This window comes from Bradyrhizobium shewense, assembly GCF_900094605.1.
GTDB classification, from domain to species: Bacteria; Pseudomonadota; Alphaproteobacteria; order Rhizobiales; family Xanthobacteraceae; genus Bradyrhizobium; species Bradyrhizobium shewense.
In genome coordinates, this window is the sequence record NZ_FMAI01000019.1 from 1 (window position 1) to 56616 (window position 56616).

Below are 56616 nucleotides of genomic sequence, written 5' to 3' on the forward strand. Positions count from 1 at the left end.
GATGAGGTCGCGGTCGGTCCCCTCCGGCTCGGCTTCGGTGGCTTCGAGGCCTGCGAGGATTTCCTTGATGCGGTCGATCGAGGACAGGATCACCGTCACCGCCTGCCCGGTCACCGGCATGCCGTCACGGAATTTGCCCATCAACGTCTCGCCGGCATGCGCCAGCGCTTCAAGCCGCGGCAATCCGAGGAAGCCGCAGGTGCCCTTGATGGTGTGGACCAGGCGGAAGATGTTATCCAGGATCTTGGCGTTGTTCGGCTCCTGTTCGAACTTCACCAACTGGTTGTCGACGGTGTCCAGGCTCTCGCTGGTCTCCGTCAAAAACTCCCGCAACAGATCATCCATGAGCTACGCCTTACTGACCTGACCCTGGACTTCGGCGCCTGCGCCACCTTTGGCACGGACGGAAGCCCTATGCTCGATCGTTAGACATCCCTTTTCACAGTCCCGTTAATTTCATCCTCCGTCCTAATACGGATATTGAAGAGAAGTTTGCGGTTCGCCCGCATGCGGCTGCGCTTTGCGGCAAAACCGGCTCCGCGCCGCAACTGCGGAGACGCGTGAGGTAAACGGGCCGATAACAGCGGGCGAAGTGCGGCGGAAAATCCTGCTCGTGAAGGACGATAGGGGCGGCCTGCGGGACATCGAACCGCGCCGTCCGCAACCGGAAGCGCAGTCGCGCCCCTCGGCTCGCGTTGGCGGCGCGATCTGCGTGGTCCGCAGATGCGGTAAACGAACGGTTACCCTGTGGCCATGGCGGCCCGCGCCGCGCTAACCCAATCGCGCGGCCGAGGCGATGTCGCCGTCGGGACGATGCTCCGCCAGGCAATCGTTGATGGCGGCGAGCAGCGCGTGCGGCGTGAACGGCTTGCGCAGACAGCGTGCTGCACCGAGCTCGAGCGCCATCCGGAGGAAATCGGGTGCAGGCGAATTCAGATTTGCAAGGGCGTAGCCGGACATCGCGATCAGCGGAATGACCGGCGCCCGCTCGTGAAAGAGCCGGATCGATTCGAACCCGCGCATGTGCGGCATGAAGATATCGATGATCATCAGATCGAATTGCTGGTGTTCGAGCGCGCGCAGTCCGGCTTCACCTCCTTCGGCAATCGTTACCCGAAAATTGTTGCGCTGGAGATAGACCTCGATGGCCATGCAGACCATCGGGTCGTCGTCGACAACGAGAATATGGCGCAGACCTTCCGTCCCCATTTGAGCTTCCCGTTTTGGCGATTCAATAATTGAACCGTGGGGCACGCCGTTCTCCTTTGCTTTCAGTCGAAAAATGGATGGTCGCGAATGTCATTGGCGGCGCGGGGGAAGATGAACGCGAAATCCGCGGCCACGCGACGCCAGGTTTCAAGGCAATATTGGATGGCTGTAAATGCTGGTCCAACGGACGAGACTGCACGGGTCGACCGGCGTCTGATCGCAGCGCGGATGCAATGCTTCTGCAGCTTTTTCCTGCGCAACCCCTCCAGGACCAGCGCACAGGCTCATGAGCGAATCAGCGCGCCATTCTTATTTCCGCCGCAAATGCCGCAGCCTGTCTGCCCTCTAACGGGTATATGGACAGCGCCACAACCTTTACAATATGTTTTTGTCACCGCGCAACTGGATGACGAACGGGCTTTACACCGATCGTACATCGAACACGCCGGATTGACCTTCGATGATTGCGAGCGGCCGCCCGTCCAACCAATTGCTGCAAATGCTCGACGCGGCAGATCTCGATCTGCTGCGTCCGCATCTTGCGACAGTCGAAATGGTCAGGAAATCTGTCCTGGGCGAGGCGGGTGCTGCGCTGAGATACGTCTACTTCCCGCATAGCGGATCCGTTTCGATCACGGTGGGCCTGTCCGAGGGACAGATGATCGAGGTGGCGATGCTGGGCCGCGACAGTGTCGTCGGTGGCGGCGCTGCGCTTGCCGGCGGCATCGCGCCGACGGACGCGGTCGTGCTGTTCCCAGGGACTGCTTCCGTGCTGGAAATCGCAGCTTTCCGTACGGTCGCTGCCGCAAGCGCGCCGTTTCGCCAGCTGATGGTCCGTCATGAGCAAGCCTTGCTCGCGCATGCGCAGCAGTCGCTGCTCTGCAATACGCTACACCCGGTCGAGGCGCGGCTCGCGCGCTGGCTCCTGCGTGCCCGCGATCTCTCGGACAGTGAAATCCTGCCGCTGACCCAGGAGGCGCTGGCGCAGATGTTGGGCGTACGGCGCAATGCCGTCTCGTTGGTCGCGCATGCGCTGCAGCGGGCCGGCATCATTCACTACAGCCGTGGCCAGATTGAAATCCTCAATCTACGGGCGCTCGAGACGACGTCTTGCGACTGCTATTCGGCCGTGAAAGCCCACCACCTCCGCTTGGTCGGAACCGTACCGTGACGACAGCTCGGTGCAATCAACCTGTATGCCGGCGTGCACGCAGCGTGGCAGGACCGCTGCCGTGGTCGGACAACTTGTCCCAATTGCCAATATATCCCGACGTGAACATGATGGAACTTACGCGTGCTGGGCGTGATTTCGTCTATCGCGATTCGATGGCGCGGGAACGGGAGGCAGCTTTTGGAAACGATGGTGCGCTCAACCAACGGCTTCCTGTCCGCACTGTCGGCAGACGACTATGAATCGATCCGCCCGCACCTGCGAACAGTCGACCTGCCCCATGAGGCGGTACTGGTCGAGACCGGTGAGACGCTGACGCGCGCGTATTTTCCCCACCGCGGCGTCATCTCGCTGGTGGTGAAGCTCGCCAAGGGCGAGCATGTGCAAGTCGCCATGATCGGCCGAGACAGCCTGCTCGGGACGCTCTCGACCATGGGCGATGCGTCCGCGCTGAACACCGCCATCGTGCTGGTTCCGGGCGTCGCGTCGGTGATGGATCTCGACCGGCTGCGGATCGCCGCCGACCAGAGCAGCACCCTGCGCACGTTGCTGACGCGCCACGGGCTCGCGGTCTACGCCCAGGTCCAGCAGACGGCAGGCTGCAATGCCGCCCATCCCGTGGAGTCGCGGCTGTCGCGCTGCCTGTTGCACACGCATGACCTCTCGGGCGACTACCGGCTGCTGCTGACCCAGGAGGCCATGGCGCAGATGATCGGGGCACGGCGCAACAGCGTGTCGCTGGTCGCCAACACCCTGCAACAGGCCAATTTCATCCATTACAGCCGCGGGCACATCCAGATCACCAACCTCGACGGCCTGCGCCAGACGGCGTGCGAATGCTACGCCACCGTGAAGGCCCAGTACGACCGGCTGCTCGGCGCGCACTGACCGCCGCACGCCCATGGTAAACTGCCTGCTAATGCCGGCCTTCAAACACCTAGTGTCCTGCTACCGGAACTGAAATTCGAATGCCGTAGACACGGGGCAGCCCTCGCGCCGGGACGTGCCGCGCGACAAATGACCCGTGATCAAGGCAGCAGGCCCATGTTTGAAGTCACCGTCGCGCCCGCGCAGAAGGCGCTCGATGCCGAGCCTGCGCGCGAGCCGCGCGCTTACGAAGCACTGGTGCGCGAGATCGGAGAGGACGGTGCCTGCGAAGTGCGCGATGTATTCTGGAGCGAGACCTCCGCGCGTCTGCAATTGTTCCGCACGCTCTCGCTGGCGCAGCACCACGCCAGGATCGCGCGCGAAGCGCATTCGCTGAAGAGCGCGGCCGGGACGTTCGGCTATGTCAGGCTCGCGGCGCTGGCGCTGCGACTGGAGAAGTCCGCAGAGAGGCTCGGCGATGGCGAATTCCGCGATCTCCTCGACCTGATGGACGCCGCCTATGCCGCCGCGCGCGCACAGGAGCCGCAGGGCTAGTCCAGACCGCGCGAAACCCGCCGTACTTCTACGGCTTGGGATTTTTAGAGATGGCTAATCATAGGTGGCGATAGTCGCCGGAAACCAGGAGGGTTTCCATGTTCACCTACGAGACCGCGGACCAGAAAGAGGTTCGCCGCTTCCGTATTGCACAGTTCAACGGCCGCATGGCGACGGTGAGGGCTGGCGAGTCCACGGTGACCGGCTTCGTGCGTTCGGTGCTGGAGCATGAATCGAGCATGCCGCCCCGCTGGACCATCACGATCATCCCGAACGGACCGAAGGAAGAGATCAAGCCGCTGCGTCCCGTCTCGCGCGCGCGTCCCTTCGCCGAAGATTATTTCTGAGCGCGATCGGGTTTTTAAGACGTCCCGGGAGATCTCTCGGGGCCTTGTCCGCATCGCCCGCCGGCGATGCAACACACCAGCCTCAGTCGATCGAGTGCAGCAGCGCCGCGCGGACGAGATCCGCGGTGTTGCGCGCACCGAGCTTGCGCATAGCCTCGGCGCGATGGCTCTCGAACGTGCGCGGGCTGATCTGCATTCGAAGCGCACCCTGCTTGTTCGAATAACCTTCGCTGATCAGGCTCAGCACCTCGCGCTCGCGCTTGGTCAGCCGCTTCTGACCCGACAGGCTGAGGAGTTCGGCGCTCGGCACGCGCTGGGCCTGCTGGGCGCGGACGGCCTTCGATTCCGCGTCCTCGGCGCTGGACGGGATCGACAAGCCCCCCTTGTGGGGACCGGCAAGCTGCTTGACCAGGCCGCAAACGCGCTCGGTTTGTGCCAGCGCGTTCTCGACCACCCGCTGCAAATAGGCGCGGTCGCCGGTCACAGGCGCGAGTTGGTCGCTGTGATGCTTGATCTCGCCCATGTAGAGCAGCAGCGCAGTCAGGGGGCCGTTGAGTTCGCGGGCGATGGCAGCGGCCATTTCGTCGGCGGCCTTGGCCCGGGCGGCGCTCAGGCGGACGAAATCGAGCTCTTCAGTTGGAGCAGCGCTGCTTTCGTACCATTCCGACGGCCGCGAATCGGTGGCCGTATCATTCTGTGACCCCATGTCACTCGTTTAGCGGAACCGGGGGCGGTCTGTGATTAACTTTTTGCTCCGTAAGACTACGGTGATTTTGTCGGTTTTGCGTTTAAGTGGTGGCGCCGGCACAATTTGTGCTTGCGTTTGGCGGCGCCGGCCCACGCCAGGGTTGAGTTTTTCGCCAAAAACTTGGGCAGACAGGCGAAATCGTCCTTAACCGCTGCCTTCGCTCCGACGCCTCCCCCCGGTTTTTACGGATTAATTAACGGCGACTTGCTTCTCTGAGGGGAAGTTGAGAGCGCGCAAATGCCTCCACGCATTGGGCCCGCACGCCCGCGGGAAACGCTGCGAAAGATTGCGTGCCATGAACGAGATCGATCGGCTGTCGGAATTCCTGCAGAGGCTAACGCCTCTGTCGCGCAGCTGTCTGCTCAGCGAACTCGAACGGCTCGAGCTGTGCGGCATCGACATGCCCGGCTCGTCCGACATCCAATCGCGCTTGCGCGCCGAGTTTCGCAAGGACGGATCGACCCAGGCGCGCGCCACCAGCCCGTCGCGCTATTTCTTCGCGCCGCTCGAACTGCTCCTGATCGACGGCGCGCCCGAGCACGCCAATATGGGGCGGATCTCGCGCAACACCCTCACCCCGATCTGGGAGTGGATCTGCCGCGACCTGCTGCCGACCATGGCACGCGACTACATCAAGGCGATCAACGACCAGGTCGCCGCCAACAACCCGAAGGAAGTCCTGAAGGTCGCCTCGACCTTCCAGACCAAGGTCGTCAAAGTGCTCGAGAGCACCTTCGCATCAGTGGAGAGCACCGAATTCGCGCGCGGCAAGCTCGCGCAATACACCGCCTCACGCACCGCCTTCGACGACGTCAGGAAGATGCAGCACGTGCTGCGTGCGGGCGATGCGCTGCCGAAGTTCAACGAAAAGCTGCCTGAGAAGATCGCGAAATTCGACGACGGCCGGGTTGCCCAGATCACCGCGCAGCTCGACGCCTTCAAGAAGTCTCATCCCGATGCGCTGCCCTTCGCGCTGGCGCTGGTGGCGAGGCGCCTGACGATGCCCTGGCAATTGGCGCGTCTCGCCACCAAGGCCGCTGCGAGCAAGAGCGTCACCGATGTCGCCGCGACGCCCTATGCCTGCGTCATTCCCATGGTGCTCGACCGGCTCGACGACAAGCGCCTCGCGCTTCGGATCGCACTCCGGCACAATCGGGTGCTGGTCGCCCGCGACCTGCTCGCCGAGATCTACGACACCGAATATGCACTCAAGGTGCGCATCGACGGCATCGAGGGTTGTGAATGGGGAATTCGGCTCCAGCAATTGATGGATGCGATCGCGGCGCTGGTGTCCGCCGAGGTGAGCCGCTTCCCGTCCAATGTCGGCCACATTCTCGGCTCGCGCCGGCTGCGCAGCCACGACACGCTCGGCGGCAAGCTGACCTACCTGGCCTGGAAGGGCCGTGACGTGGTGCAGGACGGCGCGGCGGCGTTTCGCAAATTGATCGGGCAGACCTGATATCGCGCGAACCGCTGCACGCTTTTCCGGATCATGCTCTATTGCGCACGCGGCAGGCACAGGAAGCGATCGAGAAATCGCCCTGACATCACGACCCTGAACCACCAATACATCATTCGCCGCATCGTCATTGTCGTAATCCTCGACAGCCCACCACCGGCTGTGCCGAGCAATAGCGCAGGTGCAGCAATGCACGTGTGATGTGTTTCACATTTGCAGCCGCGGGCCGGGACGCGGTGTCGCAGAACCGTCACGAGCGAAAGCGAAACTTGCGCGCATCGCGCGAAGGCGAATCCTTCGAACGTCGCCGTCGCTCGCTCCCGATGCACCGCAAAGTCATCGGGGAGAGCTACCACCGCAACGCAGCCCTCCCACCGCGGACGATGCGGTCCTGTTCACCGTCTTCGTCGCGCACGAGCGGGCGCACACCCCGAAGAAACGCCGGAAATTAATCTGCGCTGGTCGCGTCGTTGCTTCGAAAGGACACACATCTTCATCGCTCACCTAGATCCACCGGCGAGCAGGGCGCAGCTTTCATCGCGCGAGAGACATTTCGCGTGCGCTGGCAGTCCTTGCGCGCGTGGTGCTCGGGTATGCGAACTCTTTGCGAAGAGTCTGTCGACAAATTAGCTCGAATTGCAGGGTTTAACGTTACTCAAATAATTCAAGAACGATGTGAAGCTCTCCTTATTTGAACCCACGCTCGGCGTTTAAGAAACCGTCACGGAACGGGAGTGGTGTTGATGAACGATGGGATGGTTGAACTCGTCGGACGAAGGCCTGTGACCTTCGGACGACGAAAGGTAACGCCGCGCGCCTGCGTGGCCGATAGCAAGCGGCATCTGCGCGCCTTCCTCAGCGAGGTGCTGGAGGACCTCGGCTTCGTCACCAGCGAATGCGCCAGTTCGGACGAGCTGCAAACCGTGCTCGCCACCGAATTGCCGGACCTGATCCTGCTCGGCGTCGCCGCCGACGGCATCGAGCCGGGGAGATTCCTCGAAATATTGGTGCGCGAGGCATTTGCCGGCAAGGTTCTCGCCGTCGGCGCCCGCGAGTCGATCATCGTCAAGGCCGTGCGGCAGGTCGGGGAGGAATATGGCCTTGCCATGCTGCCGCCGCTGACCACGCCCTTTGCGGCGGAAACGCTGCGCGAGCGCATCGCCATGCTGCTGCCGGAAGAGCCGGCGCCCAGTCCCGCCGTGCATGTCGGCGAGGCCCTGCATGCCGGCTGGCTCGAGCTCTGGTACCAGCCCAAGATCGACGCGCGCACGCTGATCCGCTGCGGTGCCGAGGCGCTGGTGCGGATGCGGCATCCGACCTGGGGCGTGGTGCCGCCGGCTTACTTCATTCCCGAAGAGCGAGATCCGCATCTGCGTGACCTCTCCGAATTCGTGATCGAGCGCGCGATACGGGACTGGCACTATCTGCTGGAGCAGCAGACCCCGGTCGATCTCTCGATCAACCTGCCCGCGTCTTATCTGAAGGAGCCGCAGGCGGTGCGCGATCTCTGCCGTCGCGTGCCGACGCATCCGGCCTTCGGCGGACTGACGGTCGAGATCGACAGCGAGGAGGCGATCCGCGATCTCGATCACCTGACCGAGGTCGCGCGCGAGGTCGGGCTACACAATATCGGCCTGTCGATCGACAATCTCGGCGCCAACTGGCCGGCGCTGATGGAGCGGGACAAAGTTCCCTTCGTGAAGCTGAAGGCCGACCGGCAATTCGTCACCGGCAGCGGCAGTGACCGGTTGAAGCGCACGGTGTGCCGTCACATCGTCGAGCTCGCGCAGGGCTTTGGCGCGCGTAGCGTGGCCCAGGGGGTCGAAAGCCGCGCCGACCTCGTCGCCGCCAACGAGCTCGGCTTCGATCTCGTGCAGGGCTTCCTGTTCGGCAAGCCGATGCCGCTGAAGAAGTTTGCAAAGGGCGCGCTGACGAAGACGGTGATGGGGCAGGCGTGAGGCACAAGCCTCACGCAAACCGGCGCGCGAAGAACACGCAGGCGACCACGAGCGCGGTCGCGACGATCATGCTCCAGGCGACGGGCTCGTGCAGCAGCACGCCGGCGAGCGTGAGACCGAAGAACGGCTGGAGCTGCTGCAACTGGCCGACACGCGCGATGCCGCCGATCGCAAGGCCGCGGTACCAGAAGATGAAGCCGACGAACATGCTGAAAATCGAGACGTAAGCGAGCCCGATCCAGGCGGGCACGCTGACGCCGCTCCAGCTCGCCGGCCAGGACAGAACCGCGACCGGCACCATCAGCGGCAGCGCGAGCAGGAGCGTCCAGGAGATCACCTGCCAGCCGCCAAGCCGGCGCGACAATGCGGCACCTTCGGCATAGCCGAGGCCGCACAGCACGATCGCGGCCACCATCAAGAGATCGCCGGTGAGCGAGGCCGAACCGCCGTTCGACAAGGCAAAGCCGGCTACCGTGGCGCTGCCGAGGATCGCGAACAGCCAGAACAAGGATTGCGGCCGCTCGCCGCCACGCAGCACGGCGAAGACCGCGGTCGAGAGCGGCAACAAGCCGATGAAGACAATCGAACGGGCCGAGGTGATGTGCTGGAGCGCGAGCGCCGTCAGCAGCGGGAAGCCGACCACGACGCCGATGGCGACGATGGTGAGAGAGGCGAGATCCGCTCGCTGCGGCCGGGCCTGCCGCAGCACGCCGAGCACGGCCACACCGATCAGCGCCGCGATGACCGCGCGGGCCGATGTCAGGAACAGCGCGGAGAAGCCGCCGACCGCGACGCGCGTCGCCGGCAGCGAGCCGCTGAAGATGATGACGCCGAGCAGGCCGTTGCCCCAGCCGCTCCCCGCAGATTGCATGTCCGTTCCGCCTTTCGAGTATCGCGATACTCGGCCGTCGGCGGTGGCACGGCCAGTCACAATCCAGTACAATCCGGCAAATCTGTATTGGTATGGAAGGTGATACACCTTGGACATCGGAGCGCCATCGAAGGGACGCGGCGGCACGCGGACGATTGATGTGATGAGCGCGATCCGCGCCAAGATCGCCGGCCGCGCGCTCAGTGCCGGCGACCGCCTGCCATCGGTCCGCAGCCTGGCCGCCACGATGGGTGTGTCGCCGTCGACCGTCGTCGAAGCCTATGATCGCCTCGCGGCCGAAGGCCTGATCCGCGCCCGTCGCGGCTCCGGATTCTATGTCTCGCCGACCATCATGCCGCCGCTTGCGTTGGCCGAAGCCGGGCCGCGGCGCGACCGGGAGGTCGATCCGTTCTGGGTCTCCAGGCAATCGCTCGATGCCGACGCCGCGGTGCCGAAGCCCGGCTGCGGCTGGCTGCCGGCGGAGTGGATGCCGGAAGCTGCCTTGCGCCGCGCCGTCCGTGCCCTTGCGCGGACCGATGCGGATCTCTTGACGGACTATGGCAGCACGCGCGGCGGATTGGCGCTGCGCCGGCTGCTGCTCGCGCGCCTCGCCGAGGATTCGATTCCTGCGTCCGTCGATCAGCTCATGCTGACGGGCTCGGGCACGCAAGGCGCCGACCTCGTCTGCCGCTTCCTGCTCCGTCCCGGCGACACGGTGCTGGTCGACGATCCCTGCTATTTCAATTTCCGCGCGCTGCTGCGGGCGCATCAGGCCAGGATCATCGGCGTGCCCTACACGCCGTCGGGCCCTGATGTCACCCGCTTCGAGCAGATCCTCGGCGCCGAACGGCCCCGGCTCTACATCACCAATTCAGCGCTGCACAATCCGACCGGCGCGACGATGTCGCTCGCGACCGCGCACCGGCTGCTGACCGCGGCCGCAGCGCACGACCTCACCATCATCGAGGACGACATTTTCGGCGATTTCGAGCCGGAGCGCTCGCCGCGCCTGGCCGCGCTCGACGGGCTCACCCGCGTGATCCGCATCGGCAGCTTCTCCAAGACGCTGTCGGCCTCAGTGCGTTGCGGCTATATCGCCGCGCGGGCCGACTGGATCGAGCATCTCGTCGACCTCCAGGTTGCAACCAGCTTTGGCGGCCCGAGCCCGGCCGCGACCGAGATCATCACAAAGGTGCTGGCCGGCGGCAGCTATCGCAAGCACATGGACGAGCTCAGGCAAAAGCTCACGCGCACGCGCCGCGACGTCGCGCGAAAACTTCAGGCGTTGGGGCTGGAGCCATGGCTGATGCCGCGCGGCGGATTCTTCCTCTGGTGCCGGCTCACGGGCGGACAGGACGCCGCGCAGGTCGCGCGCGCCGCGCTGGAGCAGGATGTCGTGCTCGCGCCGGGCAACGTGTTCAGCGTGTCGCAGACTTCACAGCACTTCATGCGCTTCAACGTGGCGCAGATGCACGATCCCCGCGTGTGGGACGTGCTGCGGCGGGCGCTGAAGGCACCGGCCGCGCTTTAATACAACGGCTCCTCATAGACCGGCTCGCCGTCGAGCAGCAGCCGCTTGATGGCGGCGCGGCCTGAGGGGAGCACGGCGGCGACGACCCGGATTTTTTGCTGGTTGCGGGCCTGCTCGAGCTTCTTGCCCTCGCCTTCGGGGACGAAGTAGCTTTCGAGGCCGTATTTGATCGGCAGATTGTCGCAGAAGGTGTGCCGGCCCGAGCCGCAGGCGCCACCGTAATTGGCGACGCGGCCGCGGATCAGCACGTCGGGAGCCGTGACCGGCACGGGCTCGGCGTGCACCGAGACCGCCGCGTAAAGGCCGTTGGCATTGGGCGCGAGCTTGACGAACACGATCGGATTACGCGCGTCGGCCGGCTTGCCGGCGAGCGCGCCGGCCGGCACTTGCGAGATGTCGTAGCGGAGCACGACATAGTCGCCGCGCAGGAGATCGCGCGGATCGACCGGCTGCGTCTGCAGAGTTAGGCGCCGCGCCCCGCTCCGCAACAGGCGGTCCGTTTCTTCCTCACGGCCATCGAGCACCACAAAATCTTCAGCTCCATTGTTCGGAGCATCGCTCGCCATGCATTCGCTTACGATAAGGCGCCATGCCGGAAACGCGGCCTTCGGGCAGATGACGAGCAAATGCTCGTTCTCACGTGCCACGAGAAGATGAAGAGCGAAGGCTACCGTTGTTTTTCCAGCACCTGGGACGGAAAAGTTCGCTCCGTGCGAAAGCGAGGCCAAGTGGGCAATATCTCTAAGCTGGAAAGACTTCAGTTTGCGCTTCGTGAAGCCTTTCTCGATAAGCCTTCTTTCAATTTCCTCAGGCGTGATTTCGAGTACAAGTTGGTTCCTCTTTTGCCTGGCTTCCTTCAATTCTCGAACGAAGGTTGCCACCCGGGCAACAGCCTCACCTGTCGGCCGAAACCGAAAATTTAACGACTGTTGGACCGAACGCCCCCCGAACTCTCGGATCGCTTCAAGCACCCGAGGCCACGGCATATCGGCCGTGCTCCCCATAAACTTAACATCACTAGCTGAGGAGAAGTGCGCGCGGAGCCTCTCCCAAATCGGGGAGTCGACATCCGGACCGGTCCGACTGATGCGCCCGCTCACGCGCACCGGATCGAACTCAATGAGCAATTCAGCTAGGTCGTTGCCTGGCATCAACCGCCGCCGGATTCGAGGTCGGTGAGCTTGGCTTTGAGTTTACCAGCGAGGGATTCGATCGCCTCTAGCTGTTTTCTGATTCCAACATAAGTGCCGACGCCAGCTCTCGTGAGATCAACCGAAACCAACTTTGAATTGGCTTCCGACAGAGCCTTCAAGGCGGCCTCACTATCCTTTTGTCCTTTTGCGACCTCGATAGAGGTGAGGCTTGCTTCGATCAACGATTCAACAGCGTCTTTAGTGAACCACAAAATGGTTTCGTGGCGTCCAGACAGTCTTTTTTGGCAATGCAACCCATGCCCGAATGTCCAAACAATTCTGTTTCTGAGTTTCAGACCGTGATCTTTGAACTTTGGGTAGAGAAGGATATCGAGAGGAAAGACCTCGCCCTCCTCAATGCCGTTTCCGACTTGCCAGCAAATCGAACCGCGGGGATGGAGCAGGCGAACTGCCTCGGCGATCGTCGCGGCTTGTTGTTCGATGTAGATCTCGTTTGTCGTCCGCTTTTCATACTCCTTTCCGATGTTGTAGGGCGGTGACGTGATGATCAGGTGGATGCTCTCGTTGGGAAGCTTACGCATAAACGTAAGGTTGTCTGCACACTCGATGGTAATCTCAGGATTGGCTCGCGGGCGGAGTGGGACGACATTCGTTGCCCGCGCTGCATTTGAACTTCGCACTGTTAAGCTCCCCGAAAGCGCCGAATCGGCGCCCTATCCCAACTTGCGTACTTAGCGCACCTCGCAATTGAGCTCTACTCGCCCTGATGCGAAGCCACCCTCCCAGTGGCTTAGGCGAGGCACATGCGTCATAGTACTGGCGCGGGAACTAAATCGTTCCGAGCGGTGCGCAAGCGTAGACTTACTTTACGGGGAATTTCTCAAAACTACAACCAATGGCGGAGAGGGAGGGATTCGAACCCCCGATAGGCTTGCACCTATGCCGCATTTCGAGTGCGGTGCATTCAACCACTCTGCCACCTCTCCTGAAGGCGCCATGGTAGGAGCAGGGCCCCTGTGGTTGGGGGCGTTAATAGGCGAGGATGGCGGGCCAGACAAGGCGCGCGCGGCGAAAATCAGACCGGTTTTCGGAGCTGGCGAGGCGCTGTGACGGCGAAGATGCCGCTCGCGGCGGATTTCAGGGGCGGTTTGAAGGATTTGCGAGAGATGCCGCTCCCCCGAAGGTGGCGTCCGCAAGGACTGAAGGGGGCTGGAGCGGTCCGAATCACCGATCGGAAAAACGGGGTGGGACCGCCAGACGCGGTAAACACTGGCGGTCCCTTGCCGCTCATTGCAATACTGGCTGGGAAGGGCGGCTTCGCCGGCCAGGTGAGGCGACGATTCGACCCTAGCGTGCGGCCTCGGCGCCGCAACGCAATCCGGTCCTTAACCTAACCAGTCAAGGTTACTCTGGAGCCCGCTTCCGTTCCGATGACATCGGAACGGGGCTCCAGTTTCCTCGTTTTGCGCGTTTTCTTGACGCGAACCGGTGTCCACTTCGCTTGAAAACGCGCAGCTAGTCGCTTTTGGCGCTGTCCTTGTTGTTTTGCTTGTTGTTTTCCTTGGCCTTTTTCTTGCCGTTCTCCGTAGTGTCCCGGTCCTTGGCGCTCTCCTTGCGGCGGTTGGTGAAGCGGGCATTGCCGAGGCCTGTGCCGATGGTGAGCACGCCCCAGCGCTCGACGTCCTGCATGAACGGCACCTCGGAGAGGCCCTGAACCACGCCGTCATTGTGCATCAGGATCGCGGTGTCGTGCTCGCCGATCTCGGGGATGCCCTCGATCAGGCTCGCCGGCAGGTTGAACTTGCTGCTCTCCCAATTGCCCGGCAGGTTCTGCGCACCCTTCTCGATCGAGCCGTCGGCATTGATCACGCCGGGACAGGCGATGCCGATGAAAGGCGCGAGCTTGAAGCCTTCGTTCTCGGCTTCCGTGATCAGCCCCTTCAGCATCTTGGTGAGCCGCTTGACCGCACCTTCGCGCGTCGGCTCGTCGTCGGCATGGCGCCACAGCTCGGATTTCACGACCTTGGCCTTCGACAGATCCTTGGCCTTTTTCCAGTTGGTCTCGACCAGGCCGCAGCGGATATTGGTGCCGCCGATGTCGACGGCCAAAATGCTGTCATGGGCCTCGAAGATCCAGGACGGCGCCAGATGCAGCGCGCCGACCAGGCCGGCCTCGTCGGGGTGATGGCGGATCGGCATCATGTCGATCTTGAAGTCCTCGGATTTGAGGATGATCTCGGTGCGCGCGATCGCGAGCTCGCCCAGCCGGGAATCGCGGAAGCCGCCGCCGACCACGATGCGCTCGGTCTTGGCCCAGGCCTTGGTCTTGAGGAAACGGCGGGTGACATAGGCGAGCTCCTGGGCGAAATCCTCGATCGCGCTGTGCACCACCGCGGAGGCCTCGACGTCGTCGCCAACGAGAATGTCATCCAGCGTCTTCTTGCTGATGTTCTCAGACGGCTCCTTGCCGAACGGGTCCTCGCCGCTCTTGCGCAGCGGCTTGCGCCAGCGATCGAGGATCTCGCGGAACGCGCCCTTGCTGGCGCGATCACCGAGAAAGCCGTCCTCGTCCTTCATCTCGATGTTGAAACTGTCGATCTCCACCGACGGCAGCCGCTCCGCGCCGTGATGGGCGATGCCCGTCGCCTTGACCAGTTCGTCCGTTGCCATGGTAAGCCCTTGCCCGCATGTCGATTTGCGAGGACAACGGCAAGGGAACCCGTTGGTTGCAATGCTATCCCGCAGATTCGACCAGACACCGGAAGAGGTCCAAGGCCTTCAAATCCGGGCCTTTTTCCGCGGTTTTCCTTGACTTGCGGCGGATGGCGGCTATAACTCCCCCAACCGGCGCGGGGCGTTTCTCGCGCCGCTTGTTTTTGCGTGGGTTTTCAAAGGGATAACTCCCGCCCGCACAAAACTCGCATAAACCCATAGCGACTGACAAAAAGCCGACCCCGACGATATCCGTCGCGAGGCCGGGATTGAACACGGAGAAAAAAACGATGTTCGCAGTCATCAAAACCGGCGGCAAGCAATACCGCGTCGTGCCGGATGATGTTCTCGAAGTAGGCAAGATCGAAGGCGAAGTCGGCTCGATCATTCAGCTGAATGAAGTTCTGGTGGTCGGCGGCGACACGCCGGTGCTGGGTATTCCGACGGTCGCAGGTGCGTCCGTTGCGGTCGAGGTGCTAGACCACAAGCGCGGCCCCAAGGTCATCGCGTTCAAGAAGCGCCGCCGCAAGAATTCGCGCCGCAAGCGCGGCTATCGCGACGAGATCACGGTGCTCCGCATCTCCGAGATCCTGACGGATGGCGCCAAGCCCACCAAGGGCCCGCGCCCGAAGCGGGAGAAGGTGGCGAAGGAGCCGGCAGCGGAAGCCGCCGAGTAACGCAAAATCGATCACGCCAATTCACGAATTGATGCGTGAAAAATTTTGAAATGATTCCGTCAAGGAATTGATCTAGAAATACGCAGGATTTCGGAGACGAGCCATGGCTCACAAAAAAGCAGGCGGTTCATCGCGCAACGGTCGCGATTCCAAGGGTAAGCGCCTCGGCATCAAGGCGTTCGGCGGGGAAGTTGTGATTCCCGGCAACATCATTGCGCGTCAGCGCGGCACCACCTGGCACCCGGGCCTTAATGTCGGCATGGGCACGGACCACACTCTGTTCGCCAAGATCGAGGGTCGCGTCACGTTCCAGGCCAAAGCCAACGGCCGCACCTTCGTATCGGTGCTCCCGCTCGCAGAGGCGGCTGAATAGACGGTGGATCAAATTGGAGTCCGCCGGTCCTACCAAACCGGCGGAGTCCAGAGATCGCAAGAGATCGAAGGCTCCAAGGGGGAGGCGGGAAACCGGCCTCCCCTTTTCTTTTGACTTGCTCACTTTGACTTAGTGACTTTCACGGAGCCGGACATGTTGCAGGATTTCTCGAGCGCGACCTTGGCTGAGGCGAGACCTGGTGTCGTCGCCACCGAACGGCTGACCTTGCGGCGGCCGACCCTCGCCGATGTCAGAACCATCGCCCAGCTCGCCAATGACCGCCGCGTCGCCGAAAACACTCGCCGCCTCCCACACCCCTATTCGCAGGACGACGCCGTCGCCTTCGTCCGCGCCACCGCCGCGCTCGGCAGCGAGACCGTGTTCCTGATCGAGCACGATACCGGGCCGGTCGGCATGGTCGGCATCGACTGCTCCACGCCCGACAATGCCGAGCTCGGCTATTGGCTCGGCGTCGAGCACTGGGGCCAGGGCTTTGCCACCGAGGCCGCGCGCGGCGCGATCGACTTCTTCTTCGAGGAGTTCGAGGACGAGCACCTCTATGCCGGCGCGCGCGTCACCAATCCGGCCTCGCGCAACGTGCTGGAGAAGTGCGGCTTCCAGTGGAGCGGCGTGCAGCTGCACCGCTTCCTCGCGCTGGGCTCGTCCACGCCGGTCGACTGCTTCCGCCTGTCGCGCGGCGTGTGGGCGTCGTTGAAGAGCTGGAGCAGTGCGCGGCGGATGAGGTAGGGGCGAAGGCGCCGCGACAATCTCCGCTGTCGTCCCCGCGAAGGCGGGGACCCATAACCACAGGGAGGAGTGTGGGGCAACACTCCCACTCCGAGTCTTCGCAAAACGACTTCCTGTGGGTATCGCGACGAGCGCAAGCGCTCGCGCGGAGGTCCCGGATCTGCGCGCGCCTGAGGCGCGCTTGTCCGGGACGACAGCGTGGCCTTGGCTACACTGGTGGATTTACCTCGGCACTCTCGCGCCCCAGATCGCGCTCGCGCAGATAAATATAGAACCCCGCCCCGATGATGATCGCGGCACCGACGAGCGTGGCCATTGACGGGACGTCGCCGAACACGACGAAGCCGAAGATCACGGCCCAGACGATCATCGAATATTGGTAGGGCACCACGACGCTGGCCGGCGCCAGCTTGAGCGAGCGATTGACGCAGAACAGCGCGGTGACCGAGACGCATCCCGCCAGCGCGAAGATCACGAGGCTGCCCGGCGTCGGCGGCACCCAATGAAACGCCGACAGCACCGCGCCCAGCGAAAACGTGCCGACGAATTGCGAGGATGCCATCACGATGTCGGGCGTCTTGCGCAGGCTGCGCGTGATCAGCATCAAGGTCGCAAACGACAGGCTGCCGCCGAGCGCGATCAGCGCCGGCAGGCTGACGGTCTGCGCCGACGGCCGCAGCGCGATCAGCACGCCGCAGAAACCGATCAGGATCGCCGTCCAGCGCCGCCAGCCGACCTTCTCGCCTAGGAAGATCGCCGACATCGCGGTGACGAAGATGGGACCGGCGAGATAATAGGTGATGACGTCGGCGAGCGGCAGATAGACGGTGGCGAGGAAGAAGGCGGCGACCTCGAGCGTCGACAGCACGACGCGAAACAGCTGCAGCCGGGGCCGCTCGAGGCGGACGAAATCGTGACGCTGCCGCCAGATCAGCGGTGCGAGCAGCAGCAGCGCCGCGCAGGCGCGCAGGAACAAGAGCTGCCCCACCGAATAAGTCCCGACCAGGAACTTGCCCATGGCATCGCCGAACGAGAACATGAAGATCGACAGCACCATCAGTCCGATGCCGGCGAGGCGCGCGGAGCGATCGTCATAGGCGGAGAGGTTCTTGAACAGGGGCATTGCAGCGAGTCTGAGTGAGGGATTCGTCTTTGCGAGCGCAGCGAAGCAATGACGGCGGAGAGAGCGTCAGGAATCGGCAGGTAGTGTCGCTTGCGGTCGTTTTAATGACGTGGCCGCGCCGGACAAGCCCGCATCCGCCGAATTGAACGGATTGTCGCACTCTTCGCGTCGCGGTAGCGATAGGCCGACAACGAACAGAGAGCAGGGACATGACCGACTTCGACCCCTCCCAGCATCGCATGATCCCCACGCAACGCTGGTTTGAGGATTTCGTCATCGGCGAACGCTTCGTGCTGCCGAGCCGGACCCAGACCCCGGCGATATTCGCCGCGTTCCAGACCGCGAGCGGCGACACCCATCCCGTGCACTATGACGTGGAATATTGCCGCAGCCGCGGCATGCCGCATCTGCTCGCCCACGGCTTCCAGACGCTGATCCACACCGCGCCCGGCGCCGGCCTGTTTCCATTCCTGGTCGAGGACTCCCTGGTCGGCTTCCTCGAGCAATCGAGCCGGTTCCTCAAACCCGTGTTTGCCGATGACACCATCTACCCCGCGCTCGAGGTCACCGAGCTGGTGCCGGGCCGCACCACCGGCGCGGTGACGCTTCGCAGCACCGTGTTCAACCAGCGCAAGGAGCTGGTGCTGGAGGGGATGCAGAAATTCCTGATCCGGCGCCGGCCGGATGGTTAAGCAAGGGGCGAAATCGCGAGAAATTCGGCCGATTTGCGGGTCTATCCGGGTTGCCGGAGGGGGCCGGCTGGCCTACCTATGGCCCATGAAATTCCTCGACGAAGCAAAGGTCTATATCCGCTCCGGTGATGGCGGGAACGGCTGCGTGGCGTTCCGCCGCGAGAAGTTCATCGAATTCGGCGGTCCCTCCGGCGGCAATGGCGGCCGCGGCGGCAACGTCATCATCGAGGTCGCCGATGGCCTCAACACGCTGATCGACTACCGCTACCAGCAGCACTTCAAGGCCCAGAAGGGCGAGAACGGCTCAGGTTCGGACCGCCACGGCGCCAACGGCAAGAACATCGTGCTGAAGGTGCCGATGGGCACGCAGATCTTCGACGAGGACCGCGAGACGCTGATCCACGACTTCACCAAGGTCGGCGAAAAGTTCGTGCTGGCCGAGGGCGGCAATGGCGGCTTCGGCAACGCGCATTTCAAGACGTCGACCAACCGCGCGCCGCGCAACGCCAATCCCGGCCAGACCGGCGAAGAGCGCTGGATCTGGCTGCGGCTGAAGCTCATCGCGGACGCCGGCCTCGTCGGCATGCCCAATGCCGGCAAGTCGACCCTCCTGTCCAAGGTCAGCGCGGCGCGGCCCAAGATCGCCGACTATCCCTTCACCACGCTGCATCCGCAGCTCGGCGTCGTGAATGCTGACGGCCGCGAATTCGTGCTCGCCGACATTCCCGGCCTGATCGAGGGCGCGCATGAAGGCACCGGTCTCGGCGATCGCTTCCTCGGCCATGTCGAGCGCTGCCGCGTGCTGCTGCATCTGATCGACGCGACCTGCGAGCATGCCGGCAAGGCCTACAAGACGGTGCGCAAGGAGCTCGACGCCTATGGCGGGCTCTTGACCGACAAGATCGAGATCGTCGCGCTGAACAAGATCGACGCGGTCGAGCCGGACGAATTGAAGAAGCAGAAGGACCGGCTGAAGCGCGCCGCCAAGAAGACGCCGCTGCTGCTGTCCGGTGTCACCGGCGACGGCGTCAAGGAAGCGCTGCGTGCGCTGGTCGAGGTGATCGGCGAGGCCCCGGTCTCGGCCAAGGCCAAGAGCGCGGCCGAAGCGGAGCCGTGGTCGGCGTAAACCTTTTCGTCGTCCCTGCGAACGCAGGGACCCATACCGCGTGATCTCTTGATGCGGATGGTCGTAGTACTGAACTTCTAATCTTCGCCAAACTCCTCCCTGTGATTATGGGTCCCTGCTTTCGCAGGGACGACAGTGGAGGATGGGGCTACGCGTACGCGCATCACCGGCTTGTCTTCGCCCCTCCGATAGCGCAGCATCGAGCAATCAAGAAAATGCGGGATGACGCATGGCGCGCGCGAAGAATGTTCTCTGGATCATGTGCGACCAGCTTCGCTATGATTATCTCGGCTGCACCGGTCATCCCACGCTGAAGACGCCGAACATCGACGCGATGGCCAAGCGCGGCGTGCTGTTCAGCAAGGCCTATGTGCAATCGCCGATCTGCGGCCCGTCGCGGATGTCGTTCTACACCGGCCGCTACATGCGCTCGCACGGCTCGCACTGGAACGGCTGGCCGCTGCGCGTCGGCGAGCCGACGCTCGGCGATCACCTCAAAAAGATCGGCGTGCGCAACGTGCTGGTCGGCAAGACCCACATGGCGCCCGATCTCGAAGGCATGAAGGCGCTTGGGATCCCGCCGGAATCGATGATTGGCGTGCACGTCGCCGAGTGCGGCTTCGAACCGTATGAGCGCGACGACGGCCTGCATCCGACCGGCCGGCCTCGGCCGAAATACGACGATTATCTGCGCAAGCAGGGTTTTGAAGCCAGCAATCCCTGGGAGCATTGGGCCAATTCGGGCGCGGCCGAGGACGGCTCGTTGCAGAACGGCTGGCTGCTGGTGCATGCCGACAAGGCCGCGCGCGTGCCGGATGAGCATTCCGAAACGCCCTACATGACGCGGCGCGCGATGGACTTCATCGGAGAGGCGGAGACCGACGGCCGGCCGTGGTGCCTGCATCTGTCCTACATCAAGCCGCACTGGCCCTATATCGCGCCAGAGCCCTATGCCAGCATGTATTCGACCGATGACATGATCCCGGTGATCCGCTCGGAGCGCGAGCGGCAAAATCCGCATCCGGTGTTCGGCGCCTATATGGACATGCGTTACTCCCGCAACATGGCGCGCGACGATGCCCGCGAGAAGGTGATCCCGACCTATATGGGCCTGATCACCCAGATCGACGACCAGATGGGCGTGCTGATGAAATTTCTCGAGGAACGCGGCCTGCTGGAAACCACCATGATCGTGTTCACCTCCGATCACGGCGATTATCTCGGCGATCACTGGATGGGCGAGAAGGACCTGTTCCACGAGCAGTCGGCGAAGATTCCGCTGATCGTCATCGACCCCTCGAAGGAAGCCGACGCCACGCGCGGCACCCGCAGCGAGGCGCTGGTGGAGGGAATCGACCTCGCGCCGACCTTCGTCGATTATTTCGGCGGCAAGGTGCCGGGCCATATCCTCGAAGGGCGTTCGCTGCTGCCGTTGCTGCGCGGGCCGACACCGCCGGACTGGCGCAAGGTCGCCTTCTCCGAATACGACTACGCCATGCAGGACGTGCGGCTGAAGCTGAACCAGCCGATCGAGCGCTGCCGCCTGTTCATGGTGTTCGACGGCCGCTGGAAATACATCCACGCCTCCAGCTTCCGCCCGATGCTGTATGACCTCGAGACCGATCCGGAAGAGTTTGTGGATCGCGGTGACGATCCGGAATGCGCCGGCATCATCGCGCGGTTGCAAGCCGAGCTGTTCGACTGGGCGCTGCATCCGAACGACCACATCACCACGCCGCGCGAGAAGATCGCGGCCTATGCGGATAACCAGCTCCAGGTGAAGAACGGCGTTTTGATCGGCATCTGGGACGAAGCCGAGCTTGCCGCGATCAAGGACGGAATAGCGCAGCGCGCGAAGATGTGAGTGAGCGGAGCGCAGCTCTCTCAACGCGTCATGCCCGGGCTTGACCCGGGTATCCACGTCTTACGTCGGTCGCGGTAGCACGTGGATGGCCGGGTCAAGCCCGGCCATGACGGCCGAGTGTGGAGCGCGAGAGAGACCTAATTCTCGATCTTGTATCCCGTCGCCTTCACGATCGGTTGCCACAACGCGATGTTCGCTGCGAGCTCCTTTGTCAATCCTTCCGACGTCGAGCCGACCGGAATGAGGCCGATTCCCGTGAGCTTCTCCTTCACCTCGGGCTTGGCGAGCGCGGCGCTTGCGGCCGCGCCGAGCTTGCTGGCGAAGTCCGGTGGGTTGCCGGCCGGAAGCCACATGCCGTACCAGGCGTCGGCAACGAGATCGATGCCGCTCTCCTTCAGCGTCGGGACATCGGGCGCGAATGGTGAACGCTCCGCGCTCGCGACCGCGATGATCTTCACGCCCTTGGCGCGATGCTGCGGCAGCGCGTCGGCCAGCGTGGTGATCCCGAACGAGATGTGCCCGCCGATGATGTCGTTGAGGATCGGCGCACTGCCGCGATAGGGCACGCGGGTCAGGGGAATGCCGAGATCCTTCTCGAGCTTGGAGCCCATGAAATGCGGAATGGTGCCGTTGCTCGGCACCCCGAACGAGGTCTTGTCCGGATGCGCCTTCAGCCACGCCACGAAGCTCTTGAGATCGGTGGCATCGACCGCCGGGTTGATCACCAGCGCGAATTCGAACCGCGCCAGCAGCGACACCGGCACAAAATCCTTGCCGGTGTCGAAGCTCGGAATCGTCTCGACCATCGGCAGCAGGTACATGGTGGGCCCCGTCGTCACCAGCACCATGCTGCCGTCGGGGCTCGCGCCCTTTACCGCCTTGATGCCGATCAGACCGTCGCCGCCGGTGCGATTCTCGACCACCAGGGTCCGTTGCAGCACCGGCGCCATCTCCTGCGCCAACAGCCGGCACAGCGTGTCGCCGCCCGCCCCTGCCGCGAACGGAAAGATGATCTTGCTCAGCCCGGCCTGCGCATTCGCCTCGCCTGCCTGCGCCAGCAGCGGCAGGCTGATACATCCGGCCATGAATTTGCGGCGATCCATTCGCGTCCTCTCCAGCCCATTATTGGTTGGTGGCATTAGAACCGGGCCGTTGCCCAAGACAAGAGCCGTTTACCATCCCGGCCGCCTTGCGCCGGCCATCGTCCTGCTGCAAAAGCAGGCCTCGCTGGCGCTGCCTATCCGCTCCGCCGTTTCCGATGCAGAGCAATCCGTCCGACGCGCCAACACACATACACACATGGCCAGCCCCGAACTCAGTCAATTCCGCCGCATCGTCGTCAAGGTCGGCTCCGCGCTGCTGGTCGATTCCGACAAGGGCGAGGTGCGGGCGTCCTGGCTCGCCGCGCTCGCCGACGACATGGCCAAGCTGCATAGGGTGGGGCGCGACGTCCTCGTCGTCTCCTCCGGCTCGATCGCGCTCGGCCGCAGCCGCCTCAAACTGCCGCGCGGGCCGCTCAAGCTGGAAGAGAGCCAGGCCGCCGCCGCCGTCGGCCAGATCGCGCTGGCGCGGATCTGGTCCGAGGTGCTCGGGGCGCACGACATCGGTGCCGGCCAGATCCTGGTGACGCTCCAGGACACCGAGGAGCGCCGCCGCTATCTCAATGCACGCTCCACCATCGGCAAGCTGCTGGAGTGGCGTGCCATCCCCGTGATCAACGAGAACGACACGGTCGCCACCAACGAAATCCGCTACGGCGACAATGACCGCCTCGCCGCGCGCGTCGCCACCATGGCAAGCGCCGACCTGCTGGTGCTGCTGTCCGACATCGACGGGCTCTACGACGCCCCGCCGAAGAACAATCCGAACGCCAAGCTCATTCCGGTGGTCGAGAGCATCTCCTCGGAGATCGAGGCCGTGGCGGGCGACGCCGAGTCCGAACTGTCGCGCGGCGGCATGCGCACCAAGGTCGAGGCGGCCAAGATCGCGACCACCGGCGGCACGCATATGCTGATCGCCTCCGGCAAGATCGAGCATCCCTTGCAGGCGATCGCCGACGGCGGTCGCTGCACCTGGTTCCTGACGCCGGCCAATCCCATCACCTCGCGAAAGCGCTGGATCGCGGGCACGCTGGAGCCGAAGGGCACGCTGACCATCGACGCCGGCGCAGTGACGGCGCTGCGCGCCGGCGCCAGCCTGCTGCCGGCCGGCGTGATCAAGGTCGAGGGCCAGTTCGCCCGCGGCGATGCCGTGATCGTGCGCGGCCCCGACACCAGCGAGGTCGGCCGCGGCCTGATCGCCTACGACGCCGAGGTCGCCGAGCGGATCAAGGGCCGCTCCTCCCCTGATGTGATGACCATCCTCGGTATCAGCGGGCGCTCGGAGATGATCCACCGCGACGATCTGGTGGTGGGCGGGTAGAGGCTTTTTCCGTCATGCCCGGGCTTGTCCCGGGCATCCACGTTCTTGGTGCCGCGCGAAGGTCGTGGATGGCCGGGACAAGCCCGGCCATGACGTCGGGGGCTGGGCCAGTGGCCGAGCCCACCCCACCGGTCGAAGCCCTGCCATACCCTCCCTGCCCTTCGCAAAAGCGGGATTTCCGTGCTAGGACACCGCCTTAGCAGAAGGTTGAACCTCCCATGGCCGCCCCCCTCAAAGCCGTTGACGGCAATGCCGATCTCCAGGCGCTGATGTCCGATCTCGGAACCCGCGCCCGCGCTGCCGCGCGCGTGCTGGCGCTGGCGCCGCCGGAGCAGAAAAACCGGGCGCTGGAAGCCATGGAGCGGGCGATCCGCGCGAGCTCTGCGGCGATCCTCGCCGCCAATGCCGAGGACGTCGCGGAAGCCCGCGCCTCCGGCAATGCCACCTCCTCCTTCATCGACCGCCTGACGCTGACGCCGGCCCGCATCGAGGGCATGGCCGATGGCATCGGCATCGTACGCGGCATTGCCGATCCCGTCGGCATCGTCACCGAGAGCTGGCAGCGGCCGAACGGCATGAGGATCGAGCGCGTGCGCGTGCCGCTCGGCGTCGTCGGCGTGATCTTCGAAAGCCGTCCGAACGTTGCGGCCGACGCCGGCGTGCTGTGCCTGAAGTCCGGCAATGCCGTGATCCTGCGCGGCGGCTCGGACAGTTTTCGGTCCTGCCGCGCGATCCATGAATGCCTGGTGCAGGGCCTGCGCGAGGCGGGCCTGCCTGAAGCTGCGATCACGCTGGTCCCGACGCGCGACCGCGCGGCAGTCGGCATGATGCTCTCGGGCCTGAACGGCGCGGTCGACGTGATCGTGCCCCGCGGGGGAAAAAGCCTCGTCGCGCGCGTCGAGCAGGAAGCGCGCGTGCCTGTCTTCGCGCATCTGGAAGGCGTCAACCACGTCTATGTCGATGCCAGCGCCGACCTCACCATGGCGAAGTCGCTCGTGCTCAACGCAAAAATGCGCCGCACCGGGGTCTGCGGCGCGGCCGAGACGCTGCTGGTCGATCGCGCCGCGGCCGGCAAAAATCTGAAGCCGCTGGTCGAGATGCTGATCGAGGCGGGCTGCGAAGTGCGCGGCGACGAAACGGTGCAAGGAACGGATGCGCGCGTAAAACCTGCGAGCGAAGACGATTGGGACACCGAATATCTCGACGCGATCATCGCGGCGAAGGTGGTCGACGGTGTCGACGGCGCCATCGCGCATATTCAGAACCATGGCTCGCATCACACCGATGCGATCGTGAGCGCAGATGAGGCGGCTGCGAAGAAATTCCTGAGCGAGGTCGATTCCGCAATCGTGCTGCACAACGCCTCGACGCAGTTTGCCGATGGCGGCGAGTTCGGCTTCGGCGCCGAGATCGGGATTGCCACCGGCCGCTTCCACGCCCGCGGCCCTGTCGGCGCCGAGCAGCTGACGAGCTTCAAATATCGCGTTCACGGCACCGGACAGACGCGGCCGTAAGCAACGTCGCGGGGCGGGCATTGAGCAACAATTTCGTCGTGCCGCGTTTCGTGGCGCAAGCGGTCCCGCCCCACACGGAGGGCATGCGCATCGGCCTGCTCGGCGGCTCGTTCAATCCGCCGCATCAGGCCCATCGCGCAATCAGCCGGTTCGCGCTCCAGCGATTGCAACTCGATCGCGTCTGGTGGCTGGTGACCCCAGGCAATCCGCTGAAGGAGAACGGCAATCTGCATGAGCTCGGCGAGCGCATGCAGGCCGCGCGCGACGTCGCCGATGATCCCAGGATCGAGGTCAGCTGTCTCGAATCCGTCATCCGTACGCGCTACACTATCGACACGATCAACACCTTGCGCCGCCGCTTCTCGGGCCTGCGCTTTGTCTGGATCATGGGCGCCGACAACCTCGCTCAATTCCATCGTTGGCAGGACTGGCGGCGCATCGCCGGCCAGGTCCCGATGGCAGTCATCGACCGCCCGCCGCAGAGTTTTCGCGCCCTCGCCTCCCCCGCAGCCCAGGCGCTGGCACGCTACCGCCTGCCCGAGAACAAGGCGGCGCTGCTTGCGGACCGGCCGGCGCCGGCCTGGGTATTCCTGACCGGATTGAAGCTGAATCTGTCCTCAACGGGCTTACGGAACCCGGACGGGAGCTGGAAAGGTAAAATGTGAGGACCAGGGCGAGGATGTGGGGTGGGCTTTCGCCTCTCTGGCATATTGAAACCCTTAACCCCACATGATGTAGTGTAACCAGTGAGCGTCGGATTCGGCGTTCGCGATACAGTGAAAGGAATGGTCCCTGACCACATCTGTATTGTCCAAGTCAGCTTCGACGAAGTCTGTTTTACCCAAGGTTGCCAAGCCGGCGCGTAAAACATCAGCCAAAGCTGCAGCCTTGAAGGCGCAACCCGACGCCGACAAGACGCTGAGCCTGATCCTCTCCCGCCTCGAGGACATGAAGGCGGAAGAGACGGTCACCATCGACCTTCGCGGCAAATCGGCGTACTCCGACTACATGATCGTCACCACCGGCCGGGTGAACCGGCACGTTGGCGCGATCGCGGAAAACGTCGCCAAGGGCCTCAAGGAAAACGGCATCAAGAACATCCATGTCGAGGGCTTGCCCAATTGCGACTGGGTGCTGATCGATTCCGGCGACGTGATCGTGCACGTGTTCAGACCCGAGGTCCGCGAGTTCTACAATCTCGAGCGATTGTACACGCAGGGCCCAGGGGCGGCGAAGGCGATCTAGGCTGATCGAGCCGATTTCGAATCGGCTGACGCGCATGCTAGCGTCGTGCGCGCGCCATTTGCGCGCGGTCTTGAAAACACGACCCTGAAGATATCAGACCCCTGAAGATATCATGCGCGTTGCTGTCATTGCGGTGGGCCGGCTGAAGCAGGGCCCCGAACGGGAGCTTGCCGACCGCTATTTCGAGCGGTTCGACGAGGCCGGCCGCAAGCTCGGATTCCGCGAGCTCCTGATCCACGAAATCCCCGAGAGCCGCGCGCGCGACACCGCGACGCGGATGACCGAAGAGGCCGCCGCGATCTCCGCGCATATTCCGGACAAATCGATCCTGGTGGCACTGGACGAGCGCGGGCAAAATCTCGACTCCACCGTATTCGCACGGCATCTCGGGCGCTGGCGGGACGAGGGGGCCGGACATACTATCTTCATGATCGGAGGGGCGGACGGACTTTCGCCCGAATTGCGCCGTAAGGCCAAGCTCGCGATTGCGTTCGGCTCTGCGACCTGGCCGCACCAAATGGTCCGCGTCATGCTTCTGGAACAGCTTTATCGGGCCGCCACCATTCTGGCCGGCCACCCCTATCACCGCGCGTGATGCGCGCCACAACGAGCATCTTTGCCGACACGATGCGAGCGCCGCTCCTCAACCTGTTGCTGATCACTAGCGTTGCCGGCGCAAGCCTCGCGCAAGCCCAGACGGCAGCGCCGGCGCCACAGACTGCCGCCGTCTCGCCCGACGCCATCAAGCAGCGCGAGCAGGAGCTGGAAGCCGCGCGCGCCCGGCAGAAGAGCGCGGAAGAGGCGCAGGCCAAGCTCAAGGCCGAGATCACCTCGCTCGGCCAGGACCGTACCCAGCTCAATCAGCAGCTGATCGACACCGCCGCCAATGTACGCAGCGTGGAGACCAAGATCGACGAGACCGAAACGCGTCTGCGCACGCTCAACGGACGCGAGCAGGCGATGCGCTCCTCGCTCGATTCGCGTCGTGCCGACATCGTCGAGGTGCTGGCGGCGTTGCAGCGGGCCGGACGGCGCACGCCGCCGGCGCTGCTGGTGCGGCCCGAAGATGCGCTGCAATCGCTGCGCACGGCGATGCTGCTCGGCGCCGTGGTACCGGAGCTGCGCGGCCGCGCCGAAAAGATCGCAAGCGAGCTCGGCGAACTCGTAGCCTTGCGCAAGACCATCGCCACCGAGCGCGACCAGCTCGCCTCCGATCGCGACAAGGTTCGCAACGACCAGACCCGGCTCACCGCCCTCGTCGACGAGCGGCAGCGCCAGCAGGCTTCGCGGGAAAAAGACCTCGACGCCGAGAATTCGCGCGCCATCGCGCTTTCGAGACAAGTCGGCGATCTCCAGGGCCTGATCACCAAGATGGAGCAGGATCTGCAGAGCGCCGCCAAGGCCGCCGAGAAGGCAGCCGAGGCCGCAAGGCAGGCCAAGGCGGCGGCCGCCAGCGCCAGCGCCAAATCCGGCCCGGGCGCGTTCAAGGACCGGTCCCGGACCACCCCAGCGATCGTCTTTGCCTCCGCCAAGGGTCTCCTGCCTCTTCCAGTTAACGGTAACAAGATCAGGGATTTCGGCGGTTCCGACGGGGTCGGCGGGGTCCAGAAGGGCATTTCGCTGGCGACCAAGCCCGGCTCCCAGGTCACAACGCCGTGTGACGGCTGGGTAGTCTATTCAGGCCCGTTCCGCAGCTATGGACAACTCTTGATCCTCAATGCCGGGGGCGGGTATCATGTCCTGATCGCCGGGATGGAGCGCATTTCGGTCAACATCGGACAGTTTGTGCTCACGGGGGAGCCGGTTGCAACCATGGGGTCGACCTCTCAGGTCGCTTCCATTCTTGCGACGAACGCGAGTCAACCTGTGCTGTATGTCGAGTTCCGTAAGGACGGCACTCCAATCGATCCAGGCCCATGGTGGGCCGCAAATGAAGGCGAGAAGGTTCGCGGATGATGCGCAAGACTTCAGTAATCCTCCTCAGCGCGGCCACCGGCGCGGCGCTGATGCTGTTCGTGACCCAGCCGCGCGCGGTGTTCATGGGCTCCAGCGCGCGAGCCGCCACCGCAGACACCTATCGCCAGCTCAATCTGTTCGGTGACGTCTTCGAGCGCGTGCGCTCCGACTATGTCGAGAAGCCCGACGACACCAAGCTGATCGAATCCGCCATCAGCGGCATGCTCACCGGCCTCGATCCGCACTCGAGCTACATGGATGCCAAGAGCTTCCGCGACATGCAGGTGCAGACCCGCGGTGAGTTCGGCGGCCTCGGCATCGAGGTCACGATGGAAGACGGCCTGATCAAGGTGGTCTCGCCGATCGATGACACCCCGGCTTCGCGCGCCGGCGTCATGGCCAACGACATCATCACCAATCTCGACGACGAGGCGGTGCAGGGCCTGACCCTGAACCAGGCCGTCGAGAAGATGCGCGGCCCCGTCAACACCAAGATCAAGCTCAAGATCATCCGCAAGGGCCAGGACAATCCGATCGACGTCACCCTGGTGCGCGACAACATCCGCGTCCGCTCGGTGCGCGCGCGCGTCGAGGCCGACGACATCGCCTATATCCGCATCACCACCTTCAACGAGCAGACCACCGAAGGCCTGAAGCGCGAGGTCGCCAACCTCTCGAACCAGATCGGCGACAAGCTGAAGGGCTACATCATCGACCTTCGCAACAATCCGGGCGGCCTGCTCGAGGAAGCGGTCACCGTCTCCGACTCGTTCCTGGAGAAGGGCGAGATCGTGTCGACGCGCGGCCGCAATGCCGAGGAGACCCAGCGTCGGACCGCGCATTCGGGCGATCTGACCAAGGGCAAGCCGGTCATCGTGCTGGTCAATGGCGGCTCGGCCTCGGCGTCGGAGATCGTCGCCGGCGCGCTGCAGGACCACAAGCGCGCGACCATCGTCGGCACGCGCTCGTTCGGCAAGGGCTCGGTGCAGACCATCATTCCGCTCGGAAGCGGCAATGGCGCGCTGCGGCTGACCACGGCCCGCTACTACACGCCGTCGGGCAAGTCGATCCAGGCCAAGGGTATCGTGCCCGACATCGAAGTGCTGCAGGACGTGCCGGACGAGCTGAAGTCGCGCACCGACACCAAGGGCGAAGCTTCGCTGCGCGGCCATCTCAAGAACGACGGCGACGAGAAGACCGGCTCGCAGTCCTACGTCCCGCCGGACGCCAAGGACGACAAGGCGCTCAAGCTCGCCGACGACCTGCTCCACGGCATCAAGAACAGCGCCTCCGCCGCGCCCACCCCGGGCGGCGACAACAAGGCCACGACCGACAAGCCGAAGGCGGCGAACTAAGTCGGCGCGTTACCGCGATCTGATGAAAAGGGCGGCTCCTCGGAGCCGCCCTTTTTGCTTGGAACTCCTGTTGCAGGTAACTCCTGGCATCCCCGGCCTATCCCGGCCTGCCGCCGCTTGACCCCGGCGTGGTATCGTCATTGGCAGTGATTCGGGATCGCGCATGACTGAAACGGCCGATGATCTGAGCGCCCCGCTCGGACAGGACAAGCCGCGCCGGAAACGTCGGCTGCGGCTGCCGTTCACGGCCATGCAGGCGCTTGCCGTGCTGCTCGGCCTGTTCCTCCTCACCTTTGCCGGCTTCGCCATCTTCAACAAGGATCCGCTCGGCGGCGAGCCGATGACGCGGATCGCCATCCGCGAGAACGGCGCCGACAAGTCTCCAGCCGAGAAGCCCGCCGCCGGCCACGGCCAGGACAGCAAGGAAGGTAGCAAGCAAGACGGCAAGCACGACAGCCAGGAGACGCCGAAGCAGGCCGCTCCCGGCGAGCAGAAGACCGTCACCATGATCGACGGCTCGACCGGCGCCCGCCATGACGTGGTGATCGGCGAGGATGCCGGCGACAAGGCGGGGGCGGCTTCCGCCCCGCCGCCCGTCATGGCCGGGATCAATCCAAAACTGCTGGAGAAGTCACGCTACGGCATGATCCCGGTGGTCGCCGACGGGCTGAAGCCGTTCAACGTCTATGCGGCGGACGCCGATCGCGCCAAGGCCGCCAAGATGCCGGTGGTCGCCATCGTGATCGGCGGCCTTGGCGTCGGCGCCGCCAAGACCACCGATGCCATCATGAGGCTGCCGGCGGCGGTGACGCTGGCCTTCACGCCCTACGGCACCGATCCCGGCAAGCTCGCCGAACGGGCCCGCGCGCAACGCCACGAGATCTTCCTCCAGATCCCGATGGAGCCCTACGACTTCCCCGACAATGATCCGGGACCGCAGACGCTGCTGACCTCGCTCAGCGCCGATCAGAACATGGACCGCCTGTACTGGCATTTCAGCCGGATGCAGGGCTACGCCGGTATCACCAATTTCATGGGCGCCCGCTTCATCGCGACGGAGCCGGCGATGCAGCCGATCATCCGCGAAGCGGCCAAGCGCGGCCTCGGCTTCTTCGACGACGGCTCCTCGCCCCGCAGCATCGCAGCCCAGGCCGCGGCGAACCAGGCTATGCCGTTCGGCAAGGGCGACATCGCGATCGACGTGGTGCCGACCCCGACCGAGATCGACCGCGCCCTGAACAAGCTCGAATCGGCGGCACGCGAGCGCGGCGCGGCTGTCGGCACCGCCTCCGCCCTTCCCGTCTCGATCGAGCGCATCGGCGCCTGGACCAAGACATTGGGCGACCGGGGTATCCTTTTGGTGCCATTGACAACCGCGATGCTGAAATCAAAATCCAGCTAAATCAACGGATTGGTACGGCACGGGTCCCGGGACCGGTCAAGCCTTACCGACAGCATGCGAGAGGTCTGGCGGAATGGCGCGTTACGAGGATCTGCCCTACCGGACCTGCGTCGGTGTGATGCTGATCAACACAGAGGGACGGGTGTTCATCGGCCGCCGCGCCGGCGGCATCGAGCATGTCGACGACACCCATGTCTGGCAGATGCCGCAAGGCGGCGTCGATCCCGGCGAGGACACCTGGGACGCCGCCAGGCGCGAGCTCTATGAGGAGACCAGCGTGCGCTCGGTCGAGCGGCTCGGCGAGGTCCCGGACTGGCTCACATACGACATTCCGCGCACGGTCGCCGGGCGCGCCTGGAAGGGCCGCTACCGCGGCCAGCGCCAGAAATGGTTCGCAGTGCGCTTCACCGGCAAGGACAGCGAGATCAATGTCGCCAATCCCGGCGGCGGCGGCCACAAGGCCGAATTCGTGAGCTGGCGCTGGGAGCCGATGAAGAATCTGACCGGGCTGATCATTCCCTTCAAGCGCCCGGTCTATGAGCGCGTGGTGCAGGAATTTTCCGCGCTGGCGGAGGATTGAGTCGGGTCACTTGCCGTCCGGCCCTCGGTCGTCATCCCCGCGAAGGCGGGGATCCATAACCCCAGGGGGAAATTGGGCAGGAGATGGCAATCACGGCCTTTCAACCAATTGCCGCCTGTGGTTATGGATTCTCAGATGCGCAATTGCGCATCCATAGCTCGCGCTCCGCGCGCCCCGGAATGACAGAGATGCCCAATCAAAAGCCCTACCGCCCCAACGTGGGGATCGCTCTCTTCAACACCGAAGGCCGCGTGCTGATCGGTCACCGCTTCAAGGGCGACGGGCCCGAGATCATCCTGCCCGGGCTCGACTGGCAGATGCCGCAGGGCGGCGTCGACGACGGTGAGAATTTGCGCGATGCCGCGATGCGCGAGCTCTGGGAGGAGACCAGCGTCACGAGCGCAGCCTATCTCGGCGAGACCGACTGGCTCACCTACGAATTCCCGCCCTATGACGGACCGCAGACGCACCGCCTCGCGAAATTTCGCGGCCAGCGGCAAAAATGGTTCGCGCTGCGCTTCACCGGCAAGGATGACGAGATCGACCCGCTGACGCCGCGCAACGGCCAGCCCGCAGAGTTCGACGCCTGGCGCTGGGAGCGTCTGGATCGTGTTGCCGACGTCGTGGTGCCGTTCCGACGTGAGGTCTATCAGGCCGTCGCGCAGCAGTTCGCGGCCTTCGCAAACTAAAACTGCGAAAACAACCCCATGCACAGTAGAACGGGGGTTGAAATGGTTGGAGATTTTTCGCCGGGAATTTTCGTGTGAGGGAGCACCAATCTCTCGTTCCCTCCCCTTGTGGGGGAGGGGCAGGGAGGGGGGTGCCACACGGGGATTCTCTCCGGCGCGCGCGTACCTCCGCGCATTCAACGATCGGCACCTTTTGTTGGGCTACCCCTCTCCCTAACCCTCCCCCACAAGGGGGGAGGGAACGCTCCTGTGTCGGCGCGCCAGTGGGGCCTTTATCGCATCACCCTAATTAATCGGTCCCACCGTGAACGGGCCGAGTGCGATGACGTGGCAGTCGCTGTCGCGCTTGGCGCAGTCGGCGAGCGCGGAAGAGACCGCGGCCTGCTCGTCGGCGGCCTTGAGGCCGAGGCCCGGGCGGCCCGCGGTGCCGACGGCAACCGCGTTCCAGCCCATGGCGTCACCGAGCTTGCGCACGACCTCGCCGCGCGCGTCCGCCACGATCGAGGCGTTGGAGGCGGCATTGAAGAAACCGGTGATCCTGAACAGCGTCGGGATCGGCACGACGAAATTGTCGTCGATCGCGACCACGAGGCACGCCACGCCGGCAATCGCGCCGCACGATTCCAGAGCGCCGCGCCGCGTCCTCCGGCGACAATGCGCCGAGCACCATGAAATATTGTCCGCCCGGGCCGAGCGCGACCGAGCGGGATTTCGCCGCCGGCACGAACATGTTCTCGAGCCGGACCTTTTGCGGATCGCGCACCATCGGAAAATCCTTCGATGCGAAGGTCCGCTCGGTCATGGCGTCATGCCGGAAATAGGGAGACGGCGGCATCGGCGGCTTGCCGTGCGCGTAGACGACGTTGTTGCCGACCGCATAGAGCTCGCAGCGCCGCGGCGATTGCGCGGCATCGGCGCGCTTCTGGCACTGCTCGATCGCAGTGTTGCGCGCGGCCTCCTCGTTCGGCTGGTTGAGGGCCGAGCCGGTGAAGCCGCCGACATTGAGCGCGAAGGCCTTGTGGTCGCCGGCCGTGGAATAGTCGCCGGCAAGGTAGTTGCGGACGCGCTCGTTGATGAAGGGCACGCTGTCGGCCGCAAACTTGCCGGCCATCGGCGCGGCCAATGGTGACGGCGCAGGCATCGGTGCCATCGCAGCGGCGGCATTTTGCGGCGCCATCGGCGACATCGGCGCTTTGGCCAGTTGGGTCGGCGCGGGGCTCGGCGCCGCGCTTGCGGCTGCAGCCGGGGTCGCTGCGACATTAGCGGTCTGCTTGAGCTTGGTGTTGTAGAGGAAGCCGGTGACCCCGATGGCGACGATCGAGACGATTGCGACCACCAGCGGCCACATCCACACCGGCGCCGTGGCGAGCTTTGAGCCCGCCTTCTTCAGCTGCGGCTTGCTATAGCTGCCGTCCTCGCGCCGCATCGCCACCATGTAGGCATGAACCGGCGTCGGGATGTTCTTGACCTCCTGCGCGCCGATATCGGCGAACTGCACCGAGAGCTTGTTGGCGACCTGCTCATGCACCGCGCGCGAGACGCAGATGCCGCCGACCTCGGCGAGACCCTCCAGCCGGGCCGCGATGTTGACGCCATCGCCGAGCAGATCGCCGTCGCGCTCGACTACATCGCCAATGGTGATGCCGATGCGGAACGACATCTGCCGGCTCGGCGGATAGGCCATGTTGCGGGTTCGCAAGGATTCCTGGATGTCGATCGCGCAGCGCACCGCATCGACCGCGCTCGGGAATTCCGCGAGCACGGCATCGCCCGCCGTATTGAAGATGCGCCCGCCGGCCCTCGCGATGAAATCGTCGACGACCTCGCGATAGGAGGCGAGCCGCCGGAGCGTCTCCTCCTCGTCTTCCGCGACCAGTCTCGAGTAGCCGGCAATATCGGCTGCGAAAATCGCTGCGATCTTGCGTTTCATCTGCGACCCGCCCCGGGAACAAATTCGCAAGGCAGAATGCCGTTATCGGCGGCGGGGTGCAACAAAGTTTCAGCGCCCGCCACGGGTGTGACGAGCGCTGCACTTGGTCAGGGAATGTCTTGCAGGATTCTCGTTCGAGCCCCGGAGCGGTACCCCGGGGCTTAGTGCATAGCCGTCGAGTTGAGCTGCTGCTGGATGCTCTTGAAGTGGTCGAGCCGCTCGATCGCCTGATCGAGCTCGCCGCCTTCATGCTCCTTCAGCCCCTCTTCCATCTCCGAGATCGTCGCCGCGAACTGGGCGCGGTCGAGCTCGGCCAGCGACGTCGCGACATCGGCGAGCACGGTCAGGCCCTTTTCGGAGACTTCGGCGAGACCGCCGAGGACGATGACCTTCTCATGGCGGCCGCCGGTGGTGATGGTGAGGATGCCCGGACGGATCGCAGCCACGACCGGCGCATGCCCTGCCAGCACGCCGAAATCACCCTCGACGCCGGGGATGTCGACCTGATCGACCTCGCCCGAGAATGCGAGCTTTTCCGGAGAGACGAGATCGAAGTGGAAGGTGGCCATAACAAACCTGCGAATGGTGAGTAGCGAATGGCGAGTGGTTGAAACAGGGAGCAGCTATTCGCCACTCCCTATTCGCTATTCGCCAGCTTAGGCGGCTTCCGCCGCCAGCTTCTTGCCCTTCTCGACGGCTTCTTCGATGGTGCCGACCATGTAGAAGGCCGCTTCGGGCAGATGGTCGTACTTGCCTTCCACCAGGCCCTTGAAGCCCTTGATGGTGTCGGCGAGCTCGACGAACTTGCCGGGTGAACCCGTGAAGATTTCGGCGACGTGGAACGGCTGCGACATGAAGCGCTCGACCTTGCGGGCGCGCGCCACCGTCAGCTTGTCCTCTTCCGAAAGCTCGTCCATGCCGAGAATGGCGATGATGTCCTGGAGCGCCTTGTAGCGCTGCAGCACCTGCTGGACCTGACGGGCAACCGCGTAGTGCTCCTCGCCGACGACCAGCGGGGAGAGCATGCGCGAGGTCGAGTCGAGCGGATCCACCGCGGGATAGATGCCCTTTTCGGCGATCGAGCGCGACAGCGTGGTGGTCGCGTCAAGATGCGCGAACGAGGTCGCGGGCGCCGGGTCGGTCAAGTCGTCGGCCGGAACGTAGATGGCCTGCACCGAGGTGATCGAACCCTTCTGCGTGGTGGTGATGCGCTCCTGCAGCGCGCCCATGTCGGTGGCGAGCGTCGGCTGATAACCCACCGCCGAAGGAATACGGCCGAGCAGCGCCGACACTTCCGAGCCGGCCTGGGTGAAGCGGAAGATGTTGTCGACGAAGAACAGCACGTCCTGGCCCTTGTCGCGGAAGTCTTCCGCGATGGTCAGACCCGTGAGCGCGACGCGGGCGCGGGCGCCGGGCGGCTCGTTCATCTGGCCGAACACCAGCGCGCACTTCGACTTGACGCTCGGATCCGGATTCTTCGGATCGGCGTTGACCTTGGATTCGATGAACTCGTGATAGAGGTCGTTGCCCTCGCGGGTACGCTCGCCGACGCCGGCGAACACGGAGTAACCGCCGTGCGCCTTCGCGACGTTGTTGATCAACTCCTGAATCAGCACGGTCTTGCCGACGCCGGCGCCGCCGAACAGGCCGATCTTGCCGCCCTTTGCATACGGAGCCAGGAGATCGACGACCTTGATGCCGGTGACCAGAATTTCAGCTTCGGTCGACTGGTCGGTGTAGCTCGGCGCGTCCTGATGGATGGGGCGCAGGCTTTCGGCGTTGACCGGGCCGGCTTCGTCGATCGGCTCGCCGATGACGTTGATGATGCGGCCGAGCGTGCCTTCGCCGACGGGAACGCGGATCGGCAGGCCGGTGTCGGTCACTTCCTGGCCGCGCACCAGACCTTCGGTCACGTCCATCGCGATCGTGCGCACGGTGGACTCACCGAGATGCTGCGCAACTTCCAGCACGAGGCGGATGTTGCCGTTCTTGGTTTCCAGCGAATTGAGAATGGCCGGGAGGTGGCCCTCGAACTGTACGTCGACGACGGCGCCCATGACCTGGGTGACGCGACCGACCGGGTTAGCTGCTGTAGCCATGAAGCTCTCCTTCGAAATTCTTTACTTGAACGACCGTCGTTGAGTTCGTGCGTCAGACCGCCTCGGCGCCGGAGATGATCTCGATCAGCTCCTTGGTGATCTGGGCTTGACGGGTTCGGTTGTAGATCTGGGTTTGCTTGCGGATCATTTCGCCGGCGTTGCGGGTGGCGTTGTCCATCGAGCTCATCTGCGCGCCGTAGAATGAAGCGTTGTTCTCCAGCAGCGCGCGGAAGATCTGCACCGCGATGTTGCGCGGCAGCAGGCCCGAAAGGAGTTCGTCCTCCTCCGGCTCATATTCGTAGGACGTCGACGGCGCGTTCGCCGCCTTCTCTTCCACGACCAGCGGAATGATCTGCTGCGCGGTCGGGATCTGGGCGATCACCGACTTGAACTGCGCGTAGAACAGTGTGCAAACGTCGAACTCGCCGTTCTCGAAACGGGCCAGCACCTTCCTGGCGATGTCCTCGGCGTTGACGAAACCGAGCTGACGAACGCTGCGCAGGTCGAGATGCTCGACGATCTGCTTGTCGAACTGGCGGCGGAGCTGCTCATAGCCCTTGCGGCCGACGCAGAAGAATTTGACTTCCTTGCCCTGCGCCATCAGCGCCAGGGCACGATCGCGCGCGAGGCGCACGATCGAGGAGTTGAAGGCACCGGACAGGCCGCGCTCGCCGGTGCAGACCAGCAGCAGGTGGACCTGGTCCCTGCCGGTGCCGGCAAGCAGCGCCGGCGCGCCGGGCGAACCGGCGGCAGCGCTGGCGATGTTGGAGATCACCGCGCTCATCTTGTCGGCATAGGGGCGCGCAGCTTCGGCCGCCTGCTGGGCGCGGCGCAACCTGGACGCAGCGACCATCTGCATGGCCTTGGTGATCTTTTGCGTCGCCTTGGTGGAGGCGATGCGCACGCGCATGTCTTTAAGTGACGCCATTCTTCGTTCACCCCGGCGGTTCGACTGATACGTCGGACCGCTAGCCTGTCCCGATCGCAATGCCCGGCCGGGCGCCGGGCACGCTTCTTATTGTCTTGCCTCTCGCGAAGCGATCATGGCCGGAAGACCCGGCCATGACGACGCTTAAGCGAAGCTCTTCGCAAAACCTTCGACCACCGACTTCAGCTTGGCAGCCACGTCGTCGGAGAGGTCGCGGGTGTCGCGGATCGAATTGAGGATCTCGACGTTCTTGCCGCGCAGCAGCGACAGCAGGCCGTCCTCGAACGCGCGCACCTTGTTGACCGGGAGCGGATCGAGATAGCCGTTGGTGCCGGCCCAGATCACGCAGACCTGCTCTTCCATCTTCAACGGCGCGAACTGCGGCTGCTTCAGGAGCTCGGTCAGGCGGGAGCCGCGGTTCAGCAGGCGCTGGGTCGAGGCGTCCAAGTCGGAGCCGAACTGCGCGAACGCCGCCATTTCGCGGTACTGCGCGAGCTCGCCCTTGATCTTGCCGGCAACCTTCTTGGTGGCCTTGGTCTGCGCCGAGGAGCCGACGCGCGACACCGACAGACCGACGTTCACCGCGGGACGGATGCCCTGGAAGAACAGGTCGGTTTCCAGGAAGATCTGGCCGTCGGTGATCGAGATGACGTTGGTCGGAATGTAGGCCGACACGTCGTTGGCCTGGGTTTCGATGACCGGCAGTGCGGTCAGCGAGCCCGAGCCGTGATCCTTGCTGAGCTTGGCCGCGCGCTCGAGCAGACGGGAATGCAGGTAGAACACGTCGCCCGGATAGGCTTCGCGGCCCGGCGGGCGGCGCAGCAGCAGCGACATCTGGCGGTAGGCGACGGCCTGCTTGGACAGATCGTCATAGATGATGACCGCGTGCATGCCGTTGTCGCGGAAGAACTCGCCCATGGTGCAGGCGGTGAACGGCGCGATGTACTGCATCGGCGCCGGATCCGACGCGGTGGCGGCGACGACGATCGAATATTCGAGCGCGCCCTGCTCTTCCAGCACCTTCACGAACTGGGCAACCGTCGAGCGCTTCTGGCCGACCGCGACGTAGACGCAGTACAGCTTGATGTTCTCGTCGGGCTGCGCGTTGAGCGGCTTCTGGTTCAGGATGGTGTCGAGCGCGATCGCGGTCTTGCCGGTCTGACGGTCGCCGATGATCAGCTCGCGCTGGCCGCGGCCGATCGGGATCAGGGCGTCGATCGCCTTGAGGCCGGTCGCCATCGGCTCGCTCACCGACTTGCGCGGAATGATGCCGGGCGCCTTGACGTCGACGCGCATGCGCTTGTCGGCCTGGATCGGGCCCTTGCCGTCGATCGGATTGCCGAGCGCGTCGACGACGCGGCCGAGCAGGCCCTTGCCGACCGGCGCGTCCACGATGGCGCGGGTGCGCTTGACGGTCTGGCCTTCCTTGATCTCACGGTCGCCGCCGAAGATCACGACGCCGACGTTGTCGGTTTCGAGGTTCAGCGCCATGCCGCGGGTGCCGTTCTCGAACTCGACCATTTCGCCGGCCTGGACGTTGTCCAGACCGTAGACGCGAGCGATACCGTCGCCGACGGACAGCACCTGTCCGACTTCGGAGACTTCAGCTTCCTGGCCGAAATTCTTGATCTGGTCCTTGAGGATCGCGGAAATTTCCGCGGCGCGGATGTCCATCAGCCTGCCTCTTTCATCGCGTGCTTGATCGAATTGAGTTTGGTGCGAAGCGAACTATCAATCATGCGGCTGCCGAGCTTGACGACGAGGCCACCGATGATCGAGGGATCGACATTCACGTTGAGCGCGACGTCCTTACCGGTCACCGACTTCAGGGCAACCTTGAGGGCGTCGAGATTCTTGTCCGAAAGCGTTTCCGCCACGGTGACGTCGGCCGTCACCTCGCCCTTGAACCTGGCGACCAGGGCCCGGTAGGCGCGAATGACATCGACCACCGCGAACAGGCGGCGATTGGCGGTCAGGACTTTCAGGAAATTGGCGGAGATGCCGGCGATGCCGGCCTTGGCCAGCACGGCCGAAAGGGCCTTGGACTGGGCATCGGCCGCGAAAACCGGACTGCGGACGAGGCGCTTAAGATCGGCGCTCTCGTTCAGCATGGCCTCGAATTTCTCGAGATCGGCTTTGACCTCATCGACCACTTTCTGGTCGCGGGCCAGTTCAAACAAGGCCGTTGCATAACGGCCGGACACACCTGAAACGGACGTATCTTCTGCAGCCACAGACGCGCTCTTTTTGCTGTCAAACTCGCAAGGGAAAAACCGTCGCCACAAAGCGGCGCCAAGCGATCCAAGCCCTTGGAATTCAAGCGGGACTTCGATTTCCGGCCGGCACGGGACGTGCCGGATCCGTTAAAATCGCGGCTTTGCTAACATAGCAGGCGCGCAGGTGCAACATGACGCCAAATTAAAGGCATGAGGTTCTGTCGCCAGTTCGTCGCACGCGGGATGCATCGATCACCACCTGATCCGACGACCGTATCAGAGACTTGAGCAAGGACATGGTGACGAGGTGCCGCGTCACGGAATTGTCGCGGGGGCTCTGCCGTGTCTCGCCTTGTTGGTTCCTGCTCTCAGCGCATAGCGGCCATGAACACGGATCGCTGAGGCGTGATTCCGGCCTCGCCAGCTCCACTCGCCGAATACTTACCCAATTCTAAATGCTCAAGATGATGACTTCGTTTTTACAGTATTTAGCAGTATTATATAGGTTAACAAATCGTTAAAAGCGAAGATTACGGAACATCGGCTGAATATCTGGTCACGGTAACAAGATATTTCATGACGACACAGAATGGATTTACTGCCCAATTCACGCCTCATTAGGAATCGAAACGCCAACCCGCTCACAAACTGATGGGGGCTCCACTAGCCACATGTGTGGCAATACTAGCTTAGGGACCACTAAATGCTGTCTTTGAAGACGCTGGGCTTTGTGACCCGGCCGCGCACGGCGATCGCTTTCATTGCCGCAACTCTTCTCATCGGTGGAACTGCCACCGAAGCTTCCGCCAAATCCCGGCATCACCGGCATCATCATCACCGCCACCACGCTCAGACCGATACCAACGCGACCTCCGATTGGCGCAACGCCAATGCGTCGATGACGCCGACCTCGGGCACGGGTCACAGCTTCTCCGGCATGGCCTCCTTTTACGGCAACGAGTCCGGCAGCCGCACGGCCTCGGGCCAGCGCTTCAACCAGAATGCTATGACCGCGGCGCACCGTTCGCTGCCGTTCGGCACCAAGCTGCGCGTCACCCACGGCGGCTCGAGCGTCGTCGTCACCATCAATGACCGTGGCCCGTTCATTCGCGGCCGGGTTCTCGACCTCTCCACGGGCGCTGCCCGCGCCATCGGCCTCACGGGTCGCGGCGTCGGCCGCGTCACCGCGGAAGTCGTCTCCTAAGGCGCGATAAAGCGTCCATCGAGCGCGCGCAGTTTTCATCAGTTTGATGCGCGCATGAAACAAGCCCGCGGTCTTGGGGGACCGCGGGCTTTTTTTATGGCCATCATCGCCGCTGGTGTCCCGGACAAGCTGCAACGCCGCTTGGCGTTGCGGCGCAGAGCCGGGACCCAGAAGCCGCGGGTTCCTTTGCGACATGGGCCCCGGCTCTGCAGCGCACCGTCAAAGAGACGCTGCGCTGGGCCCGGGGCACGAGAGGAGAGCTCAGCTCCTACAAAAAGCTCTGCGGATCGACGTCGACTTCGAGCTTCTGATTGCCCGTCGGCTTCGGGCAGACCGCGAGCCAATTGCGCAAATAGTCCGAGAGATCGAAGCCGCGCGCGGATTTCACCAGGATGCGGAAGCGGTAGCGGCCCTTGATCACGGCGAGCGGCGCTTCCGCCGGTCCGAGCACCACCACGCGCTCGTCGCGCGGGGCGAGCGCGACGAGGCGGCGGCCAAGGCCTTCGGCGCTCGGGCGGTCGCCGGCGGAGATGATCAGGCTGGCGAGCCGGCCGAACGGCGGATACAGCGTGCGCTCGCGCAGATCGATCTCGCTGTCGTAAAAGGCCTCGCGGTCGCAGGCGATCAGCGCCTTCATCACGGGATGATCGGGCTGGTGGGTCTGGAGATAGCCGACGCCGCGGCCCTGCTCCCGCCCGGCGCGTCCGATCACCTGGTTGAGCAATTGCCAGGTGCGTTCCGCCGCACGCGGATCGCCGTTGCTGAGGCCCAGATCCGCATCGACCACGCCGACCAGATTGAGCCGCGGGAAATTGTGGCCCTTGGCGACGAGCTGCGTGCCGATGATGATGTCGACCCGGCCCTCCGCGATCTCGGCAAGCTCCGAGCGCATCGTCTCGATCGAGGTGATGAGATCGCTCGACAGCACCATGGTGCGCGCTTGCGGGAACAGCGCCGCCGCCTCCTCCTGCAGGCGTTCGACGCCGGGGCCGACCGCGACCAGCGATTCCTCGGCCGAGCAATTCGGACAGAGATGCGGCCGCGGCATCGAGAAGCCGCAATGATGGCAGACCAGGCGCTGACGGAAGCGGTGATCGACCAGCCAGGCATCGCAGATGGTGCAGGCGAAGCGGTGGCCGCAGCCGCGGCACAGCGTCAGCGGCGCATAGCCGCGGCGATTGAGGAACAGCAGCGCCTGCTCGCGCTTCTCGATCGCTTTTCTGATCTCACCGGCCAGCCGCGGCGAGATGAAACGCCCGCGCGCCGGCGGCTCGCGGCGCATGTCGATGGCCTCGATATGCGGCATGTGCTGGCCGCCGAAGCGCGAGGGCAGCGCGATGCGCTGATAGCGGTTCTTCCGCGCGTTGACCTCGGACTCGACCGACGGCGTCGCCGAGGCCAGCACGACCGGGATCTTGGCGATATGCGCGCGCACCACCGCCATGTCGCGGGCGTGATAATGCACGCCCTCGTCCTGCTTGTAGGCCTGGTCGTGCTCTTCATCGACGACGATCAGGCCGAGATTGGCGTAGGGGAGAAACAGCGCCGAGCGCGCGCCGACCACGACCGGCGCGCTCCCTCCCGAGATCGCCGCCCAGTTGCGCGCGCGGGTGCGCGGCGTCAGCTCGGAATGCCATTCGATCGGCCGCACGCCGAAGCGTTGCGCGAATCGATCGAGGAACTGGCCGGTGAGCGCGATCTCCGGCATCAGGATCAGCGATTGCCTGCCGCGGCGGATGGCCTCCGCGATCGCCTCGAAATAGACCTCGGTCTTGCCGGAGCCGGTGACGCCGTCGAGCAATGCGACGTGGAAGGTGCCGTTGGCCGCGAGCGCCCGCATCGTGTCGACGGCCGCGCGCTGCAGCGGGGTAAAATCCGGCCGGCCGAAATCCGGATCGGGCACGGGCGGCGGCGGAGGCGGCGGCATCGGCTCAACCGTGAGCGTGCCTTCGTCGACGAGCCCGTCGATCACTCCCGAGGAGACGCCGGCTTCCTTGGCGGCTTCAGACTTGCCGTGCAGCAGCCGGTCCGACAGCACCTCGATCACGCGCTGCCGTGCCGGCGTCAGCCTTTTCGGCGGGTCGCCGACCAGGCGCACGCCGGGGCGCACCCGCTCGGGGCCGAGATTCTCGCCCATCCGCAGGCACATGCGCAGTACCATGCCGCGTGGGCTCAGCGTGTAATTGGCGACCCAGTCGACCACGGACCGCAGCTCGGGCTTGAGCGGCGGGATATCGAGCTTCTCGTTGACCTCCTTGAGACGGTTGTGCAGGCGCGGATCGGGATTGGCGTTCTCTCCCCAGACCACGGCCAGCACCTCGCGCGGCCCGAGCGGCACGGCGACGAGATCGCCCGCCTTCAGCTCCATGCCGCGCGGCACCTTGTAGGAATAGGTCTGGTCGAGCGCGACCGGCACCAGCACGTCGACCATGCCGGTCGCGTTGGTGGGGGCGGTGGTGCTGCGCGAGGTGTGATCCATGAACGAAGAATCGGAACCGGGGGCCTCAAGGCTAGCGCCCTGAGGCGGCCTTAGCGAACGATAAACGGGTGTGATGCGATATACTGAGTGGAATCACCACGTCCAGTGCGCATGAGCAAAGCCGTCGCCCCACCTCTCGAGCTCGCCAGCGCCGATCCCTCGATCGCGCAGGAGATGACGCGCTGGCTGTCGCATCTCGGCGCCGAGCGGCGGTTGTCGCCGAAGACGCTGGAAGCCTATGGCCGCGACTTGCGGCAGTGCCTGGATTTCCTTTGCAGCCATTGGGGCGAACGCGTGACGCTGAAGCGCTTCGCGGCGCTGGAGGCCACTGACGTCCGCGCCTTCATGGCGATGCGCCGCGCCGATGACATTGCCGGCCGCAGCCTGATGCGCGCGCTGGCCGGGCTGCGCTCCTTCGGCCGCTTCCTCGAGCGCGAAGGCAAGGGCAAGGTCGGCGCACTCTCGGCGATCCGCGCGCCGAAGGTGGCCAAGACCTTGCCGAAGCCGCTGCCGATGGCATCGGCCAAGCGCCTTGCCGATGCCGACGAGCGTGCCGGCGAGGATCGCGAGACCTGGATCCTGGCGCGCGATGCCGCGGTGATGGCGCTCTTGTACGGCTCGGGGCTCCGCATCTCGGAGGCGCTCGGCCTGAAGCGCCGCGAGGTGCCGCGTCCCGGCGAGGGCGACGTGCTGATCGTGACCGGCAAGGGCAACAAGACCCGCATGGTGCCGGTGCTGCAGAACGTGCTCGAGCTCGTTCAGGAATACGTCGCGATGTGCCCTTATCCACTGCCCGCCGAAGGCCCGATCTTCGTCGGCGCGCGCGGCGGTCCCTTGAGCCCACGCATCATTCAGCTCGCGATGGAGCGGCTGCGCGGCGCACTCGGCCTGCCCGACAGCGCGACGCCGCACGCGCTGCGCCATTCCTTCGCCACGCATCTGCTGTCACGCGGCGGGGACTTACGCGCCATCCAGGAATTGCTCGGCCATTCCTCGCTCTCGACCACGCAGATCTACACCGGCATCGATTCCGAACGCCTGCTGGAAGTCTATGCCAGCGCGCATCCAAGACGCTGACGAATTGGCGCTGACACACTGACGTCATAACTGCCTTGCCTCTTGCGCGGGCCGCGCGGTTCGGTCAATCGTTGCGGAACCGAGGCAGGAGAGACTGATGAGCGCACATGAAAGCATGGAGCACGCCGAGCACGCCGAACACGCGTCCGGCTCGAACAAGAAGATCGCGCTCCTGATCGCCGTGCTGGCGCTGTTCCTGGCGATCTCGGAGACGCTCGGCAAGGGCGCCCAGACCGAATCCATCAGCAAGAACGTCGAGGCCGCCAATCTCTGGGCGTTCTTCCAGGCCAAGAGCATCCGCCGCACCGTGGTGATCACCGCGGCCGAGCAGGGCAAGCTCACGCTCGGCTCCGCCACCGACGACGCCGCGAAGGCCGCGGTGCAGAAACAGGTCGACGACTGGACCAAGACCGCGCAGCGCTACCGCTCCGAACCGGAGACCGGCGAAGGCACCGAGCAGCTCGCCGAGAAGGCCAAGCATGCCGAGCACGAGCGCGACGAGGCGACTGCGAAATACCATCACTTCGAGCTGGCTTCGGCCGCCTTCCAGATCGGCATCGTGCTGGCCTCGGCCACCATCATCACCGGCATGATCGCGCTGGCCTATGTCGCCGGCATCCTGACGCTCGCCGGCCTGCTCATGACCAGCCTTGGCCTGTGGTGGCCGCACCTGGTGCATTTGCATTAATTGGCGCAGCAGCGTTGCACCAACTCCGTCATCCTGAGGTGCGAGGAGCGCAGTGCATCAGCACTGCGCCCGGAGCCTCGAAGGATGAACGGCCGAGCTGCAGCCGGGCCGTCGCCCTTCGAGGGCCGCTGAAGAAGCGGCCACCTCCAGCGACAACCGCTTCGCGGTTGCGCGGGGGTGACGGTGAGAGACTGAATGTGCGGGCAGCTACCGCGCCTGGTGCACGCTCTTGCGAAAACGCTGGATCAGACGCAGCGTGCGTGACGACCAGCCTTCACCGTTGCCGGCGATCAGCTCGCGGATGCGGCGCTTGATCGGATCGACCAGCTCGGCGGCCTTGGCGCGGACCTTCATCACCAGATCGTAGATCCGCTCGAACCAGTGCATCTCCAAAAGCTTGTCGCGCGTGACGTCGAACACGAAGGCGGTGACGCCGACGCCGAGCAGCTTCGCGAAAACGATCGTGAAGACCGCGCTGGTCCAATATTCATGCGTGAGCAGCCACAGGCCGACCAGCTTGAGCGGAAACAGCGGGATCACAGGCACAGCGAACACGATCAGCGTCATGGCCGGCGACAGCGCATCGACGCGCTCCGTCAGCCATTGCTTGAAACGTGCGAGCGGGACGGCTGCGACAACCCGCGCAACGATCGGCTCGAGATGGTCCCACAGCCAGGCTTCGATCAGGAAAACGATCGCGAGCAGGACCCAGACCGGTTGAAGAAGGCGGCGCAGCATGTGTTTCCCGCCCGATTAGGCGCTGGGCGCTTGGCTACATATGGATGGCCCGCTTGCCGACTGCAAGCGCGGCTTCCTTGATGGCCTCCGAGCGGGTCGGATGCGCGTGGCAGGTGCGCGCGAGATCTTCCGCACTGCCGCCAAACTCCATGAGAACGCACGCTTCATGGATCATTTCACCGGCTTCGCGGCCGATAATGTGCACGCCGAGCACGCGATCGGTCTTCGCATCTGCGAGAATCTTCACAAAGCCGTCAGTGGTCTGGTTGACCTTGGAGCGGCCGTTGGCGGTAAAGGGAAACTTCCCGACCGTATAAGCCACGCCCGCCTGCTTCAGCTCCTCCTCGGTCTTGCCGACGCAGGACACTTCCGGGGTGGTATACACGACGCCTGGGATCACGTCGTAGTTCACGTGGCCGGCCTGGCCGGCGATGATCTCGGCCACCGCCACGCCTTCGTCCTCGGCCTTGTGCGCGAGCATGGGCCCAGCGACGACGTCGCCGATGGCATAGACGCCCTTCAGGCTGGTGGCGAAATGCGGATCGATCTGCACGCGGCCGCGATTGTCCAGCGCGACGCCGGCTTCCTTCAGGCCAAGCGCGTCGGTGTAGGGGACGCGGCCGATGCAGACCAGAACGACGTCGGCTTCGAGCGTCTCGGCGGCGCCGCCGGCGGCGGGCTCGATCGTCGCCTTCAGCGTCTTGCCTGAGCTGTCGACGGCGGTGACCTTGGCGCCAAGCTTGAACGCAAAGCCCTGCTTTTCCAGGATGCGCTGGAATTGCTTGGCGATCTCGCCGTCCATGCCGGGCAGGATGCGATCCAGGAATTCGACGACGACGACCTCGGCACCGAGACGATGCCAGACAGAGCCGAGCTCGAGGCCGATCACGCCGGCGCCGACGATCAAGAGCTTGCCGGGCACCTTGTCGAGCGACAGCGCGCCAGTCGAGGACACGATGCGCTTCTCGTCGATCTCGATGCCCTTGAGGCGCGCGATGTCCGAACCGGTCGCGATCACGATGTTCTTCGTTTCGATCGTCTGCGACTTGCCGTCGGCGGAGACCGCGACCTTGCCGGTCCCCAAGATCTTGCCGGTGCCCTTGAGCACGTCGATCTTGTTCTTCTTCATCAGGAACTCGACACCCTTGACGTTGCCGTCGATGCCCTGCTGCTTGAAGTTCATCATCGCGGGAAGATCGAGCTTCGGCGAGGAGACCGACACGCCCATCTTGGCGAAGGAGTGCCCGGCTTCCTCGAACATCTCGGACGCGTGCAGCAGCGCCTTCGACGGCATGCAGCCGACATTGAGGCAGGTGCCGCCGAGGGTAGCGTTCTTTTCGACCACGGCGACTTTCATGCCGAGCTGGGCTGCGCGCACCGCGCAGACATAACCGCCCGGTCCGGTGCCGATCACAACGAGGTCATAGGTCATGGAGTCTCCGTCACGTCTATTCATCGGGGTTGAGCCATCGCGATCGATCGTCGACAGGCCGAGGCATCCGTCCCTCGAGCAACTGCCGAAGATAGCGCGGCGACACTGCGCCTGTCGCTTCGATCAGCCAGTACAGATAGTCGCGTGGACCGCCGTTCAGGTAGGGCGGCGATGACATCGGCTTGAACAGCGTCGGCAATTTTTCGGTCACCGACAGATTGTTGAGTATCGAGCCGAGTTCTTGAACCACACGCCAAGGGATCATCGATGTCGATGGTGAGATTGATGCACCAGCGTTCATTCGGAAAGAGATGGTGCGCATCCACCGTGGTGCCCGGAATCCGCGCGAGAAATCCTTTCAGATCTTCGAACATATCTTCGCGGAATTCATTCGCAGGCATTCAACGCCCACCCGAGACATCGAGGATGGCGCTGGTGACATAGGAAGCCTCGTCCGACAGCAACCAGACGATGGCATTGGCGATTTCATCCGATGTGCCGACGCGCTTCATCGGCACCAGATGGGCCAGGCGATGGGCGCGGTCGGGCTCGCCGCCAGCGGCGTGGATTTCGGTGTCGATCAGGCCGGGACGGATCGCGGCGACGCGGATGCCTTCGGCTGCGACTTCATGGCCGAGACCGATGGTGAAGGAATCCACCGCGCCCTTGGACGCGGCATAATCGACATAGGTGTTGGGCGAGCCGAGCTTGGCGGCGACCGACGACAGATTGACGATGACGCCGCCCTTGCCGCCGTGCTTGGTCGACATCCGCTTTACCGCTTCGCGCGCGCAGAGGATGGAGCCGGTGACGTTGACGGCCATCACGCGCTGGATGCGCTCGGCCGACATCTCGTCGACCCGCACGCCGCTCTGGCCGACGATGCCGCCATTGTTGACGAGCGCCCCTAACGTGCCGAATTTGTCGGCTTCCTTGAACAGCTCGAGGATGTCGCCTTCCTCGGCGACATCGCATTTCACCGCGATCGCCTTGCCATTGCTGGCCTCGATCAGCGCGACCACCTCGTCGGCGGCCTTCTTGTTGCTGGCATAGCCGACCACGACGCGGAAGCCGCGCGCGGCCGCCGCAATCGCGGTCGCCCGCCCGATGCCGCGGCTGCCGCCGGTGATGACAACGACTTTATCGGTCACGCGCGCCTCCATGGTTCGACACGCGCCGTCGCGAATGGCGACGGCGCTCGCAGAGCTTCAGGGATCAGAGATCCAGCACCAGGCGCGCCGGATCTTCCAGGCTCTCCTTGACGCGAACCAGGAAGGTGACGGCTTCCTTGCCGTCGATGACGCGGTGATCATAGGACAGCGCCAGATACATCATCGGGCGGACCTCGATCTTGCCGCCGACGACCATCGGCCGCTCCTGGATCTTGTGCATGCCGAGGATGCCGGACTGCGGCGCGTTCAGGATCGGGGTCGACATCAACGAGCCGTAGATGCCGCCATTGGTGATGGTGAAGGTGCCGCCCTGCATCTCGTCGATCTTGAGCTGGCCGTCACGGGCGCGGCGACCGAAATCGGCGATGCCCTTCTCGATGTCGGCGATCGACTTGTGGTCGCAGTCGCGCACCACGGGCACGACGAGGCCCTTGTCGGTGCCGACGGCGACGCCGATGTGGTAGTAGTTCTTGTAGATCAAATCGGTGCCGTCGATCTCGGCGTTGACGGCCGGGATGTCCTTCAGCGCCTGCACCACGGCCTTGGTGAAGAAGCCCATGAAGCCGAGCTTGGAGCCGTGCTTCTTCTCGAACGCATCCTTGTAGTGGGCGCGCAGCGCCATCACGTTGGTCATGTCGACCTCGTTGAAGGTCGTCAGCATGGCCGCGGTGTTCTGGACGTCCTTGAGGCGGCGCGCGATGGTCTGGCGCAGGCGGGTCATCTTGACCCGCTCTTCGCGCGCGGCGTCATCGGCCGGCGAGGGCGCGCGCACCTGCACGGCGGCGGCGGGCTGGTTGACCGGGGTCGGCGCGGAGGCCGCACGCTCGATCGCGGCGAGCATGTCGCCCTTGGTGACGCGGCCGTCCTTGCCGGAGCCCGGAACGGTCGAGGCATCGACGCCGGTCTCAGCCGAGAGCTTGCGCACGGACGGGGCGAGCGGTGCGTCGGCCGGCGGCGCCTTCGCGGCCGGAGCCGGCGCGGAAGCAGCAGCGGCAGCGGCGGGCTTGGCGGGCGCGGCGGCGGGCTTGGCAGCGCCTGCGGCGCCTTCCGTGATCTGTCCCAGCAGCGCGCCGACCGCGACGGTCGCGCCATCGGCGGCGATGATCTCGCTCAGCGTGCCGGCGGAGGGCGCCGGGACCTCGATGGTGACCTTGTCGGTCTCGAGCTCCACCAAGGGCTCGTCGACGGCGACGGGGTCGCCGGCCTTCTTGAACCAGCGGCCGATGGTGGCCTCGGTGACGGATTCGCCGAGCGTCGGCACACGAATTTCAGTCATGGTCTTTTCCTTAAGGGATCGCCGGTGCGGTCATGAATTCCGGATGTCACGGCCAGCGAAAAGCAAGCCATCCAGCGAGCCGGGACGTTCGCAGTCGCGACCTACTGGATGCCCCGCTCTTCCGAGCGGGGCATGACGCAGTTAAAAAAGTTCAGCTCAGTGCTTCGTCCAGGAACGCCTTCAGCTGCGCCTGATGCTTGGACATCAGACCAGTGGCGGTCGCAGCGGAAGCGGCGCGGCCGACATAACGCGGACGCCGGCTCGCGCCGTTCACCTGGTTCAGCACCCATTCCAGATAGGGCTCGATGAAGTGCCAGGCACCCATGTTGCGGGGCTCTTCCTGGCACCACACCATCTCGGCCTTCTTGAAGCGCGACAGCTCGGCCACCAGCGCCTTCAGCGGCACCGGATAGAGCTGCTCGACGCGCATCAGATAGATGTCGTCGATGCCGCGCTTCTCGCGCTCCTCGTAGAGGTCGTAATAGACCTTGCCGGAGCACAGCACGATGCGGCGGACCTTCTCGTCCGGAACGAGCTTGATCGCCTCGTTCGGCAGCATCTGGGCGTCATCATAGAGGATGCGGTGGAAGGACGTGTCCTTCGCCAGCTCCTCGATGCGCGACACCGCCCGCTTGTGACGCAGCAGCGACTTGGGCGTCATTACGATCAGCGGCTTGCGGATCTCGCGATGAAGCTGCCGACGCAGCACGTGGAAGTAGTTCGCCGGCGTGGTCGGGTAGACCACCTGCATGTTGTCTTCGGCGCACATCTGCAGGTAACGCTCGAGGCGCGCCGAGGAGTGCTCCGGTCCCTGGCCCTCATAGCCGTGCGGCAGGAGGCAGACGAGGCCGGACATGCGCAGCCATTTGCGCTCGCCCGAGGAGATGAACTGGTCGAACACGACCTGCGCGCCGTTGGCGAAGTCGCCGAACTGGGCTTCCCAGAGAGTCAGCGTGTTCGGCTCGGCGAGCGAGTAGCCGTATTCGAAGCCGAGCACGGCTTCTTCCGACAGCAGCGAGTTGATGACCTCGTAATGGCCCTGCTCGTTGCCGAGATGGTTGAACGGCGTGTAGCGGCTCTCGTCCTCCTGGTCGATCAGGACCGAGTGGCGCTGCGAGAAGGTGCCGCGCTCCGAATCCTGTCCGGACAGGCGGACGTGGTGGTTTTCCTGGAGCAGCGTGCAGAACGCCAGCGCCTCGCCGGTCGCCCAGTCGATGCCCGCGTTGCCGTCGATCGCCTTGGCGCGGTTGTCGAGGAAGCGCTGGATGGTGCGGTGAACGCGGAAACCATCCGGCACCTTGGTGATCTTGCGGCCGATGTCCTTGAGAACAGGAAGATCAACGCCGGTGACGCCGCGCCGCGCATCCTCTTCCTGATCGGCGATCTTGAAGCCGGACCACTTGCCGTCAAGCCAGTCGGCCTTGTTCGGCTTGTAGGAGGTGCCGGCCTCGAACTCGGCGTCGAGCCGCGCGCGCCAGTCGGCCTTCAGCTTGTCGACTTCACCCTCAGTGACCACGCCTTCGGCGATCAGGCGCCTGGAGTAGAGGGTGAGGGTCGAGGCATGGGCCGCGATCCGCTTGTACATCACCGGCTGAGTGAATGCCGGCTCGTCACCCTCATTGTGGCCGTAGCGGCGATAGCACCACATGTCGATGACGACGGGCTTGTGGAATTTCTGCCGGAATTCGATCGCGACCTTGGCCGCGAACACCACGGCTTCCGGATCGTCGCCGTTCACATGGAAGATCGGCGCGTCGATCATCTTCGCCACGTCGGACGGATAGGGCGAGGAGCGCGAGTAGCGCGGATAGGTGGTGAAGCCGATCTGGTTGTTGACGATGAAGTGCACGGAGCCGCCGGTGCGGTAGCCCTTCAGGTCGGACAGGCCGAAGCATTCAGCGACCACGCCCTGGCCGGCGAACGCCGCGTCGCCGTGCATCAGGAGCGGCAGCACCGAGATACGCATGTCGGGCGGATCGCCATGCTGGTCCTGCTTGGCGCGGACCTTGCCGAGCACCACGGGATCGACGATCTCGAGATGCGAGGGGTTGGCGGTCAGCGACAGATGGATGCGGTTGCCGTCGAACTCGCGGTCCGAGGACGCGCCGAGGTGATATTTGACGTCGCCCGAGCCTTCGACCGCGTCGGGGTTGGCGGAGCCGCCCTTGAATTCGTGGAACAGGGCGCGGTGCGCCTTGCCCATCACCTGCGTCAGCACGTTGAGGCGGCCGCGATGCGGCATGCCCAGCACGATCTCCTTCACGCCGAGATTGCCGCCGCGCTTGATGATCTGCTCGAGCGCCGGGATCAGCGATTCGGCGCCGTCGAGACCGAAGCGCTTGGTGCCGGTGAACTTGGTGTCGCAGAATTTCTCGAAGCCCTCGGCCTCGACCAGCTTCATCAGGATGGCGCGGCGACCTTCGCGGGTAAACGAGATCTCCTTGTCCGGACCCTCGATGCGCTCCTGGATCCAGGCCTTCTGCGCGGCGTTGCTGATGTGCATGAACTCGACGCCGAGCGTCTGGCAGTAGGTGCGCTCGCAGATCGCGGTAATCTCGCGCAGCGTGCCGTATTCGAGGCCGAGCACGTGATCGAGGAAGATCTTGCGGTCGAAATCGGCTTCGCTGAAGCCGTAGGTACGCGGATCGAGCTCTTCACGGTTGCGCTGGGCTTCGATGCCGAGCGGATCGAGCTTGGCATGGAAGTGACCGCGCATGCGGTAGGAGCGGATCAGCATCAGGGCGCGGACGGAGTCGCGCGTCGCCTGGAGCAGATCGGCGGAGGAGAGACCGGCGCCCTTGTCACCCCCCTTGGCCTGCGCTTTGGCCGCGATCTTGGCACCGACCGCCTTCTCGACCTCGGCCCAGTTGCCGTCGAGGGCGGAGGTCAGGTCGTCCTGTGGGGTCAGCGGCCAGTTGGCGCGCTCCCAGGACGGACCCTCGGCGTTCTTGCTGATGTCACCGGGGTGGTCGTTGAGGCTCTTGAAGAACTCCTGCCACTCGGCGTCGACCGAGGACGGGTCCTTCTCGTAGCGGGCGTAGATTTCGTCGATGTAGGTGGCGTTGGTGCCCTGCAAAAAGGATGACAGGGCAAAGGCTGCGTTCGCGTCCTGGCGAGACATACTGGAGTTCCTGGCGATTTCGGTTCGCGCATAACAAACGGCGCTGGCACCGAGCTCCCCGGCAGAGGCTCGGCGCGACAGGCACCCTTTACCCTATTTGCTGCGAAACTTCGCCCGGAAAAGTACGAAGAAGTGAATTAGCCTTTCAACTTTTCGGCAAGCGTATGGCCGAGGCGGGCGGGTGACGGGGACACTGTAATCCCTGCGGATTTCATCGCCTCGGTCTTGGAACCGGCGTCGCCCTTGCCGCCCGAGATGATCGCGCCGGCATGGCCCATGCGGCGGCCGGGAGGGGCCGTGACGCCCGCGATGAAGCCGACCATCGGCTTCTTGCGGCCGCGCTTGGCCTCGTCCTTGAGGAACTGGGCGGCGTCTTCCTCGGCGGAGCCGCCGATCTCGCCGATCATGATGATCGACTCCGTCTTGGGGTCAGCCAGGAGCATTTCGAGGACGTCGATGAACTCGGTTCCCTTGACCGGGTCGCCGCCGATGCCGACCGCGGTGGTCTGGCCGAGGCCCTCCTGGGAGGTCTGGAACACGGCTTCATAGGTCAGCGTGCCCGAGCGGGAGACGATGCCGACCGAGCCGGTCTTGAAGATGTTGGCGGGCATGATGCCGATCTTGCACTCGCCGGCGGTCATGACGCCCGGGCAGTTCGGCCCGATCAGGCGCGACTTGGAGCCGGCCAGCGACCGTTTCACGCGCACCATGTCGATGACGGGAATGCCCTCGGTGATGCAGACGATCAGCGGGATCTCGGCGTCGATGGCTTCGCAGATCGCGTCCGCCGCGCCCGGCGGCGGCACGTAGATCACCGATGCATCGGCGCCGGTCTTCTCACGCGCATCGCGCACGGTGTCGAACACCGGCAGGCCCAGATGCGTCGCGCCGCCTTTGCCCGGCGAGGTGCCGCCGACCATCTTGGTGCCATAGGCAATCGCGGCTTCCGAATGGAAGGTGCCGTTCTTGCCGGTGAAGCCCTGGCAGATGACCTTGGTGTTCTTGTCGATCAGGATGGACATGAGGTCTGCTTTCGCGAAACTAACAGAGTGAGAGGATCAGTGGATGCGGCGGTAGACGCCGGTGAGCACGTCGGCCCAGCCTTCCGCGTCCGGCGAGAACTGGATCTTCAACGAGTAGGAATTGTCGTCGATGATTTCGTAGACGTGGCGCGCATTGCCGCGGAGCGAGCCGCGCACCAGCGTCAGGGTCTTGCCGACCCACCCGCCGGAGGCGGGCGAAGGCGGCGTGTAGCCGAGCGAGTCGTACCAGAACAATTTGTAGGTCCGGTCGTCGCGGTCGTAGGTGAAGATGCCATGGGTGGCGAAGATCTGCTTGCCGTCGCGCATCTGCACCGCGTCCTGGATCAGACAAAATCCATTCAGGTCCATGCGCGCGACGACGTGCGAAGTTGCCGGCCCGCCCGCCGTCCAGCGCGACGGGAAGACCACCTCTTCGCCATCCCATTCGCCGGCGAACGCGGCAAGACGCGCGTGCTCGGGAAGTGGAGATGATGCGGCGAGATGGTCCTGGGCCATGGCCTTAGCCTCCCTTGACGGCCTTCACGATTTTCTGCGCGGCGTCGTCGAGATTGTCGGCCGGCACCACGTTCAGGCCGGATTCGCGGATGATCTTCTTGCCGAGCTCGACATTGGTGCCCTCGAGGCGGACCACCAGCGGCACGCTGAGGCCGACCTCGCGCACGGCGGCGGTGACGCCCTCGGCGATCACGTCGCACTTCATGATGCCGCCGAAGATGTTGACCAGGATGCCCTTCACGTTGGGATCGGCGGTGATGATCTTGAACGCGGCCGCGACCTTCTCCTTGCTGGCGCTGCCGCCGACATCGAGGAAGTTCGCCGGCGCCATGCCGTAGAGCTTGATGATGTCCATCGTCGCCATGGCAAGACCGGCGCCGTTGACCATGCAGCCGATGTTGCCGTCGAGCGTGACGTAGTTGAGGTCGTACTTGGACGCCTCGATTTCCTTGGCGTCTTCCTCGGTCTCGTCGCGCAGCGCGAGCACTTCGGGGTGACGGAACAGCGCGTTGTCGTCGAACGACACCTTGGCGTCGAGGACGCGGAGCTGGCCCTGCTTGGTCACGACCAGCGGGTTGATCTCCAGCATGGCCATATCCTTGCCGACGAAGGCCGCGTAGAGCTGTGCGGTGAGCTTCTCGGCCTGCTTGGCAAGATCGCCGGAGAGCTTCAGCGCATTCGCAACCGTGCGGCCGTGATGGCCCATGATGCCGGTGGCGGGATCGACCGAGAAGGTCACGATCTTCTCAGGATTGTTGTGCGCGACGTCCTCGATGTTGACGCCACCCTCGGTCGAGACGACGAACGAGACGCGCGAGGTTTCGCGGTCGACCAGGAGCGAGAGATAGAATTCCTTGTCGATGTCGGAGCCGTCCTCGATGTAGAGGCGGTTGACCTGCTTGCCGGCGGGGCCGGTCTGGATCGTCACGAGGGTCGCGCCGAGCATCTGCTTGGCGAACTCGGTGACCTCTGCGGCCGACTTGGCGATGCGGACGCCGCCCTTGTCGCCGGCGGAAGCTTCCTTGAACTTGCCCTTGCCGCGGCCGCCGGCATGGATCTGGCTCTTCACCACATAGACCGGACCGGGCAGCGCCTTGGCGGCGGCTTCCGCATCCGAGGGCTTCAGGACGGGCACGCCCTTGGAGATCGCTACGCCGAACTCGCTGAGCAGCGCTTTGGCCTGATATTCATGGATATTCATATGGTCGCTCCCTGAACCCGCGGGCGGTGACCTCAAGGGCCCACCTCAGTCTTGTGGCTGGCATACCATATACCACAGGAACTGCAACCCGGATTCTTTGACTTCGAGATCTCTGGACTGCTGAAACCGGACCCGTCCCGACAACCGGTCCCCGGAAGTGAAACCGCCGAAGACCGGTTTCGGTCTTCGGCGGGAATTGCTGGCGCTTAGCGGCCGAGAAGATCGGGGGCGATCTTCTTGCAGGCGTCGACCAGGCCCTGCACGGCGCCGACCGACTTGTCGAAGGCTTCGCGGTCCTTGCCGGCGAGCTCGATCTCGACGACGCGCTCGACGCCCTTGGAGCCGATCACGACGGGCACGCCGACATACATGTCCTTCACGCCGTATTCGCCGTTGAGGTACGCAGCCGAGGGCAGCACGCGCTTCTTGTCACGCAGATAGCTCTCGGCCATCGCGATCGCCGAGGCGGCCGGCGCGTAGAAGGCCGAGCCGGTCTTGAGCAGATTGACGATCTCGGCGCCGCCGTTGCGGGTGCGGTCGACGATCTCGTCGAGGCGCGCCTGCGAGGTCCAGCCCATCTTGACGAGGTCGGGCAGCGGGATGCCGGCGACGGTGGAATACTTCACCAGCGGCACCATGGTGTCGCCATGGCCGCCGAGCACGAAGGCGGTGACGTCCTCGACCGAGACGTTGAACTCGTCGGCCAGGAAGTAGCGGAAGCGGGCCGAATCCAGCACGCCGGCCATGCCGACGACCTTCTTGTGCGGCAGGCCCGAAGCCTTCTGCAGCGCCCAGACCATCGCGTCGAGCGGGTTGGTGATGCAGATGACGAAGGCGTCCGGGGCGTACTTCTTGATGCCGGCGCCGACCTGCTCCATGACCTTGAGGTTGATGGAGAGAAGATCGTCGCGGCTCATGCCGGGCTTGCGCGGCACGCCGGCGGTGACGATGCAGACCTTGGCGTTGTCGAGCGCCTCGTAGGAGTTCGCGCCGGTGTAGTGGGCATCAAAACCGTCGACCGGCGAGGACTGCGCGATGTCGAGCGCCTTGCCCTGCGGCACGCCTTCGGCGATGTCGAACATCACCACGTCGCCCAGCTCTTTCAGGCCGATGAGATGAGCCAGCGTTCCGCCGATCTGACCGGAGCCAATCAAAGCAATCTTGTCGCGCG

At 64.4% G+C, this 56616-nt stretch carries 51 protein-coding genes, 1 tRNA gene and 2 pseudogenes (1 of these 54 only partly in view); 26 read left to right on the plus strand and 28 right to left on the minus strand.

Annotated features, from left to right (window positions below; all coding sequences use genetic code 11):
• Nucleotides 1-345, minus strand: a 345-nt coding sequence (locus GA0061098_RS29605) for an Hpt domain-containing protein (RefSeq protein WP_208610697.1), incomplete at its 3' end; no start/stop codon positions are given.
• A 426-nt stretch (nt 346-771) separates the two neighbouring features.
• The gene (locus tag GA0061098_RS29610) at nt 772-1209 is read right to left on the minus strand and encodes a response regulator (RefSeq protein ID WP_245323691.1); all 438 of its coding nucleotides are present in this window, start codon (nt 1207-1209) and stop codon (nt 772-774) included.
• 460 nt (nt 1210-1669) lie between these two features.
• On the opposite strand from GA0061098_RS29610, the gene GA0061098_RS29615 reads away from it, so the two are divergent.
• From GA0061098_RS29615 to GA0061098_RS29630, 4 genes are all read left to right on the plus strand, one after another.
• Nucleotides 1670-2380 carry a Crp/Fnr family transcriptional regulator gene (locus tag GA0061098_RS29615; RefSeq protein ID WP_091964884.1) on the plus strand — a complete coding sequence of 237 codons (711 nt, stop codon included), beginning with the start codon at nt 1670-1672 and terminating at the stop codon, nt 2378-2380.
• Between the two features lie 189 nt (nt 2381-2569).
• Nucleotides 2570-3268 carry a Crp/Fnr family transcriptional regulator gene (locus GA0061098_RS29620; protein WP_208610698.1) on the plus strand — a complete coding sequence of 233 codons (699 nt, stop codon included), beginning with the start codon at nt 2570-2572 and terminating at the stop codon, nt 3266-3268.
• 156 nt (nt 3269-3424) lie between these two features.
• Entirely contained in the window at nt 3425-3802 is a 378-nt protein-coding gene (locus GA0061098_RS29625) for an Hpt domain-containing protein (protein WP_165637685.1), read from the plus strand.
• Nucleotides 3803-3900: 98 nt separating this feature from the next.
• Nucleotides 3901-4149: a hypothetical protein gene (locus GA0061098_RS29630; RefSeq protein ID WP_038949373.1), complete on the plus strand. Its 249-nt coding sequence runs from the start codon at nt 3901-3903 to the stop codon at nt 4147-4149.
• Nucleotides 4150-4231: 82 nt separating this feature from the next.
• Here GA0061098_RS29630 and GA0061098_RS29635 read toward each other — a convergent pair whose 3' ends face one another.
• Nucleotides 4232-4855 (minus strand): helix-turn-helix domain-containing protein, encoded by a 624-nt coding sequence (locus GA0061098_RS29635; protein ID WP_091964890.1) that lies wholly within the window; start codon nt 4853-4855, stop codon nt 4232-4234.
• A gap of 337 nt (nt 4856-5192) precedes the next feature.
• Here GA0061098_RS29635 and GA0061098_RS29640 point away from each other — a divergent pair, with 337 nt between their 5' ends.
• The gene (locus GA0061098_RS29640) at nt 5193-6356 is read left to right on the plus strand and encodes a hypothetical protein (protein WP_091964892.1); all 1164 of its coding nucleotides are present in this window, start codon (nt 5193-5195) and stop codon (nt 6354-6356) included.
• Between the two features lie 743 nt (nt 6357-7099).
• A complete protein-coding gene (locus tag GA0061098_RS29645; protein WP_091964894.1) occupies nt 7100-8314 on the plus strand; it encodes an EAL domain-containing response regulator in 1215 nt (404 codons plus the stop codon).
• Between the two features lie 10 nt (nt 8315-8324).
• On the opposite strand, the gene GA0061098_RS29650 is transcribed toward GA0061098_RS29645, so the two are convergent.
• On the minus strand, nt 8325-9185 hold the full coding sequence (locus tag GA0061098_RS29650; RefSeq protein WP_091964896.1) for a DMT family transporter: 861 nt from the start codon (nt 9183-9185) through the stop codon (nt 8325-8327).
• A 163-nt stretch (nt 9186-9348) separates the two neighbouring features.
• On the opposite strand from GA0061098_RS29650, the gene GA0061098_RS29655 reads away from it, so the two are divergent.
• A complete protein-coding gene (locus tag GA0061098_RS29655) occupies nt 9349-10716 on the plus strand; it encodes an aminotransferase-like domain-containing protein (RefSeq protein ID WP_430649281.1) in 1368 nt (455 codons plus the stop codon).
• On the opposite strand, the pseudogene GA0061098_RS29660 reads toward GA0061098_RS29655, so the two are convergent.
• The 5 genes and pseudogenes from GA0061098_RS29660 to GA0061098_RS29680 form a co-directional block, all read right to left on the minus strand.
• A pseudogene (locus GA0061098_RS29660) lies at nt 10713-11210 on the minus strand (GDYXXLXY domain-containing protein); the annotation flags it as partial. The gene GA0061098_RS29655 and the pseudogene GA0061098_RS29660 sit on opposite strands and share 4 nt — an antisense overlap.
• Before the next feature lie 656 nt (nt 11211-11866).
• Entirely contained in the window at nt 11867-12451 is a 585-nt protein-coding gene (locus GA0061098_RS29665; protein ID WP_091964900.1) for a DNA methyltransferase, read from the minus strand.
• Between the two features lie 315 nt (nt 12452-12766).
• Nucleotides 12767-12856: transfer RNA gene (locus tag GA0061098_RS29670), tRNA-Ser, on the minus strand.
• A 529-nt stretch (nt 12857-13385) separates the two neighbouring features.
• Nucleotides 13386-14540, minus strand: coding sequence for an ROK family protein (locus GA0061098_RS29675; RefSeq protein WP_091964902.1), 1155 nt, complete (start codon nt 14538-14540; stop codon nt 13386-13388).
• A gap of 64 nt (nt 14541-14604) precedes the next feature.
• Entirely contained in the window at nt 14605-14886 is a 282-nt protein-coding gene (locus GA0061098_RS29680) for a hypothetical protein (protein ID WP_091964904.1), read from the minus strand.
• On the opposite strand from GA0061098_RS29680, the gene rplU reads away from it, so the two are divergent.
• The 3 genes from rplU to GA0061098_RS29695 all read left to right on the plus strand — a co-directional run bounded on the left by rplU (nt 14873) and on the right by GA0061098_RS29695 (nt 16379).
• Entirely contained in the window at nt 14873-15259 is a 387-nt protein-coding gene (gene rplU, locus GA0061098_RS29685) for a 50S ribosomal protein L21 (protein WP_028139187.1), read from the plus strand. The genes GA0061098_RS29680 and rplU overlap by 14 nt on opposite strands.
• A gap of 103 nt (nt 15260-15362) precedes the next feature.
• A complete protein-coding gene (rpmA, locus tag GA0061098_RS29690) occupies nt 15363-15632 on the plus strand; it encodes a 50S ribosomal protein L27 (RefSeq protein ID WP_008137923.1) in 270 nt (89 codons plus the stop codon).
• Between the two features lie 153 nt (nt 15633-15785).
• Nucleotides 15786-16379, plus strand: a complete 594-nt coding sequence (locus GA0061098_RS29695) for a GNAT family N-acetyltransferase (RefSeq protein WP_165637686.1) — start codon at nt 15786-15788, stop codon at nt 16377-16379.
• 208 nt (nt 16380-16587) lie between these two features.
• On the opposite strand, the gene GA0061098_RS29700 is transcribed toward GA0061098_RS29695, so the two are convergent.
• Complete coding sequence (locus GA0061098_RS29700; protein WP_091964908.1) at nt 16588-17502, minus strand: DMT family transporter; 915 nt, start codon at nt 17500-17502, stop codon at nt 16588-16590.
• A 209-nt stretch (nt 17503-17711) separates the two neighbouring features.
• Here GA0061098_RS29700 and GA0061098_RS29705 point away from each other — a divergent pair, with 209 nt between their 5' ends.
• From GA0061098_RS29705 to GA0061098_RS29715, 3 genes are all read left to right on the plus strand, one after another.
• Nucleotides 17712-18194, plus strand: a complete 483-nt coding sequence (locus GA0061098_RS29705) for a MaoC family dehydratase (protein ID WP_091964909.1) — start codon at nt 17712-17714, stop codon at nt 18192-18194.
• A gap of 85 nt (nt 18195-18279) precedes the next feature.
• On the plus strand, nt 18280-19320 hold the full coding sequence (gene obgE, locus GA0061098_RS29710; protein WP_091964911.1) for a GTPase ObgE: 1041 nt from the start codon (nt 18280-18282) through the stop codon (nt 19318-19320).
• Nucleotides 19321-19549: 229 nt separating this feature from the next.
• Nucleotides 19550-21184 carry an alkaline phosphatase family protein gene (locus GA0061098_RS29715; protein ID WP_091964913.1) on the plus strand — a complete coding sequence of 545 codons (1635 nt, stop codon included), beginning with the start codon at nt 19550-19552 and terminating at the stop codon, nt 21182-21184.
• 137 nt (nt 21185-21321) lie between these two features.
• Here GA0061098_RS29715 and GA0061098_RS29720 read toward each other — a convergent pair whose 3' ends face one another.
• Nucleotides 21322-22287 carry a Bug family tripartite tricarboxylate transporter substrate binding protein gene (locus tag GA0061098_RS29720; RefSeq protein ID WP_165637687.1) on the minus strand — a complete coding sequence of 322 codons (966 nt, stop codon included), beginning with the start codon at nt 22285-22287 and terminating at the stop codon, nt 21322-21324.
• Between the two features lie 196 nt (nt 22288-22483).
• Here GA0061098_RS29720 and proB point away from each other — a divergent pair, with 196 nt between their 5' ends.
• The 10 genes from proB to GA0061098_RS29770 all read left to right on the plus strand — a co-directional run bounded on the left by proB (nt 22484) and on the right by GA0061098_RS29770 (nt 32346).
• Nucleotides 22484-23605 carry a glutamate 5-kinase gene (proB, locus tag GA0061098_RS29725; RefSeq protein ID WP_091965118.1) on the plus strand — a complete coding sequence of 374 codons (1122 nt, stop codon included), beginning with the start codon at nt 22484-22486 and terminating at the stop codon, nt 23603-23605.
• A 218-nt stretch (nt 23606-23823) separates the two neighbouring features.
• Nucleotides 23824-25119, plus strand: coding sequence for a glutamate-5-semialdehyde dehydrogenase (locus GA0061098_RS29730; RefSeq protein ID WP_091964917.1), 1296 nt, complete (start codon nt 23824-23826; stop codon nt 25117-25119).
• A gap of 20 nt (nt 25120-25139) precedes the next feature.
• Complete coding sequence (locus tag GA0061098_RS29735; RefSeq protein WP_165637688.1) at nt 25140-25784, plus strand: nicotinate-nucleotide adenylyltransferase; 645 nt, start codon at nt 25140-25142, stop codon at nt 25782-25784.
• Between the two features lie 223 nt (nt 25785-26007).
• Nucleotides 26008-26364, plus strand: a complete 357-nt coding sequence (gene rsfS, locus GA0061098_RS29740; RefSeq protein ID WP_018318847.1) for a ribosome silencing factor — start codon at nt 26008-26010, stop codon at nt 26362-26364.
• A gap of 112 nt (nt 26365-26476) precedes the next feature.
• The gene (gene rlmH, locus GA0061098_RS29745) at nt 26477-26959 is read left to right on the plus strand and encodes a 23S rRNA (pseudouridine(1915)-N(3))-methyltransferase RlmH (protein WP_091964919.1); all 483 of its coding nucleotides are present in this window, start codon (nt 26477-26479) and stop codon (nt 26957-26959) included.
• 32 nt (nt 26960-26991) lie between these two features.
• Entirely contained in the window at nt 26992-28320 is a 1329-nt protein-coding gene (locus tag GA0061098_RS29750) for a murein hydrolase activator EnvC family protein (protein WP_091965122.1), read from the plus strand.
• Nucleotides 28317-29675, plus strand: a complete 1359-nt coding sequence (locus tag GA0061098_RS29755; RefSeq protein WP_018318850.1) for a S41 family peptidase — start codon at nt 28317-28319, stop codon at nt 29673-29675. Before GA0061098_RS29750 ends, GA0061098_RS29755 begins: the two co-directional genes overlap by 4 nt.
• A gap of 163 nt (nt 29676-29838) precedes the next feature.
• Complete coding sequence (locus GA0061098_RS29760; protein ID WP_091964921.1) at nt 29839-31077, plus strand: divergent polysaccharide deacetylase family protein; 1239 nt, start codon at nt 29839-29841, stop codon at nt 31075-31077.
• Between the two features lie 73 nt (nt 31078-31150).
• Nucleotides 31151-31657, plus strand: coding sequence for an RNA pyrophosphohydrolase (locus GA0061098_RS29765; RefSeq protein ID WP_091964923.1), 507 nt, complete (start codon nt 31151-31153; stop codon nt 31655-31657).
• Nucleotides 31658-31845: 188 nt separating this feature from the next.
• Nucleotides 31846-32346: an RNA pyrophosphohydrolase gene (locus tag GA0061098_RS29770; protein ID WP_091965124.1), complete on the plus strand. Its 501-nt coding sequence runs from the start codon at nt 31846-31848 to the stop codon at nt 32344-32346.
• Nucleotides 32347-32631: 285 nt separating this feature from the next.
• On the opposite strand, the pseudogene GA0061098_RS29775 reads toward GA0061098_RS29770, so the two are convergent.
• The 6 genes and pseudogenes from GA0061098_RS29775 to GA0061098_RS29800 form a co-directional block, all read right to left on the minus strand.
• Nucleotides 32632-34276: pseudogene (locus GA0061098_RS29775) on the minus strand (adenylate/guanylate cyclase domain-containing protein).
• 161 nt (nt 34277-34437) lie between these two features.
• On the minus strand, nt 34438-34845 hold the full coding sequence (locus tag GA0061098_RS29780) for a F0F1 ATP synthase subunit epsilon (protein WP_091964925.1): 408 nt from the start codon (nt 34843-34845) through the stop codon (nt 34438-34440).
• A gap of 87 nt (nt 34846-34932) precedes the next feature.
• A complete protein-coding gene (gene atpD, locus GA0061098_RS29785) occupies nt 34933-36375 on the minus strand; it encodes a F0F1 ATP synthase subunit beta (protein ID WP_028139206.1) in 1443 nt (480 codons plus the stop codon).
• 52 nt (nt 36376-36427) lie between these two features.
• A complete protein-coding gene (locus GA0061098_RS29790) occupies nt 36428-37303 on the minus strand; it encodes a F0F1 ATP synthase subunit gamma (protein WP_091964927.1) in 876 nt (291 codons plus the stop codon).
• 144 nt (nt 37304-37447) lie between these two features.
• Nucleotides 37448-38977, minus strand: a complete 1530-nt coding sequence (gene atpA, locus GA0061098_RS29795; protein ID WP_028139207.1) for a F0F1 ATP synthase subunit alpha — start codon at nt 38975-38977, stop codon at nt 37448-37450.
• On the minus strand, nt 38977-39537 hold the full coding sequence (locus GA0061098_RS29800) for a F0F1 ATP synthase subunit delta (protein WP_018318859.1): 561 nt from the start codon (nt 39535-39537) through the stop codon (nt 38977-38979). The genes atpA and GA0061098_RS29800 overlap by 1 nt, the downstream gene beginning before the upstream one ends.
• 685 nt (nt 39538-40222) lie before the next feature.
• Here GA0061098_RS29800 and GA0061098_RS29805 point away from each other — a divergent pair.
• Nucleotides 40223-40723: a septal ring lytic transglycosylase RlpA family protein gene (locus tag GA0061098_RS29805; protein ID WP_018318860.1), complete on the plus strand. Its 501-nt coding sequence runs from the start codon at nt 40223-40225 to the stop codon at nt 40721-40723.
• 268 nt (nt 40724-40991) lie between these two features.
• Here the strand turns inward: GA0061098_RS29805 and GA0061098_RS29810 are convergent, their stop codons facing one another.
• Entirely contained in the window at nt 40992-43202 is a 2211-nt protein-coding gene (locus GA0061098_RS29810) for a primosomal protein N' (RefSeq protein ID WP_028139210.1), read from the minus strand.
• Nucleotides 43203-43313: 111 nt separating this feature from the next.
• On the opposite strand from GA0061098_RS29810, the gene GA0061098_RS29815 reads away from it, so the two are divergent.
• Together GA0061098_RS29815 and GA0061098_RS29820 are read left to right on the plus strand one after the other, a co-directional pair.
• Nucleotides 43314-44279 carry a tyrosine recombinase XerC gene (locus tag GA0061098_RS29815; protein ID WP_091964929.1) on the plus strand — a complete coding sequence of 322 codons (966 nt, stop codon included), beginning with the start codon at nt 43314-43316 and terminating at the stop codon, nt 44277-44279.
• 97 nt (nt 44280-44376) lie between these two features.
• Nucleotides 44377-44967 carry a DUF4337 domain-containing protein gene (locus GA0061098_RS29820; RefSeq protein ID WP_091964931.1) on the plus strand — a complete coding sequence of 197 codons (591 nt, stop codon included), beginning with the start codon at nt 44377-44379 and terminating at the stop codon, nt 44965-44967.
• A gap of 207 nt (nt 44968-45174) precedes the next feature.
• Here the strand turns inward: GA0061098_RS29820 and GA0061098_RS29825 are convergent, their stop codons facing one another.
• From GA0061098_RS29825 to mdh, 10 genes are all read right to left on the minus strand, one after another.
• The gene (locus GA0061098_RS29825) at nt 45175-45705 is read right to left on the minus strand and encodes a hypothetical protein (RefSeq protein ID WP_091964932.1); all 531 of its coding nucleotides are present in this window, start codon (nt 45703-45705) and stop codon (nt 45175-45177) included.
• A 34-nt stretch (nt 45706-45739) separates the two neighbouring features.
• On the minus strand, nt 45740-47137 hold the full coding sequence (gene lpdA / locus GA0061098_RS29830) for a dihydrolipoyl dehydrogenase (protein WP_091964934.1): 1398 nt from the start codon (nt 47135-47137) through the stop codon (nt 45740-45742).
• A gap of 16 nt (nt 47138-47153) precedes the next feature.
• Entirely contained in the window at nt 47154-47459 is a 306-nt protein-coding gene (locus tag GA0061098_RS44140; RefSeq protein ID WP_165637689.1) for a hypothetical protein, read from the minus strand.
• 79 nt (nt 47460-47538) lie between these two features.
• Entirely contained in the window at nt 47539-48300 is a 762-nt protein-coding gene (locus GA0061098_RS29840; RefSeq protein ID WP_091964938.1) for an SDR family oxidoreductase, read from the minus strand.
• A 52-nt stretch (nt 48301-48352) separates the two neighbouring features.
• On the minus strand, nt 48353-49585 hold the full coding sequence (odhB, locus tag GA0061098_RS29845; protein WP_091964940.1) for a 2-oxoglutarate dehydrogenase complex dihydrolipoyllysine-residue succinyltransferase: 1233 nt from the start codon (nt 49583-49585) through the stop codon (nt 48353-48355).
• A 151-nt stretch (nt 49586-49736) separates the two neighbouring features.
• Nucleotides 49737-52706, minus strand: coding sequence for a 2-oxoglutarate dehydrogenase E1 component (locus tag GA0061098_RS29850; RefSeq protein ID WP_091964942.1), 2970 nt, complete (start codon nt 52704-52706; stop codon nt 49737-49739).
• Between the two features lie 137 nt (nt 52707-52843).
• Nucleotides 52844-53728, minus strand: coding sequence for a succinate--CoA ligase subunit alpha (gene sucD, locus GA0061098_RS29855; protein WP_091964944.1), 885 nt, complete (start codon nt 53726-53728; stop codon nt 52844-52846).
• Between the two features lie 36 nt (nt 53729-53764).
• The gene (locus GA0061098_RS29860; protein WP_091964945.1) at nt 53765-54244 is read right to left on the minus strand and encodes a DUF1579 family protein; all 480 of its coding nucleotides are present in this window, start codon (nt 54242-54244) and stop codon (nt 53765-53767) included.
• A gap of 4 nt (nt 54245-54248) precedes the next feature.
• The gene (gene sucC, locus GA0061098_RS29865; protein WP_091964947.1) at nt 54249-55445 is read right to left on the minus strand and encodes an ADP-forming succinate--CoA ligase subunit beta; all 1197 of its coding nucleotides are present in this window, start codon (nt 55443-55445) and stop codon (nt 54249-54251) included.
• A 206-nt stretch (nt 55446-55651) separates the two neighbouring features.
• Nucleotides 55652-56616: the 3' portion of a malate dehydrogenase gene (gene mdh / locus GA0061098_RS29870; RefSeq protein WP_008145224.1), read on the minus strand. The gene runs 4 nt beyond the window's last position; the window shows 965 of its 969 coding nt (coding positions 5-969); its start codon lies off the right edge, out of view — the gene reads right to left on this strand; it ends in the stop codon at nt 55652-55654.

What these genes read in the sequence shown, in the direction of transcription:
- GA0061098_RS29640 (WP_091964892.1), top strand. Translation starts at nt 5,193, where the DNA reads ATGAACGAGATCGATCGGCTGTCGGAATTCCTGCAGAGGCTAACGCCT.
- GA0061098_RS29750 (WP_091965122.1), top strand. Translation starts at nt 26,992, where the DNA reads ATGCGAGCGCCGCTCCTCAACCTGTTGCTGATCACTAGCGTTGCCGGC.
- GA0061098_RS44140 (WP_165637689.1), bottom strand. Translation starts at nt 47,459, where the DNA reads ATGCGCACCATCTCTTTCCGAATGAACGCTGGTGCATCAATCTCACCA.
- GA0061098_RS29825 (WP_091964932.1), bottom strand. Translation starts at nt 45,705, where the DNA reads ATGCTGCGCCGCCTTCTTCAACCGGTCTGGGTCCTGCTCGCGATCGTT.
- sucD (WP_091964944.1), bottom strand. Translation starts at nt 53,728, where the DNA reads ATGTCCATCCTGATCGACAAGAACACCAAGGTCATCTGCCAGGGCTTC.
- GA0061098_RS29765 (WP_091964923.1), top strand. Translation starts at nt 31,151, where the DNA reads ATGGCGCGTTACGAGGATCTGCCCTACCGGACCTGCGTCGGTGTGATG.
- GA0061098_RS29860 (WP_091964945.1), bottom strand. Translation starts at nt 54,244, where the DNA reads ATGGCCCAGGACCATCTCGCCGCATCATCTCCACTTCCCGAGCACGCG.
- GA0061098_RS29790 (WP_091964927.1), bottom strand. Translation starts at nt 37,303, where the DNA reads ATGGCGTCACTTAAAGACATGCGCGTGCGCATCGCCTCCACCAAGGCG.
- atpA (WP_028139207.1), bottom strand. Translation starts at nt 38,977, where the DNA reads ATGGACATCCGCGCCGCGGAAATTTCCGCGATCCTCAAGGACCAGATC.
- GA0061098_RS29850 (WP_091964942.1), bottom strand. Translation starts at nt 52,706, where the DNA reads ATGTCTCGCCAGGACGCGAACGCAGCCTTTGCCCTGTCATCCTTTTTG.
- GA0061098_RS29815 (WP_091964929.1), top strand. Translation starts at nt 43,314, where the DNA reads ATGAGCAAAGCCGTCGCCCCACCTCTCGAGCTCGCCAGCGCCGATCCC.
- GA0061098_RS29780 (WP_091964925.1), bottom strand. Translation starts at nt 34,845, where the DNA reads ATGGCCACCTTCCACTTCGATCTCGTCTCTCCGGAAAAGCTCGCATTC.
- GA0061098_RS29730 (WP_091964917.1), top strand. Translation starts at nt 23,824, where the DNA reads ATGGCCGCCCCCCTCAAAGCCGTTGACGGCAATGCCGATCTCCAGGCG.
- odhB (WP_091964940.1), bottom strand. Translation starts at nt 49,585, where the DNA reads ATGACTGAAATTCGTGTGCCGACGCTCGGCGAATCCGTCACCGAGGCC.
- GA0061098_RS29675 (WP_091964902.1), bottom strand. Translation starts at nt 14,540, where the DNA reads ATGGCAACGGACGAACTGGTCAAGGCGACGGGCATCGCCCATCACGGC.
- GA0061098_RS29755 (WP_018318850.1), top strand. Translation starts at nt 28,317, where the DNA reads ATGATGCGCAAGACTTCAGTAATCCTCCTCAGCGCGGCCACCGGCGCG.
- GA0061098_RS29655 (WP_430649281.1), top strand. Translation starts at nt 9,349, where the DNA reads ATGAGCGCGATCCGCGCCAAGATCGCCGGCCGCGCGCTCAGTGCCGGC.
- GA0061098_RS29805 (WP_018318860.1), top strand. Translation starts at nt 40,223, where the DNA reads ATGCTGTCTTTGAAGACGCTGGGCTTTGTGACCCGGCCGCGCACGGCG.
- GA0061098_RS29650 (WP_091964896.1), bottom strand. Translation starts at nt 9,185, where the DNA reads ATGCAATCTGCGGGGAGCGGCTGGGGCAACGGCCTGCTCGGCGTCATC.
- GA0061098_RS29645 (WP_091964894.1), top strand. Translation starts at nt 7,100, where the DNA reads ATGAACGATGGGATGGTTGAACTCGTCGGACGAAGGCCTGTGACCTTC.
- GA0061098_RS29630 (WP_038949373.1), top strand. Translation starts at nt 3,901, where the DNA reads ATGTTCACCTACGAGACCGCGGACCAGAAAGAGGTTCGCCGCTTCCGT.
- GA0061098_RS29615 (WP_091964884.1), top strand. Translation starts at nt 1,670, where the DNA reads ATGATTGCGAGCGGCCGCCCGTCCAACCAATTGCTGCAAATGCTCGAC.
- rlmH (WP_091964919.1), top strand. Translation starts at nt 26,477, where the DNA reads ATGCGCGTTGCTGTCATTGCGGTGGGCCGGCTGAAGCAGGGCCCCGAA.
- proB (WP_091965118.1), top strand. Translation starts at nt 22,484, where the DNA reads ATGGCCAGCCCCGAACTCAGTCAATTCCGCCGCATCGTCGTCAAGGTC.
- atpD (WP_028139206.1), bottom strand. Translation starts at nt 36,375, where the DNA reads ATGGCTACAGCAGCTAACCCGGTCGGTCGCGTCACCCAGGTCATGGGC.
- GA0061098_RS29770 (WP_091965124.1), top strand. Translation starts at nt 31,846, where the DNA reads ATGCCCAATCAAAAGCCCTACCGCCCCAACGTGGGGATCGCTCTCTTC.
- GA0061098_RS29635 (WP_091964890.1), bottom strand. Translation starts at nt 4,855, where the DNA reads ATGGGGTCACAGAATGATACGGCCACCGATTCGCGGCCGTCGGAATGG.
- sucC (WP_091964947.1), bottom strand. Translation starts at nt 55,445, where the DNA reads ATGAATATCCATGAATATCAGGCCAAAGCGCTGCTCAGCGAGTTCGGC.
- GA0061098_RS29720 (WP_165637687.1), bottom strand. Translation starts at nt 22,287, where the DNA reads ATGGATCGCCGCAAATTCATGGCCGGATGTATCAGCCTGCCGCTGCTG.
- GA0061098_RS29760 (WP_091964921.1), top strand. Translation starts at nt 29,839, where the DNA reads ATGACTGAAACGGCCGATGATCTGAGCGCCCCGCTCGGACAGGACAAG.
- GA0061098_RS29705 (WP_091964909.1), top strand. Translation starts at nt 17,712, where the DNA reads ATGACCGACTTCGACCCCTCCCAGCATCGCATGATCCCCACGCAACGC.
- GA0061098_RS29810 (WP_028139210.1), bottom strand. Translation starts at nt 43,202, where the DNA reads ATGGATCACACCTCGCGCAGCACCACCGCCCCCACCAACGCGACCGGC.
- GA0061098_RS29610 (WP_245323691.1), bottom strand. Translation starts at nt 1,209, where the DNA reads ATGGGGACGGAAGGTCTGCGCCATATTCTCGTTGTCGACGACGACCCG.
- obgE (WP_091964911.1), top strand. Translation starts at nt 18,280, where the DNA reads ATGAAATTCCTCGACGAAGCAAAGGTCTATATCCGCTCCGGTGATGGC.
- GA0061098_RS29840 (WP_091964938.1), bottom strand. Translation starts at nt 48,300, where the DNA reads ATGGAGGCGCGCGTGACCGATAAAGTCGTTGTCATCACCGGCGGCAGC.
- GA0061098_RS29620 (WP_208610698.1), top strand. Translation starts at nt 2,570, where the DNA reads ATGGTGCGCTCAACCAACGGCTTCCTGTCCGCACTGTCGGCAGACGAC.
- rplU (WP_028139187.1), top strand. Translation starts at nt 14,873, where the DNA reads ATGTTCGCAGTCATCAAAACCGGCGGCAAGCAATACCGCGTCGTGCCG.
- lpdA (WP_091964934.1), bottom strand. Translation starts at nt 47,137, where the DNA reads ATGACCTATGACCTCGTTGTGATCGGCACCGGACCGGGCGGTTATGTC.
- GA0061098_RS29700 (WP_091964908.1), bottom strand. Translation starts at nt 17,502, where the DNA reads ATGCCCCTGTTCAAGAACCTCTCCGCCTATGACGATCGCTCCGCGCGC.
- GA0061098_RS29820 (WP_091964931.1), top strand. Translation starts at nt 44,377, where the DNA reads ATGAGCGCACATGAAAGCATGGAGCACGCCGAGCACGCCGAACACGCG.
- GA0061098_RS29625 (WP_165637685.1), top strand. Translation starts at nt 3,425, where the DNA reads ATGTTTGAAGTCACCGTCGCGCCCGCGCAGAAGGCGCTCGATGCCGAG.
- GA0061098_RS29665 (WP_091964900.1), bottom strand. Translation starts at nt 12,451, where the DNA reads ATGCGTAAGCTTCCCAACGAGAGCATCCACCTGATCATCACGTCACCG.
- rpmA (WP_008137923.1), top strand. Translation starts at nt 15,363, where the DNA reads ATGGCTCACAAAAAAGCAGGCGGTTCATCGCGCAACGGTCGCGATTCC.
- GA0061098_RS29680 (WP_091964904.1), bottom strand. Translation starts at nt 14,886, where the DNA reads ATGACTGCGAACATCGTTTTTTTCTCCGTGTTCAATCCCGGCCTCGCG.
- GA0061098_RS29715 (WP_091964913.1), top strand. Translation starts at nt 19,550, where the DNA reads ATGGCGCGCGCGAAGAATGTTCTCTGGATCATGTGCGACCAGCTTCGC.
- GA0061098_RS29695 (WP_165637686.1), top strand. Translation starts at nt 15,786, where the DNA reads ATGTTGCAGGATTTCTCGAGCGCGACCTTGGCTGAGGCGAGACCTGGT.